Origin of the sequence: Paenibacillus agaridevorans (assembly GCF_003112455.1) — a bacterium.
GTDB lineage: Bacteria > Bacillota > Bacilli > Paenibacillales > Paenibacillaceae > Pristimantibacillus > Pristimantibacillus agaridevorans.
On record NZ_BDQX01000317.1, the window covers coordinates 23,174 to 72,017 of the forward strand.

The following is a 48,844-nucleotide window of genomic DNA, read 5'->3' on the forward strand; positions in this document are numbered from 1 at the left end:
GCCGTTGGCATCCAGCCCGTCGCCGTTCGCGTTTACCGTGATCGTGCCGCCGCTGATCGTCAGCAACCGATCGGAGCCTGCCGCAAAGCTGTCCTGCGAAGCACGGCCCGGCATACCTGCATTGGAATCGTTGCCTCCGGCGACGTTGAAGCCGTCATCCGATGCCGTTAACGCAATCTCCCCGCCTGTGACGGTAATCGTCGAGCCTTCTATGCCTTCGTAGCTTGTCGTAATATCGATCGTGCCTCCGGCAATCGTGACCGAAGCGTCGGCGTGAATACCGTCATCACCGCTTGCTAGCAGGAATGTGCCTCCTTTAATGAGCAGGCTGCCATTCGTATGCACGGCATCATCCGCCGCGTCGACCTCGAACGCGCCTCCGTTTACTTGCAGGCCGCCGCCTGCCTTCAGCCCTTTGGCGCTCGTGGACTCCGTCGCAGTCGTTACACCGCCGGAGGTGCCGGAGGGAAGAGCCTCCGTTTCAACATTTTCCGTATTTAATGCAGACGTACTCACAGCAGCTCCCGTTGTTCCTGCGCCACCGGGCATTGTACCAGTAGCGCCTCCTGTACCGCCTTGCCTGCCGCCCATCATGCCTTGGCCGCCGCCCCAACCGCCGCGTTCCTCGACATGCGTCTCGCCGTTCGCGCTGCCGCCGCCGCTGACCAGTTTGAACGCGCCGTCTTCGACGAGCAGCGAGGTCTCCGCTTGAATCGCGTCGTTGCCCGAGACGATATCGAATGTCCCGCCGCCGATCGCGATAATCCCTTTGCCCTCTTCCTCCGCGTTCGTCGACTTCAAACCGTCTCCGCCCGCATCCACGGTCAGCGTTACGCCTTCTAACGCGGCTACCCGGTCCTTGCCTACCAGTCCGTCGTCGACGGACTTTACGTTGATTTCGCCGGACACAAGCAGCAAATCATCCTTGCTTTTGATGCCGTCATTATAGTTCCCCTTCACTGTCAGAGAACCGGTGCCGTTAATGATCAGATCCGCCTTGCTGAACAGCGCCGCATCCGGCTCGTTCGCCGTTGCATCTGCGTAGACATAATCCGCGCCGTCCGTGAGCGTATTATCGGTCCCTTCTTCCAGCGTGACGATAACCCTTCCAGCCTCAACGATGTAGAAGGGCGAATTGTCCTTGCTGCTCAGCCCGACGCCGTTCAACACGACATGCACAGTCTCGTCCGGCGCATCGATCGTAACCTGTCCATCGTTCAGCTGTCCGCTCAGCACATAGGTACCCGCAGCCGTTATGCTGACTGATCCGTCTTCCCCCGCCTTCGCCCCGCTGCCGCTGACGGCAGCGCTCTCTCCCTCGAAGGTGATGCTCGTCGCCGAGTCCGCACTCCAGGCTGTACCGTAGTCCTCATCATCGAACGTGACGAGATCATCCATCGTAAGATTAACCTGCTCCTGAGCTGCTGAACCCGCAGATCCTTGGGCTGCCGCCTGCTCCGTCGACGGGACATTCGTAGCCGCTGCCGCTCCGTCGTCATTTTTGCTGCAAGCCGACGTCAGAAGTACGGCGCACAACGCGATAACGCCTATATAATGTTTGATCTTTGCACTCTTCATCTGGTATCCTCCCTTTCCGAATCTCCGAAATATAAATGTTAATAATCCGCCACCACGGTCGGCGTCATAGTCAGGGACACATCCAGATTGCCGTTCCGGCAGCGAATCGCGTCCAGCAGTTCCTTCTGGTTCACCGACTGTCCGAGCGTTACTCCATACACCAGCTCGTACAGGCTTCCCAGCTCCGTCGTGCGGACTCGCTTTAACTCATACGCCACCCCGAATTGCTCGAACACTTCGCGGAATGCTTCCTCGTAGCCCAAACTCTCCGGAATCGTGACCTTCAATTGCTTTTGCTCGGCCTTCCTTGCGCCATACTTGATCTTGCTGAGCACGAACATGAGCACGCACAAAATAATCGTAAACAGCACTCCATAGCCGAAAGCTCCGACGCCGCATGCAAGTCCGGCCGCCATCGTAAAGAGCACGTAAGCAATGTCCTTGGGATCGCCGGGCGCGCTGCGGAACCGGATGATGGAGAAAGCGCCCGCGAGGCTAAACGCCCGCGCGATGTTGCTGCCGATGAGAAGGATAATAATGGCGACGATGACGGGAAGAATAACCATCGTGAGCGTGAAGTTCGGCGAATATCCACTCTGGTTCGTGCGCATGTATGTCATGCTAATAATAACGCCCAGCGCGATCGCGATCAAAATGGTGGCTACCGCCGAGCCGAAAGTCATCGTCGTCTCTGCCGTCGTTGGATTAAATAAACTTTGAAAATCAAACATATAAGACACGCTCGCTTTCCTGTTGAGGTATAGAGTGGGATTGGCTGGACGCTGCGGCCGCGAGGCCCGCCGTCGTGATGAAATTGCCTCCCGGAACGACAATGCTGCCCAGGCCGCCGCGCACCGTTTTTTTGTATTCGTTGCCGTATTTGGAGAAGCTCGTGCGGTACAAGCCATGCTCCGAGAGCAGCCTCGACAGCCACATCGGAACGGTCTTCTCCGCCTTGACCTCCATCAGCCACTTGCCTTCGGGATTTAGAGGCTCGCCATGATCGCCGAGCTCCAACCCCAGATCGTAACGCCGGTGGCGGATGTTGGTATCGAAGGTAATGCGCAGATCGCGGCTCTCCTTGCTGAACATCGCTTTACGCTCGTAGGCCAGGTATACCTTGGGCTCCAGCTCATAGCGGCTCAGGAAGTAAGCAATCTCGGCAACCACCTGCTTGTTCATGTAGGACTGGTGCTCCGGGGCAATCCCCGTACGGACGAAGTCGTAAGCCTCGGCCAGCTTCAATCCCGTTCTGCGCTTGTTGACGATGCCGAACACCTTCTTTTTGAGCTCCAGATACACCTTCGCATCCTCGCCGGGCACGCCGTAGGCTCTCAGTCTGAGCTTCTCCCTGTACTTCGGCTTGGACAGACTGGTGCGGATGAGCGAATCATGCGCCGTATCAAAATACAAATTACAGATCGAATAGTATTCATGGTGCTTGTTATAGTCATCCAGCTCCATATGGTCGAGCAGATCGTAGTAGAAGCTCCGATATGCCGCATCGTCGAGCAAATATTTATTTTCGTATCGGTTAAATACCTCAATGGCCATTGCCGATCCTCCCTTTCGTCGATTGCCGTGTTCACAGTGCCGCTTGCCTTGTCTGTATATTAGCCCTTCAACCTTGAATGAACCTTAAACACCTTTACAATTCCTCCAAAAAGTTTCTGCTTCATTATATGGGGCCGTCCGCAAGCACCCGCGCAAACTCTTTGTTATCCGATGCGGGCCGCAATGCAAAGTTAAGGTTGATTCAAGGTTGAATTGCTATAATGAGATAACCAACAAAGACTTCAAGCAAGGGATGATACACGATGAGGATATTGATCGCGGAAGACGAAACTCATTTGGCCGAGGCCTTATCACAAATATTAAAGAAACAACATTACTCCGTAGACGTCGTGCATGATGGTCGTTCCGCCTACGATTACGCCCTGAGCGGCATCTACGACCTGCTGCTGCTCGACATCATGATGCCGGAGATGGATGGCATGACGGTGCTTCGCAAGCTGCGGGGCGAAGGCATGCCCACACCGGTCATTTTGCTGACGGCCAAAGGCGAAATCACGGATAAAGTAGCCGGGCTCGATCACGGCGCCGACGACTATATCGCCAAGCCGTTCTCTACCGAGGAGCTGCTGGCGCGAATTCGGGCTGCGCTGCGCCGCAAGGGCGAGGTCATCCCCGAGGAAGGCATCTCCTTCGGAGATATCGAGCTGAGCACAGCCCAATTAAAGGTCACCGTTAAGGGCAAGGAGCTGAAGCTAAATCTAAAGGAATGCGAGCTGCTGGAGCTGCTGACGACACGGAAGCAAGCAGTCACGTCGAAGGAACAAATTATCGAGAAGCTGTGGGGATTCGATTCGGAAGTAGAATATAACAACGTGGAGGTGTACATTTCGTTCCTGCGAAAAAAGCTGACCTTCCTCCACTCCGAGGTGAAGATCAACACGATCCGGGGCGTCGGCTACGTGCTGGAGGTGGCCAAATAACATGTTTAAAAAGCTGAAAAACCGTTTCCTCCTGCTCAACCTTGTGACGATCTCCGTCATGATGCTGGTCGCCTTTGTCACGATCTATACGATCACGTATCAGGATGTACGGAGAGATATCGATATTGAGCTGCATAAAACATCCGAGTTTTTCCGGATGCCTCTCGGCGGAGACGGCAAGCGGCGGATGCCGGGCGGCGGCTTCCAGAACGTTCTGCCGGGCACTCTGCCGCTCCAATCGGGCTACGGCGGACCGCCCCCGGGCAGAACCGTCTCGTTTATGCTGCTGGCAAGCGCGGACGGCACGATTAAAGCGGCGGATTCGCCGTTCGATCTGGAGGATGGTTTCTACGAAGAGGCGCTGCGCAAGGCACTTGCAAGCGGCGGGGAGACCGGACAATTCGCGCATGACGGCAATGACTGGGCGTTTAACGCGCAGGAGACGAACGTAGGCATGTTGTACGTATTCATGGACGTCACCGCTCAGCAGGCTATTTTGACCAAGCTGATCTACACGTTCGCGGCCGTTGGTCTCGGGATGCTGATCGTCATCTATTTCATCAGCCGGTTCTTCGCCAATCGATCCATCCAGCCTGTCAAACAAGCATTCGAAAAGCAGAAGCAGTTCATCGCCGATGCTTCGCATGAGCTCAAGACGCCGCTGGCCGTCATTCAGACCAATACGGACGTGCTGCTCGCCAATCGCGAGGATACGATCGCAAGCCAGGAGAAGTGGCTGCACTACATCAAGCAGGAGACCCACCGGATGGCGAAGCTGACGGGCGACTTGCTGTACTTGACGGAGATGGACGAGGCGCGTTCCACCATGATGCACGCGGAATTCGATCTCAGCGACACGCTGGAGACGATCATGCTGACGATGGAGGCGGTGATCTTTGAGAAGCAGCTTCGATTGGATTACGACATCGAGCACGGGTTAAAGACGGTCGGCAGTCCCGAGCAGATGAAGCAAGTCATCATGATTCTCCTGGACAACGCCATCAAGTACGCAAATCCGCGCGGCGAAATTACGATCGCGCTAAAAAAACAACAGCACGATGTCGTGCTGTCGGTCACCAATACCGGCGAAGGCATCGCGCCGGAGCATCTTGGCCGGATCTTCGACCGCTTCTACCGTACGGATACCTCGCGTACCCGCTCGCAGGGTGGATACGGACTGGGCCTTGCGATCGCGCGGTCCATCGTGGATCAGCACGGCGGCAAGCTGCAGGCAAGAAGCACGGTCGGCGAATCAACGACGTTCTTGCTGCAGCTGCCGGCTTACTAAAAAGCGTGTTGAGATAACCTCTATCGAGGCATCTTGAAATGCAGTCTGTCGACGAGCTTTAGATCGATGACTCCGACTTAAATCTTGAAATGCAGCCGGTCGGCGAGCTTTAGATCGATGACGCCGACTTAAATCTTGAAATGCAGCCGGTCAGCGAGCTTTAGATCGATGACGCCGACTTAAATCCTGAAATGCAGCCGGTCGGCGAGCTTTAGATCGATGTCGCCGACTTAGTCTCCACACGCATCGGGTACTCCCAGCATACCGAGGAAGTAAAAACACATTCCGAAGATCCTCATCAATCGTGAAGATGACATGTCAATGAATATCAGAAATACTTCCTGTTCCAATAAGAAATCCGTTTTCGAGGACCGAAAACTTATCCTATCTTTATGCGGTCAAAAAGTCCGATAAGGGGAGAGGCTGTAACTTATGCCGATCTCCCTATCGCTTTTTCAGCATCGGAGAGAGAGCTTTGCTGTAGATCCAATGGCCGTAATCGTTCGGATGGTTGATGTTGTTGAGCAGCAGGCTCTCATGCGTCTTGCCGGCGGCAAGCTCAGCTGCCCAGGTGGCATGTGCGTCTAACACTCCGATGCCGTATTCGTCGCCCAAGCGGCGAATGACGTCGGCATACAGAGCGGTTTTGCCGCTCGTATGCTGCCAATTCGGATTGGGCTCGCATGGCGTAACGAGAAGGATATCGCTATCGCCGGCATTGCGGATCGTATCGATCATAAATCGAAGGTTCTTCTCGAAATCTTCAAGAGTCGTCGTATGGCCGTCTGCCTGCTTGTTCTGATCGTTCATGCCGTAACCAATAGAGACCAAATCCGCGTTGAGAGGAACGACGTCGCTAGCCACTCGTCTTACGCCGCCGCTTGTATCCTCGCCGCCGATCGCTTTGTTTGCAATCCGAATACGGCCTTCTTTATATAAGTTTAGCAGTGTGTCCCTAATTCTGCCGAAGTACGCCAAACCTTCTTCGCTGGCTTCTCCACCCGTGCTGATGCTGTCCCCGTAGACGACGTAGACGGCTTCTTCTCCCGCTTCCAGTTTGCCGACCAACCGCCTCAACAAGCCCGAACGCTCGATATCTTCGGTCGTCAGGCTGCGGTCCTCCGTCACGGACTCCGTAGAGTAATCCAAGTAGACGGTGTATGCCTGATTGCTGAAATCGGAGTAACGATTGTGATCGAACCCGCTTACCCCATACATCGGATGAAGGGAACCATCGGGAATACGGCTGCCGTTCGCGCGGCGAATCGTGCCTTCCTCATAGTCGACAATATAGTCCTTGCCTTCCTCGTAATGGATCGTATCCGCGAGATCCTTTCTCGAACGGTTTCGCATAGCTGTAGACTCGCCGGCCAGCGGTTTGAACCTGAGGGGCAGGGCTTCTTCTTTCATAAATACGAATGTTTCCGCTAGCTGTTTGTTTGTCATCTAACGACTTCACTCCTCATTGATCAGGCCTCTCCCGATTCCGTCCCCTTCGACCATTCGAGCACGATGCCCAGAAAAAAATCGGATTTGCCCATGATGATGTTCCAGGCTTGTTCCGCGTCTTCCGCCTTTATCCTGTGGGTGATAAGAGGCAGCGTTTGCAGCCAGCCATCGCGTATCCCGATTATCGTATCGTCCATCCGCTGTTTTGTCCACCCGGAGGGGCTGTGCAGCGTGATCTCCTGCGCCCGCAGTTCCTGGATATCGACCATCCCCTCGGTTCCAAGGAAACCGGCCGATACAAGATGACTATTCAGCTTCATCGCGGGTTTCAGCTCGCGAAATGTATCCATGGCGCCGACCGTGTCGACGACTACAGCAATATCCGTCCGATCGCCGATCCAATCCGCCAAAGCCTGCCGTTTCAAATTGAAGGAGCCAATCGACGAAGGCAGCAACGCTAATCTTTGGTCATGCCTGCCCAGAACGGTCACGTTGGCTCCCCTATGAGCGAGCGTCTGCGCGGCCCATTGACCGACCATCCCGTCTCCGATGACGACGGCGATATCGCCGGGCGTCACAGCGGGACGTGTGCCGCAATTGTAACCGACCTGGGTGAGAACCGCCCCGCTGTATGCGATGGGCTCAGCATTTGCTGGCAGTTTCCAAACTTGGCTGGCGTGGGTGACAGAAGGATTGATGTGGCCGCCGGAGTCAAACTTCATTCCGTTTACCATGCTGATCGAAGCAAACACCCGATCCCCGGGTACCAGGTCCGTTACTTGTTCGCCGACGCTTCTAATGATGCCAACCTTCTGATAACCGGCCACTTGGGGGAAGGGCAGCACATCCCCCGGTCGTGTGACTTGTTCTCCGGAAATTCTCTCCCCGTACAGGAAGGAGGATTCCGTGCCATTGCTGATCCAGGAATACTCGAGATCGATGACGACATCCTCGGGTCCCGGCTCTGGAACATCAACTTCCATATAACAAACCTGTCTCACGCCTGTAAAGACGACGGCTTCGGCTCGCATGTTATCCCTCCTTCGCAGCGGCGGCGAAATCGACAGGAGGGTATGCGTAAACTTTTATCGCCTCTTGTTTTTGCAGCAGCTCGACTGTTTCTTGGTATCGGTATAGAGGAATGTGGTGCGTTTGCAGACACTCCGTGTTTAATCCTTTATCGATGACAAGGTCAAGGAGTAGCTCCTGATCGCTTTCCCCGAACTTCCGGTATCGATAGGATTCCAGCTTCATCCCCTTTAACCAGAGATGATCGCCATATCGGATTTCGCCCTTGAGCACGCCAAAGATGACTACATGCGAATCTGTTCGCTCTAACAGACCCTGTACGGAAGGCGCAGCCCCTACGCAATCGTAGCCGAGGTCGAAGCGCTCACCCTCCAGATCATCCAAGTGCTTTGCCAATCCGATTCCGAGTTCATTTACATAAGCGATTCGATCGCGGTTAATATCAACGGCGACAACCCTTGCAGCTCCCATTAATCGGGCGGCCTGCATCGCAAGCATACCGGCAGGACCCAGTCCGGATACGAGCATCGATTTGCCGGTAATATCGCCAAATTGCAGCAGTCCGATCAATACGCACTTAAGCAATTCAAAGGAAACGGCTTGTTTCCAACTCACTTCATCGGGAAGTTTAATCAACTCATGAGTGCGGTAATTCAAGTACTCCGCATAGGCGCCGTTGCCTAGCAGATGCTCCAATGCCGCCACTCGGTCCCCAACCTTAAGCGACGTCACCTTGCTGCCAACCGCAACAACGGTTCCTGCCATCTCATGCCCGGGGAATCCTGGCAGCAAAGGATAGTCCGGTTCCTTGGTCGCATCAAACATATCCTTGCCGCCCATCATATTCATATCCCATCGCGGGCAGGTGGACACGATCTCTATACGCACTGTCACTTGATCGTCTTGCGGAACTTCCGATGGAATCGTAATAATTTCGAACGCATTCTTTCCCGTTATCTGTAGTGCTTTAATTGAAATCAGCTCTCTTTCATTTGCAGAATATGATGCTGTATGGGTCTAGTGTACAACAGAACAGGTAATAAGTATTTGCAGGATATACTCCTATTCAATTAAATAATTTCCTTTAATTTCGGTGCCCGATAGATATTTATCCGAATCTCATTTGTACATTATTGACATCTATTAATTCAACTTTTTGCCTCCGCATCTCCTTTCCGCAAAAGTTGGCATGCCAATCCTCCAGTTTCATGGACCATGTTCGCCGGCAAATCCAATATGAACTGTAGAAAGTGGCAAAAAAATAGATTTTACGTCCTAGGGAAGCCTTTTTCCGTCTAACGGACAGGAGCGTCGCTATTCTTCGATTAAATGATGTTTCTAAAATCTAACGGACACACGCGACCCTATTTGCACCATTCGAGCAGCTTTTCGCTATATTTCGGCCATATAACGGCGCTCCTGTCCGTTAGCATTTGATCCTTGAGCAAAACAGGCTAATAATGTCTCGTGAGTCCGTTAGAACCGACTGCACCGTCCTTTGACGGTGCAGCGCGTTTCATTCCGCTACAAATCAGCAATTACTTCAACATAAGAAGGGTATGCTATGAGATCCTTTATACTCTATTGCATCTTCACCTTATATCCGATATTTAGGGAGCTTTACATCCGTTTTTTTGATTGGTCTGGCTCCTAGGAAATAAACGATTATTCCCCCGATGCTTTATTGTGTTTGCTAATAAACAGATTGGCTGTATACTAGGGTAAGACAAAAAACATCACATTATTGCCCTTTTAATATTTTGATATTATCTTTATACTCAGTGGTTATCCGGTTTTTTATCGATCAATCATTTGAACAATATTGACATTGTTTTCGGAAGGAGGGATCTTATTGAAAATTAGAAATTGCGGGGCGGGGACCTTATCCAGGTCGGCGGAGCTGCCTGGCGGGGGGATGCACCCGTCCAGTTATGAAATTCTCTATATTACCGAAGGGAAAGTACGGTTTAAGTGGAGAGCGAATATATGCGAAGCGGATGCGCCGGCTGTGTTTATTTTGGCTGCCTCGACGCCGCATGAGCTGGAGAGCCTGCAAGCGGAAGCGAAATTTCGTTTTCTGGAGCTTGATGAGATCGAGGAGTTCCCGTTCACCGACCAACAAGTGGATGAGTGGAATTTCATGCAGGCCCATAAAGGCATCTATTCCAAAACAATGCTCGCGTCTTCGATCCTTCAAACCCTCGATTTTGTCTATCATCTCCAATCGACGGGCCTGGCCGGACAAGATTCGAATCTCGGGGATGTATGCTTGCTGGAGATTCGCAAGACGTACAAGCTTATCGCCCACATGATCGAGGATCCGGAGAAATCGGCTGGCGAAGAACGCAAGGTGAAGCACAAGTCGCGCGCCGCGGTTGATTTGCTGATTGATTACATGGATTGGCGGTATAAAGAAAACGTTACGCTGGAAGCTCTTGCGGAAGTCGTCGCCCTGGACCCCTCTTATCTCGTGCGGCTATTTAAGAAACATATGCAGATGACGCCGTTTGAGTATCTTCGGGACCTTCGTTTGAAGGCGGCTGCCAGCTACTTGTCCGGAAGCGATCTGCCGATTAGCGCTATCGCCCAAGATACGGGATTTGCCAGCGTTCATTACTTTTCCCGGATATTTAAAGCCCACTACGGGCAGAGCCCGGCGGAATGGCGCAAGCATCTGAAAGGACCGAAAGGAAAATCAAACTGAGGAGGGTTTTAGATGGATCAGGAACGCTATACCGAACAAGTAACTGAAGGCTATGGATACCGTAAAAAACAAAAAGATGAATTTGAAGCATTGATTGAACGGATGCGCAACGATTCGGCTGCGAAACGCACTGCTTTTTTTCAACCAAGCACCGCAAGCGTAGCTGCATATGAGCAAGATGCTAGACGAATGCGAGTACAGGTAAAAAATATGTTAGGATGGCCTTTAGGCGAGGAGTATGCGGCTGATTTCCATTCGCCCACCGACGTTAAAGGGGTTCCTGAAGCGAATGTAATTTACGTGTCCAAAGACGCGCTGGGAAGCATTTATCGTGTCGAAGTCGCGGCTGGCTACGGTTTAACGACGTATGGCATCTTGTTCCTTCCGCATACGCCGGGGCCGTATCCTCTTGCCATCTCTCAACATGGCGGAGGGGGTACGCCCGAGCTCTGCTCGGGATTTTATGGCGATAATAATTATAACGATATGACACGCAGGGTATTGGAGCAAGGAGTGGCTGTTTTCGCGCCGCAATTAATCCTTTGGAACGATACCTACGGCCCTGAGCATCAGCGAAACGTATACGATAATCAACTCAAGCACTTGGGAAGTTCCATTGCCGCGGTTGAAATATTTAAAATCCAAAGGGCGCTTGACTACTTAACTTCCCGGCCGGATATCGATCCTTCCAAAATCGGAATGATCGGATTATCTTACGGCGGTTTTTATACCCTGTATACCGCCGCGCTAGATACTAGAATAAAGGCGGCCTATTCGTCCTGTTTTATCAATAATCGATTTGTTATTGATTGGCCCGACTTCACTTGGTTTAATGCGGGGAACCGATTTCTGGATGCCGAGATAGGCGCGCTGATCGCTCCGCGGCATTTATATTTGGAAGTCGGCATCCGGGACGAGCTTTTTCAATATGCGCATGCCCGGCCGGAAATCGATAAGATTGCCGCGCTTTATCAGAAGTTGAACATTGCGCATCGGTTTTATGCAAAAGCTTTTGACGGGGAACATGAATTGGATTTAGCGAACGATGGGATTGAAAGCTTCTGTAACGTGCTTAAAGGAGATTCAGGAATTGCGCATTTTCCTGAACAGGATTAACAACAAAATAGGTAAAGCAAGCCTCCTGGAATGCCCATCGGCATCCGGGAGGCTTTATTGTGTTTCCTAACACGTTTTATTGCTCTGCCACATCAGACGGGGCTGCTTGTCCCTGCACCCCTGTCTGCTCGTCAGTCTGGGCCGGTGTCTGCCCATCGGTCTGCGCCCCTGTCTGCCCGTCAGTCGGGGCCGCTTGCCCGCGAGCTCCCGCGTTGCCTGGCATCCGGCCTACGGGGCCGCCTTGACCAACAAAGCCCTGACCGCCGTCAAATCCGCCGAATCCCATGCCTCCCATTCCGCCGCGGCCGCCCGGACCGTTTTCGCCCAGCTTCGAGAGATCGACCGAAGAAGCATCGACGAGACGGTCCGGCGCAGCCTGCTGCCCTTCCGACGTCGACGGGATGTCGCCATCCAGCTGACCCTGTATGCTCTCGGCACGCAGCGTGCCAAGCTTGATCAGCTCCGCCACAGCCGTCTCATACTCTTGATACGTGTTAAATGCGCTAGGATCTGCTTTCACACGCTCCGCAATCAGCTCGTTCAAGCTCTGCACTTTTTGCTCGAACTTGCCGTCCGCGAAATAGCCGTCGACGATCTCCTGCAAGTATTCATGATATTTTGCCTTATACGCCTCCACTTCCAGCAGCTTGCCGAGAATAGGACGCTCCTCAAGCGTTACGCCGGTCACCGGCGTGTCGATGGGCTGGTTGACCACATCCGAAGCCGAGCCTCCCATAAAGCCGCCGAACGCCATGTTGTAATCCCATGGCAGCATGCTGATCTGTCCGTTATTTTCGTAAAGGTAGTAGTTGTGTGCCATGTTGGACGTATAGCTGTCCATATTGACGACAACCGTATGAGCCGCAAAATATCGCAGAACGGCGTCAACGTCCACGTACTTCTCCAAGTCCGTACCGCTGCTTAAATTTTTCAGCGCTTCAATGACACGCTTATGGTCCTCCTCCGTCGTCTTTGTCTCCGCGTTGTCGAAGATCGCGGAGTAGCTGGCGATCTCGTCGTCGGTATACACCAGCGAGACGCCGTTGCCTCCCCCGTTCATACCGCCGCCACCGCCGCGGTTGCCACCGCCCATGCCGCCGAACCCTCCTTGCGGAGGCGCTCCATTCACTCCGCCGGTGCCCGGAGCCAGCTGCCCCTGAGCTCCTGTTGCCTCATCGGCTGTTTCTCCGCTGCCAGCTTCTCCGCCGGGCATAGCCGTTCCGTCGTCCACGGGCCTGTTACCTCCCGGCATGCCCATTCCTTCGCCAGTGGGCCAGTTACCGCCCGGCATGCCCATTCCTTCGCCCGCGGGCCAATTGCCGCCGGGCATGCCCATCCCGCCGCCCATGCCGCCGTCGTCGTTGTTCGGCTTGTACAGTTCTCCCTCGTCTCCCTTGGCGCGGGCAAGATAACCGCTGTCGATGTCTTCGACGGCGAGATAGAAGCCCCATGCCTGGCCGTTCACCTGTATGTCGGCGAAGGCAAACAAGGGGGCGTCCACGCCGATATAGCTCATAATGTCGTAACTGAGATACTCCTTCATGTAGCTGTTGTCCGTAATCATATTATTGACGACCAGCTTGTCGAGACCCATCCAGGTCTGATCCTTGACGTATTCGTCGAACTTGATCTTGAAACTGTAGCGATCCGTCGTATCGTCGCCCGCCACTTGCCTTAAGCTGGAGTTGCCCTTCGGGCGGATCCCGACATTCTCGATCGTGGATCCATTGATTGTAATATTCGCCGAAATATACTGCTCCTCCGTGGCCGTATCCAGCATTCCCTGCCACTCTGTCTCGTCCGCCTCAATAGAGATCGACATCACCTCCGTCTTTTCCATCTCCGCGGCATAACCCGCCGCCGATGCCGTACCCGATTGGCGGTTTCCTCCGAAGCTGCATGCCGCCAGCATGGCCAAGCACAAAAAAGCCGCCATGAGCTTATTCGCTCCACCCCATCGTTGCATTTGCGATCGCCCTCTTTCCATACTTATTTGGTCATAGCCCCATCGTAACCCCCTATTCTTAAATGAATCTGAACCGCCAGTACTAATTACGTCAGACCTTTGAGCATTTCCAAATAGAAAAAAACTCCGGCGCTGACCACAAGCGCATCGGAGTCTTCGTTGTTATCTATGTGCCTTCGCCATCCCTCATTGAGAGAGTCGAACCCGCGCGGCGCGTCGGCCCTCCACTACAAACCGGGCTGCGGCCGGCAACTGCGCCTCATTTACGTCTTCCAGCGTAACGAAGCCATGAGGCTTGTAACGCTCAAGCAGCTCCCAGAACAATGGATATTGCAGCTCGCCGAGGCCTGCGGCCGTCCCCTGCAGCCTGTTCCCGTCCTCGGAACGAACACAATCCTTTGCATGGGCGCTGACGATCCGGGGGCCCAGCAATCGGAACGCCTCGCGCACGATATCCTCCTGCCGCTCGAAGTTGCCGCCGTTCATCAGGTTGCAAGGATCCAGCACGACGCCTACGCAAGACGATGGAAATCGCTCGATCGCAGCAGCAAGCGTCTCCGAAGAATCGATCAGATGGCCTTGCGCCGCTTCCAGTCCGATCGTGACTCCCCAGCGCTCGGCTTCCTCCACCAGCTCGTCCAGGGCGCGATCCAGCCGTTCGCGATATAGCGGGATAAGCGCGGCATCCTGCGGCGTTCCCACTTCTGTTGCGACGATCGGCGCTCCGAAGTGGCGCGCATGGCGCAGATGCTCCTTAAAGCGATTCACATTGTACCGGTAAGTCTCGTCATCCAGGTCGATCAGACTTGCGTAACAGCCCAGCACGGCGATTCCGACGCCATGCTTCGCGAACGCGCCCCCGACTTCATTGGCAAGTCCCGGACTCAGCGCCCCAAGCGGAAACTCGATGTCCGAAATCGCCTTGCTGAGAGCGAGCTGCACATACGAGCAGTCCGTTGCGGCTACCTTGGCCGCGAGTTCCTGAAACGGCTGCCTGCCTAACAAATGAGCTAATATGCCTACCGACATCCTTTTCCCCTCCATATCCTGCTTGTCTGTTTATTCATCCTTGTTCCGCATGTCCTCGGCAGCCGCAGAAAAACCCTCTTTAAATCCTTCTTCGGGCCAATGACGGTAACGATTCAAGTCGATCCGTCCTCCCCGCTCCACCTCGATACCTTCTTCACTGAGGTAAAGCTCCTGTTGAAAACGCGCTTCGTCGTCCTGCACCGCGATTTCTCCCTTCGCGTTGACGACCCGATGCCAAGGCAGCCCATGCGCCGAACTCATGCTGTGCAGGATTCGCACGACCTGCCGCGCTCCTCTGGCACTGCCGGCTTGCTCTGCGATCTGGCCATATGTCATCACGCGTCCTTCCGGTATGCTTTTAATGACGTCGATAACGGCTTTCGTGAAAGGCTGCATGGTTCCCCTCCCCCTGATCTTCTTCCAACCTTCTACAGCTTTTCGAAAAAAACGAAGCACCGGTAACTTGGTAACTTGGTAACTTGGTAACTTACGCTCATTACAGATAATCGGAATTTTTGAACTCGAGCTTGTTGTCACCCTCCACTTTATCATCATGAGAAAACCCTTACAACCGGATAGCCGGCCGCAAGGGCTTCAATTCTTGTCTATTTGATGCATGCTCATGGATATGACGGGTAAGACTACAGGACTCTTCTTGCCGTGGAATAACGGTTCGAGTAATCGCTCAGCTTATTAATGCGAACGCCGTTGAAGGTGCTGCTGATCGTGTTGTGAATGAATTGTCCGTTGCCGATGTAGATGCCGACATGGCTGACCGCGGACGACTTGCCGTTATTGAAGAAGATCAGATCGCCCTTTTGCAGATTGCTCTTGGATACGTATTTGCCCGCATACTTCTGGGAAGCCGTTCCCCACTTGAGACTTACGCCGTATTTACCGAACACGTACTTGGTGAACGAGGAGCAGTCGAAGTAGAGCTTGCTTGGATTATTTACACCATACTTGTACTTGACCTTGCCTTGCAGCGACTTGGCAGCTGCGATAATGCCGTTTGCCTTGGCGGAAGCCGAAGTTGCCGAAGCTGTGGCCGCCTCAGCTTGTCCGATATGGGAAGTGCCGAAGGCCGCGTGGCCCGACACGAGAGTTGCGCATACTGCCGTTGCGATAACCGTCTTCTTGAGCCAGTGGTTTTTGTTTGTCATAGGATGATATACCTCCTGATGTCTGATTTGCTACATCCGGAGTATAGCATGTCTATTTGGGCACAAGTGGTTTCTTAGCGCTTTCTCATTAGACAATACTTGCCCATGCAGGTGATTATTTCCAACAAAGAAAAAGAGACCGATAGAATCAGCCTCTTGTTTTTAACAGTTTTTCGCGCAATTAAGCCGCCCTGAAATTACAAGCTATGACGCTTGGCATTCTCCAGTACCCTGCCCAGACGATCCAGGTTCTGCTCGTTGCTTTCCTCGCACATAACCCGGATGGGCTCTAGCTCTTCCGCATGCCGGAAGCATTGACGAAACGTTACCCGAGTGCCGCCTTCCGCTTCCTCGAACAAGGCCGTGACGCGGAACACAGGCGCCTCGGCATGCTCCAGCACGATCCGCTCGTTCGGCGCAATTTCGATGAACGTATTCCGGTTAGGGTAGTCCTTCCCATCGGGTCCGTGCATAGTGAGACGCCATACGCCGCCGGGACTATAGTCGATTTCGTGGAACGTGTTGGTAAACCCTTCGGGTCCCCACCACTCGGCCAGTTGGTCGGGCGTCGTCCATGCCGCGAATGCCAGCTCGCGAGGCACATCATAGATCCGTGATGTTATTAATTCGAGACCGTCATCCACTGCAGCCGGCTCCGTCAAGGAACGCCCGAGCGCGTCCAGCAGTTCGCCCGTGCCATGCTCCCGAATCTCCACCGTATCATGCCCGTCGAGGAACGCGCCTTGCTCCGTGAATATCAGCCTTGTGCCCTCTTCGACATCCAGCAGCTCGATCGTTGTAATGGAGGCCGAGATGCGAACGCCGCCCATGTCCATGATGTAGGTATAGATAATCCGCTCGTTCGGCACAATATCCTGATAGACGGCGTCGTACACGAAGAGAGGTCCGCCCTCCGCTATTTCGCCGCTGCTATACTCTCGTCCACCGATGCGGAATTCGAAAATATCCGGCTTCGAGAACCACTTCACTTTAGCATCCAGGTCGGCCCATGCCTGGTACACCCTTTCCCGCGTCGCGGGGTAAGTCCGTTCAACTACAAAAGTGCCATGCTTGACAAAACGTTCGCTCATTACGATTCCTCCTTAGAGCCAGGCATTCCGCCCCTCCGGGCCAGCAATGCGCCCAACAGATTCAGCTGCCCCTCCCATTTGTTCTGCCGATCCATGATCGGTTTGTCATACTCCGCCTTCATCGTCTGCAGCAAGCCGGTGAATTCATCGGCCGATACCTGTTTCTTGCCTTGCAGCATCTTCGCCACGTAGCGGAGCTGGCCAAGCATCTTCTCCTGCCGCCGGATGTCTTCTTGCACCCGATTCATTTGCAGTTTTACCACGTCCAGGGGCTGCATGCCGCTGCCGGACATCGCCGCCTTCACTTCCTCCAGCGACAGGCCGAGCTCCTTCAGCGATACAATCTGGTAGAGACGCGTCACGTCCTCCTCGCTGTACAGCCTATGGCCCGAATCTGTCTGCGAGGATGGAGAAAACAGTCCGATCCCGTCGTAGAATCGCAGCGTACGCACAGTTAACCCCGTCAGCTTGGCCAGATCGCCGACCTTCCACTGCTTCTTCATGGCTTCATCCCCACTCACCGGCGCCGGCTTGCTGCCGGTAACCCTATTATAAAACCTTACGTTACGTAAGGTGCAAGCCTCTATTTTTCGAATTCTTGAAGCAACGCCGATGCTTCCTCGTGATCCGGCTCCAGCTCCAGCAACAGCTTCAAATAACGCACGGCTTCCTCTTCCTGCTCCTGCTCGAAGCAGCAAATCGCCAGACAATAATAGACAGTCGAGACAACCTCGTCCTTCTCGGCCTCGACAGAAGCCTCAAGAAATGTTTTCGCTTCTTTGTAGCGATCCATCTCGAACAAAATCAGACCGGCATCCAGCGCCAGATCATATTTCTGCTCCATGACATAATAAGAGGACCACATCAGCTCGATCCCCCTTGTCATATCGTCCAGCTCATCCTCATACGCATCCGGCAGCAGCTCGGAGATCCGTCTCGCGCTCTGGGCGAAAAACTCCGCGTCGTAGCCGCCAAGCCTCCAGAAGCCAAGAAATTGCTGAAGGCCCATCGTATCCAAGTGGCCGTCCAGCCATTCCTTTAGGCTATAAAATTCGTCCGGCCCGAACCGCTCGACCACGCGACGGTACGCTAGGCGAGTTTGGACGTAGGCCTTCGGCCGATCCAGACGGAGAATGCAGCCTACGTTAATATTCTTGTAATGCTGCGGAGGAAATAACGCAAGCGCTCCTTGCCGCTCGAACACGTATTGAAAGGCGTGATAATTGGCCGTAAAAGAGAACCCGCCATGACGGATCAGCTCCGGAGGCGGAGCGTTCCTCCAATTGTCGATTCTATGGTCGCCCTTATCGGCCGTGATTAATGCAGACCCTGCGGTGGATAATGCGTGTAATCGCTCCAGGCAAACGAAGCCCGAGGATGGGAACAGCAGATGGGACTCGTCCAATTCCTCCTGGTAGAAAGCAATTAAGTCGCGATAAGAATAGTCCTCCTGCTCGTATTCCGGCGCCGGACGATGCTCGTAGCGCAGCGACAGCCGATCCAACTTCGCGGCTGCTTCTTCTCCCTCGTTTTCCCCACGCTGGGCAGAACTAATAAACACGTCGGTCTCGTAGACGCGGCCGTCTCCCATATAGAGCAGTTCCTGAGGGATGCCATCGAAGAAGTAATTCGCCACGATGACAAGGGGCTGCTTCAATGCGCCGGCGACGATTCTCTCACCGGACACCAGCAGATGAAGCTCCGTGTCCTGGACAGCATCGAACCGGGCCACATCGAGCGTGCCGTCCTCCAGAAACGGTTGCAAGGCAGGATGTTCCTTCCACGCAAGCACGTTGCTCATCGCCAGATCCGTCATCCAGTAGCGAAATGGCGGCAGCGGGATATCCGCATATTGAATAAGCGATCGCAGCTCGTGCAGCACATGGCAAGCAAGCCTACCCACGCCTGCGCCCACCTCCACGATGCATACGGGCTCTTCTGCGAGGCCCTGCGCTGCCCGATCCATCAGCAGACCGAAGATCATCTCCGCATATGCACCGCCGATCATCGGATTGCTGGTTATGTATTGAGGAACCTGGTCGTTATGCCAAGCCGTCATCCCCGCCTCTTCGTAATATTGCCGCTGAATCTCCCAGATCGGCGCCTCGCTGAACCGGTATCTCCGTTCGTTCGTAACGCTCATAACTATATTGCCCCCGCTCTCTTATGGTTTTATGTTGTCATCATACCTTTTTTTGCCCTCCAGCACGAATATCTCTTTACAGGACAAAACGCGATTCATGTCGAATAAGGAGAAATGATGAAAATACGACCAACAACAACCTTCAAATATATGATTATATTAGCTATCCTGTTCAGCGCGCTCATCGGACTTCGATGGGGCTGGTCCGAGCTGTTCCATACCGAAGATCTGCCCCGCCCTGTCGTCGACGGGCAGCTCGACATGCGCGGCATCGATTTGTCCGACTCTCCCGCTTTCTTTTTAAACGGCGAGTGGGAATTCTATCCCCATCAATTACTTAGTCATGAAGACTTTGCCAGCGGGAACGAGGAGCATTCCTCTGTCATGGTTCAGGTGCCTGGAGACTGGAAGGACGCTTTGGGGCCGGATTCCGGCACCTCTTACGGCTATGGAACCTATCGCCTGCGCGTGCTGATCGATCCCTTGAACCGCCCCATTGCCATGTGGCTAAAGAACGTTCAAGCAGCTTCCGAGGTCGAGATCAACGGCTTTACCGAGGGGCCGATAGGCGTTGTTGCCGCAAGCAAAAATAATTACGAGCCGAAGAGCATTTCTTATACGGCTTCCTACTACACCACCGGTACGACCGAACTGAACATCTTGATTCGAGTCGCAAACCATGACGAGCCGTTCAAAGGGGGCATTACCCGCTCCATTCGATTCGGCTCCGCCGCAGCGGTCGACATGATCCGCTGGTACTCTATCGGCTTCCAGCTTGTCACATTCGTCGTCTTGGTGCTGTACGGCACCCTCGGTTTTATTTTATACGCCTTTAACCGGAAGGAACGCACCTTGCTTTCGCTGGGGATGTTGACGATGACAGTTGCGATTGCCATTACGACCGGTCAGGACAACCTTATGCTTCTATGGCTGCCGATCGACTATGCCTTGGGCTTCAAGCTGCGAATTATTTCACTGCTTTGGCAGAATGTGTTTATTTTACTCATATTCCGAAGGTACGTCCCCGCCCCCGCCGGGCGCCCATTGCTGCGCGGTTATGTCGCTTTGCTCGCCGCTGTCACCTGCGTCCTGCTCGCGGGTCCGGCTTCGTGGACATATGGCTTCCACGATCTGTATGGTTTTATGGGCTTGTATCTCTTCTCCTTCTTCTGGTTCCTCTTTACGACAGGCAAACTCTTGTTCCAGAAAGGGGGAGACCGCGACGTCGTCTTTTTGCTGCTGACCGCTGCCGGCATTACCTCCAATCTAACCTGGAGTATCATGGAATCCAACTACGATGTGACGACGGTCTATTATCCTCTCGATATACTGGCTACGATGATCGGCTTCTCGGCTTATTGGTTCAAGAAGTACTTCCGTCATGCCAGGAACAACGCCATACTCAACGAACAATTTCGGATTGCGGACAAACTCAAGGATCAGTTCCTTGCCAATACTTCGCATGAGCTCCGAACGCCGTTGCATGGCATTATCAATATTGCGGAGACCGTTGTCGCGAAGGAGAGGGAGAAGCTTGATGAAAACAGTCTGAGGGATATGGAGCTGCTCGTCACGATTAGCAAGCGAATGTCTCATACGCTTGGCGATCTGCTCGACGTCGTCCGGCTGCAAGAGCACCGCATCATGCTGCAACAACGGGCTGTCCCTATACAATCGATCGCGCCTGGCGTCGTCGGCATGCTGCGGTACTTGACGCGAGGCAAGCCCGTCACGATTACGATCGATATGCCTGAGTCCTTGCCCCCGGCTTGGGCGGACGAACAGAGGCTCGTCCAGGTGCTGTACAATTTGCTGCATAATGCGTTGAAATATACGGAGTCGGGGACGATATCGTTATCCGCCAAACATCGCGGCGGCAAAATTGTTATCGCCGTTGCGGATACCGGCGTCGGCATGGACGAAGATACGGTATCCCGCATCTTCCTCCCCTACGAGCAAGGTACTTACGGTCGTCAGGATGGAAGGGGCATCGGTCTGGGCCTCAGCATATGCAAGCAGCTCGTCGAGCTTCATGGCGGAGAGTTGACCGTACGCTCCGTGCTCGGGCAAGGTTCCGTGTTCAGCTTCGCGCTAAAGACGGCGCAGGGCGATTCCAGCCACGTCCCCGAAGCCGCCGCTTCATTGGAACAGGATCCTGGCACAGCTCCCCTGCCCAAAGAAAGCAATGACTTATTGAGGCCAGATCTTGACAGCGCGGAGGCGCCCTCCGACTTTCCGCCGTTGCTGAGCGATGGCACCATCCGTATCATCGCCGTGGACGACGATCCCGTCAATCTCAGCGTGCTTGCCGGCATTTTGTCAACGGAGCCTTACACGATAAAGACGGTCAGCAGCGCGGGAGAAGCGTTGGAGCACATTCGAACCGCACCATGGGATCTGCTGATTGCCGATGTCATGATGCCTGTTATGTCCGGCTATGAGCTGGCTCAAGCCGTTCGCGAGCATTACAGTCTCTCCGAGCTGCCCATCTTGCTGCTTACGGCAAGCAGCCAGCCTGCGGATATCTATGCCGGCTTCCTGGCCGGCGCCAACGATTATGTGACCAAGCCCGTCGACGGCATGGAGCTGAAATACCGCATACGGACTCTCATCGAGCAAAAGCGCTCCGTTAACGAGCGGCTGCGGATCGAGGCTGCTTATCTGCAGGCCCAGATTCATCCGCATTTCCTGCTAAATGCATTGAATTCCATCATGGCGCTCGGCGCCATCGACACGGACAAGATGCAGGAGCTCGGCAGTATGTTCGCCTCTTACCTGCGCATCAGCTACAACTTTATCAATACGAATGAGCTGGTCCATTTAACACACGAGTTGGAGCTTGTGCAGGCCTATCTGTATATCGAGAAGGTACGGTTCGGGGATCGTTTGATCGTCGAATGGGAGGTTGACGAATCCATCCATTTGTCCATTCCTCCCCTGTCTATTCAGCCGCTGATCGAAAACGCCGTCAAACATGGCATTATGAGCCAGGACAGCGGCGGGACACTCCGCCTCTATATCGAATCCACCGAAGCAGGAGCCTGGATCGAAGTGCAGGATGACGGCAAAGGCATGGAGCAGGAAGCGGCTTTCCGATTGTTAAACAAGGGGATGAATCGTCAGGGCGGCATTGGCCTTGCCAACACGAACCGACGGTTGCTGCAGCTGTACGGCCGCGGCTTATCCATCTCAAGCCAGCCCGGGAAAGGCACAACCGTATCGTTTTTCGTCCCGTTTGCCGAGCGTTAATAAGCGGACCGCGCGCCAGGGTTAGCGAGCGAGTATAGCTCGCTATAGCCATATCTCGGGCAACGGCCAGTTTTAGTGTCAGGAGCCATGGCTGCTGCTGCAGCCGGCCACAGCATAGGCTATCGAAAAAGGGAGAATCCGCTGCCCGATTCTCTCTTTCCCGTTATACCGTTATATGTAACCTGACACGGGCCAACGCTAGACACACGCATCCACTGATCTCCAACCGGCACCTGGCAACTCCCGCCAATCCCCCCGCTTTCCACTTACCGCGCGCTTCGGACATGAGAGAGCTTATATGGGCAACAAGGCGTCTTGGGGCCTTCTTGCAGACACCAGAGACCCTATTCCGTAGAAAAAACCTCCGTGCATGACATGGGCCAGCACCAGTCCCCCATTTAAGATTCATTCAAGGTCGCCGCTTTAAGATAAGGGTCTAGTATCCCGCAGGAGGAGTGATTGCCTTGATACGTATGAGCAAACAAACCATGATCATTACTCTTATAGCCATCGTGCTCTTAACCGTCACTTTCATCGTGTATCGGCTGGCGGATCGCTATCTCATCGAGCACTTCGAGGTCATTGTCGAACCGAGTACGCAGACCCCGAGCGCGGGCACAAGCCAGGGCTCAGACACTGAAAGCACATCAGACGCTGCAGAGCTCTCGAATGTCGAGGAAAAGCAGACCATGGCGCATTGGGATGACTGGAGCTACGAAGACGAGACTCAGACCATCCAGATCGAGAAGGTGCAGACCGGCTCTGGCGAGGATAAAATTACCTACTACGTGGCGGATGTTACCTTCCAAGACGAGGCCAATCTCGACACTGCCTTCGCCAAGAACGCCTTCGGCACCAACATCATAGAGGACACGTCGACGATCGCGGAGAACAACAACGCCATATTCGCGATTAACGGCGATTATTACGGCTTCCGTAGCGATGGCGTCATTATCCGCAACGGGACCTTGTTTCGCGACGAACCCGCTCGCGAAGGTCTGGCGCTATACAGTGACGGATCGCTGCAAGCCTACGCCGAAGAAGCGATCTCTTCTGACGCACTGCTGGAGGCGGGGGTCACCGACACGTTCTCCTTCGGGCCGGCTCTCGTGACGGAAGGAGAGATTGCTGGCGACTTCTCCAGCGTGAAGATCGACAAAAACTTCGGCAACCGCTCCATTCAAGCCGCCAATCCTCGTACAGGCATCGGTATGGTCTTACCGAACCGCTTTCTGTTCGTCGTGGTCGACGGACGCAGCTCCAAGAGCCGCGGCATGACGTTGACAGAGTTCGCTGAACTATTCCAAGATCTCGGCGCGGTCGAGGCGTACAACCTGGATGGCGGGGGTTCTTCGACGATGTATTTTATGGGCAGGGTTGTCAATGATCCGCTCGGCAAGGGCAATGAACGCGGCGTCAGCGACATTATCTATATTCCGAAGTCCGTATAAAGAGACAGCCATCATGACCATACTCATCCCCTCTTACGAGCCTGACGAGCGGCTGATCGCCCTTGTTCGCAAGCTCAAGCAAGTTAGCGAGGACGACATCCTGATCGTGGACGACGGCAGCGGCGAGGCATACAAAAATATCTTTGACTCCGCATCGGCAGTCGGCTGCACCGTGCTGACACATCGGAGCAACCTGGGCAAGGGCAGTGCGCTTAAGACCGGCTTCGACTATGTGAGGCAGCTAGGCGATGGCGACGCCGTCGTTTGCGCAGACAGCGACGGCCAGCATCTGCCAGGCGACATAATAAGAGTCGCGGCGGCGATCCGCGATCGGCGAGGGCATATCGTGCTGGGCAGCAGACAATTTACGGGCAAAGTCCCGCTACGCAGCCGCATTGGCAATACAGCTACCCGCATGGTGTTTAAGCTGGCGACCGGCCAGCCCATCCAGGATACGCAGACCGGCCTGAGAGGATATTCGCCGGATCTGCTGGACTGGCTATGCCAATTGCCCGGAGACCGATTCGAATACGAAATGAACATGCTTCTGGAAGCACCAGGCGCAGGCTACGAGCTTGTGGAGATGCCCATCGACACCGTCTATCTGGATGAAAATAAATCATCGCACTTCCGCCCGATCGCCGACTCCGTTCGCGTCTACATGCCGTTCTTAAGGTTCTGCGCATCGTCCGGTCTCGCTACCGTCCTAGATTTTGCCTTGCTGCTTCTGTTGCAGTGGCTGACCGCTAATCTGCTTTTCTCCGTGGTAGGCGCCCGCGTGTTCAGCTCTCTGATCAATTATGCGATCAATCGACGATTTGTGTTCTCCAGTAGCTCAGGCCATGCAGCGGCCATGCGGAAGTCCATGCCCCGTTACTATACGCTGGCTGCGGTCATAATCGCCCTTAACTATGGCATGCTCCACTTGCTCCACGAGAATGTCGGCATCTCGCTCGTAGCAGCCAAGCTTGTCACAGAAGTATCCTTGTTCGCGCTGAGCTATTGGGCGCAGCGAAAGTTCGTGTATGAATAACGCTCCTATATAGCAAGAAAGGCGAGGACATCCCTTGGACGTCCTCGCCTTTCTTCGTGCGCGCGGGAATTGAATTGCCGCTGTTTTGTCTATTCCAGGTTAGCGTGCTGCCTGAACATCGCCCCGGTGCCTTGCGCCAGCTTCTCCATAAGCCGCAAAATCACCGCGTCGAACTGAATCAGCAACGTCTGCTCGAACAGCGAGCCCATGGGTTGCCTGGTGACGCCATCATCGCCCGGCTTTTCCTTGGACACGCCCGGCAGCTTTACAATCAGGTCCGCCAGACGTCCGATCGGGGAATCCGGAGCCAGCGTCAGCGCCGCTACGGAAGCCCGCAGCCGCTTCGCCTTCTCCGCCATGGCGACGAGAGTGCGGGTCTCGCCGGAGCCCGACCCGATAATTAGCACGTCGCCTTCCGAAATTCCCGGAGTAATCGTCTCTCCCACGACGTAAGCGTCGATGCCCAGATGCATGAGACGCATCGCGAATGCTTTGGCCATCAAGCCGGAGCGGCCCGCGCCCGCCAAGAACACGCGCCGCGACGCCAGAATCGCTTCGGCAAGCCGCTCCTCTTGCCCGCCATCGAGCTGTGCCGCGGCAAGCCGCAGCTCTTCGATGATATCGACGGCGTACGCCTTCTTCGAGGCCACGGTTAGGCTCCTTGCTCGATGAGCTGGCGCATCTCCGCCGCGGCTGCCTGCTTATCCGCTTGTCCGGTAATACCGCCGCCGACGATGACGAGATCCGGGTTCGCTTTGATGACTTCGGGAAGCGTGCTTAATTTGATGCCCCCGGCGATCGCCGTTTTGGCATGTTTGACGGCGGATTTGATGGTGAGCAGATCCGCGAACGAATTTTGACCCACGGCTTGGAGATCATATCCCGTATGCACGCAGATGTAGTCGACGCCGAGCGCATCCACTTCCCGGGCACGGCCCGCGAGATCCTTAACCGCGATCATGTCCACCAGAATTTGTTTGCCTTGCTTGCGCGCTTCTTCGACGGCGCCCTTGATCGTCATATCTTCGGATGCGCCAAGCACGGTCACGATGTCGGCTCCCGCCTCCGAAGCCTTCATCACTTCATAGCCCGCTGCATCCATGACCTTCAGATCGGCGAGCACTCTCAGATGAGGGAACGCCTCCTTGATTTCCTTCACCGCGCGCAACCCCTCGTTAATGACGACGGGCGTGCCGATCTCCACGATATCTATATAGGCTTCGACTTCCTTCACCAGTTGTTTGGCCTGCGGAATATCGACCAGATCCAATGCCAATTGCAATTCCATGTACAAGTCACTCCTCGCGTTTATCTTAATAAGTGTGGACCACGCAACTTATTGTATGACGACGGGGAAGACTTGAACAGTACGCACTATTCGGTGACGTAGTTCCCAATTGTATACCAACAGCGTCAATCAAGGTGAAACGGCTACGCCGACCTTTGGCGGCGGAGGGCGTTGCATTCCGACTTTGCCGGGGCTGTACATGGCATGGCCGAAAATCGGCCTCTCTGCACATTTGTGCATTTCTCCCCAATTTTTTAAACAAATGGAACCCCAGCACAGCAAATTGTACGAAAATACACAAATTCTCGCTTCATATCTTCGTTCGGGACCTTTTTGAACCAAAATTTGTGGATATATGTACAAATGTACGATTAGATTGCCCCTACCCATCTTAATTGTGTATATTCGCTCAATTGTTCTACCGTTTGTAAAAATATCCAAGGGCTCACACTAGCACCAGTACTCCAGTGCCTATCATGGGAACAAGACCTCTAACGAGTCGTTAGAGGATCCATTGCTTATCAATGATCGCTCGAGGTTGGCGAAGCCTCCTTATCCACCCGTTCTTGATGCTTCAGCCCCCAGTCGGCCAGCAGATGAAGCACCTCCCCCATCGTCCCTCCGTATGGGGTCAAGGAATATTCGACCTTCGGAGGCACCTGCATAAAGACCTCCCGATGAATAATGCCGTCTTCCTCCAATTCGCGGAGTTGCTGGGTCAACATCTTCTGAGTAATGTCCGGCATGCCCCGTCTTAATTCGCCGAATCGCCTGGCGCCGTCCATCAGATGGCATAATATGACCAGCTTCCATTTGCCTCCGATCACCTTTAGCGTCGTCTCGACGGAGTCCTTAAACAACTGATCGCCCATAATGTCGCTCCTTCCACCGTTCGTCGCAAGCTATCGCCGCCAAGCGACGATAGGCAGCCTGTTTGCCAGAATCGTCCTTCCATGATAGCCGACTCGTCCCGCAATCACAACAGCCCACAGACAGATCCCGAGGACGAGGCTAGCGAAGTACACGATGGCAAGTCGCCCCTGGGCAATGGAATAACAACGGGCAGTCCGCAGGCCGATGAGTCGACCGTGCGGAACTGCCCGTTTCGATTGATTTGCTCTTGCCCTATCGCGTCGCCAACCCCAGCTTCTTCGCAAAATACGCAAAAGCCTTCTCGGAGCAGACTGGACCGATCGCCTGGCCCACCTCTGCCTTCGCTTCTTCCACCGACAGCTGCCGGACATCGCCGAGAACCGATCGTATCCACGAATCCGACGTCTGGTAACACATGCTGCTCCAGCTCTCCTTCTGCTTGGCCGAGCCGGTAATGACGATGTAGCCGCCGCTTTGAAGTTCGTTCAGCGCCTTGTCGTACTCCTTCTTATCCTCTTTGGCATCGAGTCCCGCTTCCTTCCGCAATTGACGGGAGTCCGTATTGCCTTGCTCGCTCAAAATCCCGTAAATCCGATGAGCGGCCCGCGACATGGAGCCGGCTTCGAAGAGATCGCGGACGGACTGGTTGCCGGTTAGAATCGTCCTGACCGCGGGATACAAAGCGCTGTCGATAAACGAAGCCTTTGTCCCGAAGAACCTGCCGTATGCGGCCACGCCTTCCTGAGCGATCCGAATGCGCCAAAGCCAGGGATCGGTAGCCTGTTCCGTATGCCAGGCGCTGTCTTCGGTAACGACGGTCAGCGCCGGATGCTCGGGAGCCAGCTCCGCGAAAGGAAATATCTTATATTTTTTTACAAGCTGCACGAATTCCTCATATTCCGTTATCTTCATCTCTAAGCGCCCCTATGCAAACAGACTGATCAAATTGCCGTCCGGGTCCTGCACGATGGCATAACGTTGTCCCCATACCGCATCCCACGGCTCGCGATGTCCGCCGTAACCGCTCTCCACGATTCGTTGATACAGCTCGTCCACCTCTTGCGCGTTCCCGCAAAGAAATGCAAGCTCGATACGATGGCCCGCGGGCTCTGTCCAACCGCCATAGATATCCGCTATCATCTCTTGTTTGTCGAACGCCAAGCGGACGCCGTCCTGCGCCTCGACCTCTACATGCATATCGCTATCCTTGTTCTCCGGGATGCTGAGGCCCAGCAAGCGGTAGAAGGCAAGCGCCCTGCCCATATCCTTCGTCACGATGCCTACCATATCCAATCGAATGCCCATCCGTTCATTCCCCTTTCGCTGCATTCCGTATTACTGACGCATAATCATTGTCGCCAGTTCTACACCGATCATACCTCAATTCCAGCCGGCATAATAGGAAAAAACGGACATGTTCATTCCTTCGCCCACACTTGCCCCGGCGGTAACCCGTAATATCGTTTGAAAGTCTTGATGAGATGGGACTGGTCGTAATAACCGTATTTCGCTGCAAGATCGGCGTAGCTCATCCTGGCTCCCGCACCCCCATAAATCTCCCGCAGCATGCTCTGGAACCGGATAATGCCAAGTATCTCCTTCGGACCGACGCCAATCTCCCGTTCGAAAACCCTACGCAGATGGCGTTCGCTGAAGCCCAGCTTGTCCGCAAGCTGGGCAGGGGACAATATGCCTTTGTAGTCGTACATATAGTTTAACCCGTTATAAAGCAAGCCGGGCATCGGGACATCCAAGCGAGAAAGCAGTCCCGAAAGCCGGATTTCTGCAAGTTCGATCAGCTGCGATACATCCTTGGCGTACAGCAGTTCCTCCGACAGGAAAAGACCCTCGGCTCCCCACATGTCGTACAGATACACCCGCTCCGAGGCAAAAGCCGAGACCGGAACGCGAAGAATGGAGCGAGCGGACTCCGTATACATGCGAATGCCAAAGGAGGATTGCTCCGAGGCGAGATCGATAACGAGGCAGTTCGTCATCAGACCCGTGACGAAGGCGGCATGGCTGGCGGAGGACGCCCTGCGATCCACGATAATATCGACGCAGCCGTCGGGAATAATCCGATGGGGCTGGCTCCCCGATCGCGCGTCGAAATCCACCGTCCAATAACAAGCCACATGGGGCTCCAAGAAAGCGCTCGGCGCGTACTCCCGATAGCTGTAGCCGGAATGCTGCCTCTCGCTTCGCAAAGTCGGCGACTGTACGGGGCGGAACAAGTTTGACATGCAGCGGAGGCCTCCCTGCTTTTTAGAATCGTCGTTACTAGCGTAACATAGTGTCGCCATGCAAGGAAACGTCCGGCAGTACTCCCTATGCGCCTATGCCTCGCGGGAACCGAGCCTGCGCTTGCACCTCCAGGCCGCCACGCGCCAAAAGCCCGTCCGAATGTTCGGATGGGCTTTGCGCTCCCTTGCAGAAGCGGCGGGCTGCGCAAGAAATTACTTTGCTGCAGCTGCGGACGTTCTTACTTGCTCGCTCGCTTTCAGCGCTTCTTTCAGGCTGATTTTACCTAGTTTGCTACCGTTTTTTTTGTCGTAGCTCGGAGGCATGATGACCATGGATTTCACCTCCTTTCGAGATTTTAGGCTTTCCCGGCAACATGGACTTACTTCCGTTCGCCTGCCTTCAAATAAGCCCAAAGATCGGCAAACGCTGTCTCGTAAACGACTTCGCGGCCGTTGCCGCCTTCGCGTTCCCCGACGTACTTCGCAAACTTGGCATACAGCCGGTTCAGATACGTTTGATTGGCAAGCACATAAAATCGCACCAATCGAACTCCGCGATTATCGCTCTCTACCTTCCTGACCCAATCCCCGAATCCGCGGTAGAAGATCCAACTGCTTCGATAAGGTTCGGCCAATATCGCGGAATCGATAAAAACCGTTTCTCCATCGCTCTCGTAGCGATATTGAAGGTAGGCCGCGAGCTCGCCCTGTTCGTTCTCGTACAGCATAAAGCGGCTGTCTTGAAGCGTCGTCATGAGATGCGCGATTGTCTCCAGCAGCGAAAGCTGCCGATCGAACTGATAGCTCTCGGCGATGTAGAACTTCGCGAATCGCGCATAATCGGAGTCCGTCTCGCAGTTTTTCGCGTACAGCCGCTTTGACATGCTATTTCCTCCATTTGGTTGCAAGATCAGGAAACGATCGGCCGGGACGCGAACCGACCGAGATATGCCTTTAGTTGTGCCAAGGTGACCCGATAGGCGTACAAATCGCCGGCAGCCGTGCCCGATACGCTTGTCCTCTCCGCGAACTTCCCGAACAGTCGTGCCAAATAGGCATCCTGCTTCGTCCAGAAAACAAGCTCCGCAACCTCTTCCGTCTCTTCTTCGAGATACTCGGTTAGAAACTGCAAACCTCGCAAAAAAACCGGCGTCCTCCGGCATTCCTCTACCAAATAAGCAACCTGCAGCTGCAAGATATGGCGATCCTCGTAATCGCCTTCTCCCGTCCCGCGAATGTAGCCCAAAGCGCCTACGGCTTCTCCCTCGTCGTCCAGACAGAGAATGCACCGCGAATCTTCCATCAGCAGCGGGCTTGCTATAAAGTTAAACGAAACGGGGAAGGAATATGGCATGCCGAGCCCCTCGTAGTGACTGAGCAGAAAGTCCAAATATTTTCTGTGGTACATGTGGCTCGCGCTCACGGAAAAAGTATAGTACATAGAAACGCCGCCTCCATGCTTTTGACATTATTTTAATACGTTTCCACCGTTTTGCCTATTTACTTTTGTAAGTTTTCCCGAAAGATTGTCGAAATCGCGGAAAATCGCTCTCATGACAAAACGGACGACATCGTTAGTCCGATGTCGTCCGTCCTATGATGCTCGCTGAGGGAGCACGATGTTAGTTCTTCTTGACGAATTCCGACTTCAGCTTCATGGCGCCGAAGCCGTCAATCTTGCAGTCGATGTCATGATCGCCGTCAATGAGCCGAATGTTCTTTACCTTCGTGCCTATCTTTACGACAAGCGATGTGCCTTTGACCTTCAAGTCCTTAATGACGGTGACGGAATCGCCATCCTTAAGCACGTTTCCGTTCGAATCCTTGACGATTTTCTCTTCTTCGCCGCTCCCGTCCGCGTCGTTCGGGTTCCATTCGTGGGCGCATTCCGGACAAACAAGCAAGCTTCCGTCCTCGTACGTATAAGGCGAATCGCACTGTGGACAATGGGGTAACGTAGACATAATTCAAAAACTCTCCATTCATTTAAGTTAATTAATTGTCTCTTCGTCGATCATCGAGATGCCTTTTAAGGCAACGCCCTCATCCGGCGTCTCCACCATCTCTCAAAGCTCTTTCAGCGAACCGACCAGGTGTTGCGAGATGTCCATCTTCTCCATCTTGATCTCCTTTATCATATCTTTCGGAGAAATGACCTTCGTTCCATGCTACCGCATATCGAAGATCGCTTTCAACCCAATATTCATCATCGAGCCGCAGGCACGGTTGGCTTCATAGTAGCCTTGGTTCCGAAGCAAAGTGCCGTATAGGCCGCTGGATGCGGCAAGGCTTTCCTCTTGAGCCATGGCTCCGTTCAAGAACCCGCCTCCGGGATTCTTGGCGCTGGCAAAGTTCAGCACCCCGATTTTATCGGTTGCCCGACACCGCCATTTGACTCGTTGCCTTGACCGTAGCCTCATTGGCCACGGCATAATGAGCGCTATGCTTCCCTGCCGAGACCGGAAGATTCTGTACCAGAACAGCGCCTTGCTCGGGCGTAATCAGACGGCTGCCTTTCTCGGACCGTTGCTGCGCATCCGCTATCTCAATCTTCCGCCCCCCATGCTCGTAGAAACCACATTGCTGAATATCGACCGTTTCCTGGGCTATTTTTCTGCGATTCATTTCGTCACTTCCTTCCGGCCCAACAGAATGTCTCGGACCTCCATAAGTGCAAACCCAAGCAAATTCGTCCCCCTCCATTGCAGGGGGTCCTTTGCCTTGGGATCGTCCTGCATTAAACCGATTCCCCAAATCCGGTCGTAGGGACTCGCCTCGACGATAATGCGTTCTCCGGTTGCTTTCAAAAAATTGCCCAGCTCCGGATGCTGAGAGAACTTGGCTTCGTTGGCTTGCTTGACGATGCCGTAGCAGCGATCCTCCCATACCTGGCCATCGAAGCCGCTTACCCTGCGTCCAAACTCCTTCATCACCTTGGGATTGCCAGTACGTAGAATTGTCGCAAGGGAGGCTTCGTCATGGAATAACCGCGCCTTCTCCGCCATCATGTATTGCTCCGCGCAGCTGTACCTGCTCCCTTCAATGACGAATGGACTCTTCCACCATTGACTCAAACAACTCTTATCGACCTGTTCTCCTTGCTGCGTATGGCCCCAGAAGAACAGAAAATCGAACTTTCGTCCCTTCGAGCATGACTGGCGCAAAGAATCGATATCATAAATCATGAATAACCCTCCCTTGTAACGCATGGCTACCTGCAAAACAAGCCGCTTCCGAATAGTCATTGATAACGCTTTTTTGATATTATCAATTTAATAATATAAATATAACAGGATCAACTCCCATACACAAGGTCATTTTTGATTATAGGTAAGTGTCCCGGCTGAAGCTGTCCCTCCGTGACGCGGCACACTTAAATGAAAAAACTTCTATCGTAATTCTTCGAGAATGAGCGATTGCGTTTAATGGTTGTATTAGTCGTCAAAACGAAACCCGCCAGCTCGGCTTACGACTGGCGGGTTCCGTCTTCTGCTGCTATTTACTCTCGCGGCAGCTCGCCGATGATTCCGGCATAATCGACGCGTCTTTTCTCCCAGACTTCTTTGCGAGGCTCGGGTTCGCGCCCGTCAAGCAGCGCTTCGACGACGTCGAGACAAACATGCCAGCCTGCAAGATCACGATGCGAGTGATCCGTAATCTTCGTTATTTTCTCAATAAGGAGAAGACGGCAGCCATCCTCTTCGGGGTAGAGCTCGAAGCGCACACGATCCTCGCCCCACGTATATTCCAGCACGGACTGCCGTTTCACTTCCAGAATAGCCATCTCTTCGAACGTGCCATCCCCCATGTCGAACTTAATGACGCTTCCCTCCCGGAGTTCTTCGACATGCAGCTCCGAGAACCACTTCTTCAGCTTGTCATTTTCGGTCAGATACGCCCATACCTTCTCGACTGGATGCTTCAGCTTGCGCTCGAACCTGGCCTCGTATCCTTCTTCGGTTTGTTTGACAACGGCTAACATCGTTTGCCTCCTCTTCGCTATAGCGGCTTCTTGTCGTCCTGCTCCAACGCCATCTCCAGCTCGTCCAGCTTGTCGCTCCAGAACCTCTGGTACGGCGCAAACCAATCATGGACTTGCCGCAGCGGCCCTGGATTCACCCGGTAGATGTGCTGCTTCGCTTCCTTCCTCGCCGTAACCAGCCCCGCTTCCCGCAATATTCTCAGATGCTTGGATATACCCGGCTGGCTAAGGGGCAGCAGCTCCACCAGCTCTCCGACGGATCTTTCACGAACGAGCATCAAATCCAGCATCGTCCTCCTATGCGGCTCCGCCAACACTTCAAATAGTTTGTCGCTGTTCATACAAACATATTACTATTCAGTTATATTTCCGTCAAGTTATGCGTTTGCCCTGCCACTCGCCCCGCCTCCTTCCTGTGCTACAATGAACGAAAGGAGCTGATAGCATGGATATTCTGCGCCTAATGGCCGAAGAGAAAATCAAGGAGGCTATTCGCCGAGGCGAGTTCGATAATCTTCCCGGCGCGGGCAAGCCGCTCCCGCCTGACGACATGGAAGTAGTCCCCGAGGACTTGCGGGTCAGCTACCGACTGCTGAAGAATGCCGGCATCGTGCCGGAAGAGATCCAGCTGCGCAAGGAAATGGTGACGCTCGGCGACCTCCTTGCTGCTTGCCGGAACGATTCCGAACGCGAGAAGCTAGAGCGGGAATTGTCACTTAAGAAGCTCCGCTACCAATCGCTGATGTCCGAGCGCGGCTGGCAGGCATCCGGCGCCTTCGCGGAATACGAAACCAAGGTGCAGCAGAAATTGACGGAGAACGAGTCCGAATAGAACCGATAACGACTGCGGCTTCGCCCCCGATAACAGAGTGCGAAGCCGCTGGATCATTACCCTTATATAACTTCCTTCCTTCTAGCCAACAGCCCATACAAGATGATCCCCGAGGCCGCGCTTAACGCCGCGCATAGCGCGATCACGCCGTAGCCGGCCTGAAGGCCCCGGAACAGCCCCTCTTGCGTCTCCGCGCCTACCATTCCCTTAACAAGCTCGATGACGCCTCCGATCAAATAGTTGCCCAGCACGCTCCCGACGCCCATAACCGTCACCGTGAACGTAATGGCCATGTCGCTCTCGCGAGGGTACCTGCGCGCAATAAACGCCATAACCGTAGGATAGATCATCGCAATGCCTACCCCGCCCGCAGCAAAGAAGAACGCAAGCTTTTCCCCGCCGAAGATGGCGACGAACGTGCATGCCGCAGAGAACGACGAGAACAGGATCAGCGACACCGTAAAGCCGATTCGGTCTGTCAGCGGTCCTAGCAGCAGCCTTGCCAGCGCAAAACAAAGGAAAAACGCGGACAGCATGCCCGATGCGCTGACCGTGTCCCAGCCGTAAGCCTTCTCCAGGAAGTTAACCAGCCAGCCTCCGACCGCCAGTTCCGATACGACCCCGAAGGTAAGCACGCAGATCATGAGCCAGAGAACCGGGTCCCTCATAAGCCGCTTTAACGGAATACGTTCCTCATGCCGAACCTCGTCGCCCGGGAAAGTCGTAAACATGGCGATGGCCAGCGGTATGACAGAGAGCAGCAGGACAACGAGGTACATCCCGCGCCAATCCAGCGTGTGGCCATTAACGGTCACCGCCATCAACCCGGTCGCCATTAGAGGCGCGACCGTCGAAGCGAGTCCATAGAAGCCGTGCGTCAGGTTCATCATCGTCCCCGTATTTTTGACGAAGATGCGCGCCCCCAGAATAGCCAGGCCGATCTCCAGCATCCCGTTGCCGATGTACATCAGGAAGTAAGAAGCCGAGAATGCAGGATAATATTGCGAGCCGAAAATAAATACGCCCGACGCCGCCATTACCGCGAATGCCGCAACCGTAACCCATCTGATTCCCCATAATCGGGTCAAATAGGCGGTAAACGTACAGGCGAGCAAATAGCCGAGCGAATTAAGCGCCAATAAGGTGCCGAGTTGCGATTCATTAAGCAGGAAGTCGAATTGAATGCGCGGTATGGCCGGCCCTTTAATATTTTCCGAAAAACCGAAGATAACAAAGCCAATAAAAATCGTTGCGAGCTGCATGACATAAATCTTGTTGTATTTTCTCTTGCTCTTGCCGCTGCTGTTGGTGCCCTCCACGTTGTCCCTTCTCCCGTTGTTTATCTTCTCTCTATGGTTGGAGCAAAATGACTGGGCTTGCCCCTGCTGCCCCTAAAATAAGTAGCGTTGATGCCCTTTTGCTTTATACGACCCGGCGCCTTCCAGCCGAAGCAGCGTTTCCTTGATGGCGAGCCCGCCGCGGAAGCCCGTAAGCGTGTTGTTCTTCCCGATAACTCGGTGGCAAGGAACGACGATGGGCACGGGGTTGGCGCCATTGGCGGCGCCGACGGCCCGCACGGCCTTCCCTCTGCCGATCGCGATAGCGATATCGGAGTAGCTCCGAGTCTCTCCAAAAGGAATTCGGACGAGTTCGCGCCAGACGTCATTCTGAAATTCGGTGCCCCGGAAATCCACCGGAACCGTAAATGCCTTGCGTTCGCCTTCAAGATACTCCTTCAATTGCGTGCAATAGGGACGCAATTGTTCCATGCTTTGGACCAGTTGGGCATCCGCCACTCGTTTCTTAACAGAAGCAACCAAATATTCGAACGGCTCATGCGGAAAGGTGATCTGGCACAAGCCTTCCTCCGTCGCCGCTACATAGATCGGCTGATCCCCGAATGCGGGATGGATAAACATATCCCAATACACGCTCGTACGTTGTCTCGATTGCGATGTCATGCCACCATCTCCTCTGCTCGATAGGATATATCCTTTAACGTCCGATTAACCCACAATACCAGCTAATAAACATCCAAGCAAGAAGAGAGACTTATATTTGTCCGCATGGGGGTTGGATTGGCTAACGGAACGGCGCGGCGCGTTTCCAATTGCAAAAAAGTGCAATTGCAGGGGATAGCTCATACGCTTACAATATGCGCGTAATCATGTAATCAATAGTCTTTATAGGGGTGAAGTGATGCAACATACAGTTAACGTCTTTCTAGCAGGAGATTCCACGGTACAAACCTATGAGCCGGAGCATGCGCCGCAGGCGGGCTGGGGCCAATATATCGCCGAATATTTTACGAAGGAGGTTCGCTTTGCGAACCGCGCAATTGGCGGCAGAAGCTCGAAGACGTTCGTCGAGGAAGGAAGGCTGCAGACCATTCTGGAAGAGATCGGCAAGGGTGATTATTTGTTCGTCCAGATGGGTCACAACGATTCCACGAAGAGCAGGCCGGAGCGTTATACCGAACCTTTCTCGACTTATACATCTTATTTAAAGATGTACATCGATGGCGCCCGGAGCCGGGGGGCCATCCCCGTGCTGATCACGCCGGTCGGCCGGCTGCACTATGAAAACGGAGAGTTCTTAAACGATTTTCCGGACTACTGCATGGCTATGAAGCAGCTTGCTGCCGAAGAGAATGTCCTCCTCGCCGATCTGATGACGGAAAGCCTGGCTTATTACTCTTCTGTCGGCTACGAGGAGACAAAGTCGTTTTTTATGGTTTCCGTCAACGGGACCGACCACACCCATTTCACCGAAATCGGGGCACGCCGAATGGCGAAGCTCTTAGCGGATCAACTGAAGAGCTTGCGGATCCTGCCCCGTGTATACGCTGCTGCCGATACCAACTGATCCCTCCAATTATTTCATGGAAAGAACCACTTTGATCAGATATACTTTACAAGCACAGGCGGGATAGATTTCTGCCCGCGCTTGAAAGCGGTTCCCTATAATTGATTCGGAACGGAGGGAGTTCATGCTCCAGCGAATGGGCGGCTACGCGAGAACGGGAAGAAAGAATAGAAGCTTTTACCGAAAAAGCTTTACTTGGTTCTTATTCGCCGCAAGCGTACCGGGGTTGATCATCGCCCTAGCGACATACGGATTCGCGGTAGGGCCGATGCAAAAGAACATCAGCGACCTGCACCAGAATCAGATTAAGGAACGCGCGCAGAACATCGACGACCAGTTCGGATCCGTGGAGCTGGACATCTCCCATTGGGCGTTTAATCCACGATTCGGATCCGGCTTGAAGGATATGAATTTCATCTATGAATTCAGAGAAACCTACGATATTACGAAGACGTTATTTATGCTGCAAGGCTCCCACCCGCTCATCAATCAAGTGCAGCTCTACATTAACGGACACAATACGGTGCTGTTCCAGCCCGAGTTCTATAAGCTGAGCGACCGCGTTCAGATTGACGGCTTTGAGCGGATCATAGCGGAGGGAACCAATATTTATTGGACGGATTGGCTGCCTGCCGCCGAAGGGAATGCGCAGGACGCGGACACTCCAATCGTGCTGGTCCACAAAATTCCGGGCGACAGCAGCACGCCATTTGGCGTACTCGTCACTGAGCTTAAGCGGGAGAAGGTCTTGAACCTGCTAAAGACCATGACTCCCTACAACCAAGGCTTCACCATGCTTCTAGACAAGAAAGGCGAGGTGCTTGTCGCCGACCATGCCGAAGAAACGGCAGTCAACGAGCGTCTTCGCGCGGAAGTGCTGGGCCGGGAGGAGCCGTCCGGCACCTTCCTGTTCAACCGGGACGACGTCACGTATTCCGTATCCTACGGGAAGCTGACCCGCCTGTCCACGGAGTGGACGTATATTTCGGCTACGCCGATCACGACCATCACGTCCTCCGTGGTGAAGCTCTCCAACACGATCTTCCTCGTCAGCGCATCGGGACTGGTCCTGGCGCTGCTGCTCTCTTGGCTTGCTTCCCGGCGGGTCTATCTGCCGGTCGAACGGCTGCTGAACAGCCTTAAGTGGCATAAGGGCGAAGATCTTGCCCGTGGCATGGACGAATTTCAATTTTTGGAGAACCAGTGGAACCAGCTGCACGACGAAAGCTTGAATCTCCGCAATCGGCTCGACGAACAACGGACCCATGTCCGTTCGGGCTTCCTGCTTCAATTGCTGCAAGGACATCTCGCTTCCTACACGGAGAAGGACTTGAAGAGCAGAATGAAGCTCTACGGCTGGGATACCGACGACCATCAATTCCGAATTCTGCATATCCAGCTGACGGGGTACGACATTCTGACCGAGCGGTTCTCGCAAGGGGACGAAAGTCTCGTGACCTTCACGGCCTCCAATATTATCGAGGAGCTTGCCGCTCAGCACTTCGAGCAGTTCAGCGTCATGAACTTCCATGACTTGACGGTAGCGGTGCTCGTCATGTATCCGGACGGAGAGCCCATCGGCGAACGGATTCAATCGCTGGGGACAGAAATTACGAAAGCCATCAACGGCATTATCCATATGCAAGTCACGATTACGTTCAGCGGAGCGATGGAGAGGATTCAGCTCATTCCCGACATGTATATGGAAGTGGAGCGCGCGACGGGCTACCGCAAATTCGTCAATCAGAATCAGTTGATCGATATGGAGCAATTGACCGCCCATGCGGACGGCAGCGAGTTCCATTACCCGTTCGCGCTGGAACGGGACATCGTCCATGCGATGAGAGCGAGCGACAAGGAGGAAGCGGAGCGGCTGATTACCTTGTTCCTGGAGGAGGTGCTGTCCGCCCGCGGCACCGAAATTTTGGTCCAGCAAAGCATGCTGCAGCTGTTCGCGACGATCCAGCACGCCATTCTGCAGTCCGGCCTAAGTCCCCATCAGCTGTTCGGCGGAGAGAATATGTTCGGCCAGCTTTCGCAAATCCGCGAGCCGGAGAAGATGCTGGGCTGGATGAAGCGGAAAGTCATTCTGCCTTTCATCGACGAGAGGGACGCCAGAGCCAATATCGAGCTCAAGCGGCTCGTGGAGTCGACGATCGACTATATCCACGCCCATTACGCGTCGGATCTTTCGCTTGAGCAATGCGCGGATTTGGCCGGGACGAACAGCTATACGCTCAGCAAATATTTCAAGCAATTCATGGGCATCAATTTCATTGATTACGTAACGGAGCTGAGGATCGATAAAGCCAAGACGTTGTTGCGCGAGACCGATCTCAAAATCAATGACATCGCCGGCGAGGTCGGCTATCAGCAGCGCTACTTCAACCGCATCTTCAAGAAGCAGGTCGGCCTTACGCCGGGGCAGTTCAGAGAGCAGACGGAAGGCTGACAACAAGAGAGTACCACTCCGGCAACAAAGTTCCATACCTTCGAAAAAGCCTTGATAATCAAGGCTTTTCTTATGCAAAAATGTGAAATTGATTGTCTTTCGCCATGGAGCGATACTGGGAAATGTAAGCGATGACATCTTGGCGCAATCGATACAGAAAGGGTGAGTGAATGAACACGGCGCTTCCTTCCGATTCCAAAATATCCATGACGCGGGGCAACCCCAAACGGAGACGCTGGCTGTCGAGGCTGAAAAAAGACAAATGGTTGTACCTCTTGTTGCTTCCGGGGTTGCTATACTTCCTAGTGTTCAAATATTTGCCCATGTGGGGCGTGCTTATCGCCTTCCAGAACTACCAGCCGTTTCTGGGCTTCTGGAACAGCGAATGGGTTGGATTCGAGCACTTCCGCAATTTTTTCGCCAATCCCGACTTCTTCCGGCTCCTGCGGAACACGCTGATCCTGGCCGTATACGATCTGATCTTCTTCTTCCCGGCGCCCATTATTCTGGCGTTATTATTGAACGAAGTGAGATTGGCCTATTTCAAAAGAATCGTTCAAACGCTCGTCTACGTGCCGCACTTCGTCTCCATGGTCATCGTGGCCAGTATGACCTACGTGTTCCTGACCACGTCGGGCGGCATCATCAACGAGCTCGTCGCCTCGATTACGGGCAAATCGATCAACTTTCTGGCGGATCCGTCCTGGTTCCGGCCCATGATCATCCTTCAGATGATGTGGAAGGATTCCGGCTGGGGCACGATCATCTTCCTGGCCGCGCTCGCCTCCGTCGACATGGAGCAATACGAAGCGGCGGTCGTCGACGGCGCGAACCGCTTCCAGCGTCTGATCTATATTACGATTCCCGCCATCAGCAGCACGATCGTCATCTTGTTGATCCTGCGGCTGGGAAGCTTCCTGGACAACGGCTTCGAGCAAATTTTCCTGATGACCAACTCGCTCAACCGGTCCGTCGCGGACGTCTTCGATACGTACGTCTATTTCGTCGGCATCACGCAAGGAGCCTTCAGCTATAGCACCGCCATCGGCTTGTTCAAGTCGGTCGTCGGCATTCTGCTCATCTACGGCAGCAACCGTCTCGCCAAGCGATTCGGACAAGAAGGCATATTCTAGGGCGGAGAGGAGGAGACAAGAATGAACAGCAAGCACGACTCGCTCGGAGAGAAATTGTTCGACGGCTTTAATTACCTGCTTCTCGGCCTACTGTCGCTCGTGACGGTATTGCCGTTCGTCTACATTATCGCCGGCTCCTTCGCAACGGAAGTGGAGCTGATGGAACGCGAATTCTTTATCTTCCCGAGGGATCCGTCGATCGCGGCGTTTCAATACATTTTCTCGACGGATACGATTAGCCGCAGCTTGATCAACTCGGTCATCATTACGATCGCCGGCACGCTGGCCAATCTGGCGTTTACCTTCACGATGGCCTATTCGCTCTCCCGCAAAGATTTAATGGGACGCAACGTCATCATGAACCTCGTAATCTTCTCGATGCTCTTCAGCGGCGGCATGATCCCGGGTTATCTCGTCGTGAAGGAGCTCGGGCTGCTGGATTCCTATGCCGCGGTCATTCTGCCCGGCGCCATCAGCGCGTTTAACATGATCATTATCAAAAACTTCTTCCAGCAGCTTCCTCCCGGCTTGGAGGAATCGGCCCGGATCGACGGCTGTACCGACCTCGGCGTCCTATGGCGCATCGCGCTGCCGCTGTCGAAACCCATTATCGCCACGTTCGGCCTGTTCTACGCGGTCGGCCACTGGAACAACTTTTTCTCGGCGCTTCTGTTCCTGAACGATCACACCAAGTGGCCGCTCCAGGTCATCCTGCGGGAGATCGTCATGCTGTCGCAGCTCGCCGCGGGCGATATGGGCGCCATGGATCCCAATTTCATCGAGCCGCCGGATCAATCCGTCAAGATGGCCGTCATCGTCGTCGGCACGCTGCCGATCCTGCTGGTCTATCCGTTCCTGCAGAAGCATTTCGCCAAGGGCGTGCTCTTGGGCTCCATCAAAGGCTAGATGAGCGCATTCGCGTGAAATCTATAGAAAGCAACCATTCAATAACGAGGAGGGTTATCAATGAAACAGAAAGCAACCGGTTTGAAAAAAAGCTTGGCATTACTCGCCCTGTCTTCGGTTATGGCCATATCGGCCTGTTCCGGCGGGAACGGGGGATCGAACGGCCAATCGGAGAGCGCTCCGCCGCAAAGCACGAACGCCAATTCCGAAGGCAACGGGAACGCAAAGGAAGAACCGTTCAAGATCAGCATCATGATGCAATCCTTCGATACCAACCTGCCGAAAGCCGACAGCCCGGTCATCAAGAAGCTGGAGGAGTACACCAACACCGACCTGGACATTCAATTCGTGCCGAACAGCTCCTATCCGGACAAAGTCAACATTACGCTCGCCTCCGGCCAGCTGCCTACGATCATGGTCGTGGACAAATCGCCAAGCTTCATCAGTTCGGCCCGCGCCGGCGCGTTTTGGGAGGTGGGTCCTTACCTGAAGGATTACCCGAACCTTAGCCAAGCCAACGACATCGTGCTGAACAACTCCTCCATCGACGGCAAAAATTACGGCGTCTACCGGGGCCGCGTGCTGGGCCGGATGGGCGTGACTCTTAATCAGGTTTGGATGGAAAATCTCGGATTGCAGCCTCCGAAGACGATCGACGAGTTCTACAACGTGCTGAAGGCTTTTAAGGAAAACGATCCCGATCAAAACGGCAAGGACGATACGTACGGCGTCGTCATCACGAAATACGCGGGACCTTGGGACATTATGCAGGTCTGGTTCGGGGCTCCGAACGGCTGGGGCGACGACGGAAGCGGCAATTTGGTGCCGACGCACATGACGCCGGAATACCGGGAGGCGCTGCAGTTTTTCCGCAAGCTGTATGAGGAAGGACTTGTTAACGAGGATTTCGCCGTCATGGATTCCGCCGTGTGGAACGATCCCTTCGTAAACGGAAAAGCCGGCGCCTTTGTGGACGTGGCGGATAATGCTCGCCGCCTCAATAGCCCGATGCAGGAAAAGGCGCCAAGAGACAGCTCCTACACCAACGTCTACCAAGCGCCGGTCGGGCCGAAGGGCCATCGGGATATGCCGACAACCGGTTATGCCGGCATGCTCGCGATATCGAAATCCGCCGTCAAGACGGAGGAGGAATTGAAGAAGGTTCTGACTTTCATTGACAAGCTGAGCGACGTGGAGATGCAGGATCTGCTCGGCTACGGCATGGAAGGCGTTCACTACGACATGGTGGACGGCTATATCGCGCCGAAGGAGAATCTGGATGCCAGTCTCATTCAGCAATACAACGGTTTGAACCAAATGCTGACGTTCATCGGTCCGGTCGGGGCAACGCTGGAGCAAACGGATATCAACAAAATGATCGCGGAGGTGCAAGCGGCCAACGAAAGCATCGTCGTCGCCAACCCGGCGCAGCCGCTGGTCTCCGAGGTGTACGCGCAGAAGGGACAGCAGCTTGACAACATCATCGCGGATGCCCGCATCCAATACATCGTCGGCCAAATAGACGACGCGGGCCTCGACAAGGCCATCGAGCTGTGGAAGACGACAGGCGGAAACGATTATATCGCGGAAATCAACAAGCTCCACAAGGAATCCCAGCAATAAAAATGACGATGGACAGTGCCGCGAGCAACTCGCCGCACTGTCCATTGCTACATCGGAGGCGAATCGGCATGAGCCAGCAAGATAGAATTCCCGTTCTAGTCCGTCAATTGGACATTAGTCAGGCAGGGCTGCGCAACAAAATGCTGCTCGGCGATCTGGACGGAGACGGCCGCATGGAAATCGTCATGGTCCAGCCCGACGGGGGCATCGATGACCGGTACGTACCCCATCAGGTCCAATGCTTGACCGCTTTCGATCTCGACGGCCGCCTCCTGTGGCAGGTCGGAACGCCCGATCCCAATTGCGGGGGACCGGGCTCGGATTATCCGGCGCAGCTCTACGATATTGACGGCGACGGCTGCTGCGAGGTGCTGTGCGTCATGAACAAGCGCTTCTTCATCCTGGACGGTCGTACCGGTCAGGAGAAACGTTCCTTCGGACTGCCCTCGGAGCTCGCGCATGATTGCATCATCCTGGCTAATCTCAGCGGCGGGGCCTATCCCTCGGATATTATTCTGAAGGATCGGTACCGAACGTTATGGGCGCTTGATCGCGAGCTCAACCTCTTATGGACGTACACAGGCAACCCCGGCCACTTCCCTTGGGTATTCGATGCCGACGGGGACGGCCGCGACGAAGTCATGGCGGGTTACGACCTGCTGGATCATGACGGCAAGAAGCTTTGGTCGGCACGGAATCTGGAGGACCACGCGGATTGCATATGGGTCGGCGACGTTCTGGGCAGAGGAGATGTACAGATCGTCATTGGCGGGAGCGTAACCGTCATGTATGACGGCCAGGGCAAGGAGCTATGGCGTTATGAAGGGTCGATCGAATCCCAGCACATTGCGCTTGGCAAATTCAGGAGCGACCTGCCGGGACTGCAGATTGCCGGTCTCGACCGGATTAGGCGCGGGGACACGGGCGAGGCATTCTCCGAAAGCGGCAAGGACGGCCTGTTTTTGCTGGATTCCCAAGGCGCGGAAGTGTGGAAGGAAGACCGGCAGACCAGCGGCTGGCTGACCATCATCGAGACGCTCTCCCGTTGGGATGACGGGCCGCTGGATTATATATTGGCCTACCGCCGGGGAGGCGGCGTCCCGCCAACGCTGTATGACGGCCATATGGAAGCCGTAGTCGAGTTCCCGGCCGACGGCTATGTCGCGCACGCGGACTTGGCAGGGTCGGGGCGGGAGCAGGTGTTGGTCTATAACCATTCTACGGCCTGGATTTATGCCAGCATGCCGATGGGGCTGACTCCACGTCGGCCGGGAGAGCCATTGCCCCAGCCCAAACGTCTGTACAGCTCTACGCTATATCCTGGCGGAGAGTACCGCTGAGGAAGGGGGCATGGGCAATGGACGATCGGGACGACGCCGAGCTTGGGGAGCTGCTCTATGCCAACCCGCTGGGTTGCGCCGAAGACATCGCGGACTTCGTCATGGAGGGCGACGGGATGGCCAGCTTCCCGCTTGGAAGGCTTCGGCTCGAGAGCAGGCGGGACCCGAAGGATGGGCAAGCCGCCAATATCGTGTACTGGTGCAGGGAGCACTTCCAGGGCGACATCGCCATCCGATGGAAGTTCTGGCCCATTCGCCAGCCCGGGCTGTGCATCCTGTCCGCCGCAGGGAGAGGCGGCGAGGACCTGTTCGACCCCGCTCTGCGTCCCAGAAGCGGCGAGTATGACCAGTATCATAGCGGGGACTTGAACGCTTATCATATTTCTTATTTCCGCAGGAGCTATGCCGAAGAACGCCGCTTTCAGACCTGCAATCTGCGCAAAAGCCATGGCTTCCATCTCGTGGCGCAAGGCGCGGACCCGCTTCCTTCTATCGCGGATTGCGATCCGCCTTACCGTATGCAGGTGACGAAGCGCAGCTCCCTGATCCGGTTTTACATTGATGAGCTTCTGATATTTCAATTTCTTGACGATGGGGTGACGTACGGTCCCGTGCTGGAGCGCGGCCTGCTCGGCTTCCGGCAGATGGCGCCCATGATTGCGGAATATTCCGAGCTGGAAGTGTACCGGCTGCAAAGGAGCGATATGGAATGACAGGTAACAGCGGCAAACTAGCCTTGTCGTGGCTTGAAGGGCGGCCCGCCCTGCCTGCGGGCGTCGTCTGGGGCGCGCCCTGGAAGCAAGGCGAGCTGGATCGCCGCACGCCTATCAGGCTGCGCGGTCTGCAAGGCGCCAACGTGGCTATGCAAAGCTGGCCAACGGCCTATTGGCCGGACGGCAGCGTGAAATGGACGGCTCATGCGGCATCGCTTCAAGAGGATCGGGAGGACGGATATATACTGGAGCAGGGACAAAGCTCTCCCCTTGCGCCTGCCGAAAGAATCGTCATACGGAAAACGGCGGAGCATATCGAGGTGGACACCGGCGCCATCGTCTGCCGGGCGAATCGTTCGGGGCCCTCCGTGATCCAAGAGATGCGGATCGGCGAAAGAACGGTATGCTCGGACGGCAGGCTGGTTGGCATGCGCGAGGAGCATCATGCCGTCTCGGGCCATAGAACCGTCGTGGAAGAGCCGATGAACAGCGTCGTCGAGCATGCAGCCGTGGAACAGAGCGGCCCCATTCGCGCGGTTATTGCCATACGGGGCCGCCATCAATTATCGATAAGCAGCCGCAGGTGGCTCCCGTTCACGCTGAGACTCGTCTTCTATGCCGGGCAGCGTTCGATTTCCATCGTTCATACCTTCCTCTATGACGGCAACCCCCATCAGGACTATATTAAGAGCTTGGGCATTACTTTCTTCGTTCCGATGAAAGGCCCGTTATATAACCGTCATGTCCGCCTTGCCGGGGACACGGGCTGGTTCGGAGAGTCCCCCAAGGGACTCATGACATTCCGCTTGCCGGAGAGGCAGCGCGAGCTGTACGAGCTTCAAGCCGCGGGATTACCGATTGCCCTTGACCCTGCGCAGGATGCCGAACTGCCGAGTCTCCTTGCGGATTCGCCGGAATGGGGAGATTTCAAGCTGGTCCAGTCGTCCTCCGACAGCTATGACATCCTGAAGCGGACGAAGGAAGGCTGCAGCTGGATCCGTTCCGTATCCGGCAGAAGAGCCGCCGGACTGTTATATGCCGGCGGGGACTATGGAGGACTGGCGATCGGCGTCCGCCGCTTCTGGGAGAAGCACCCTTCCGCTCTGGAAGCGAAAGGACTAACGGGAGACGAGGCGAACCTCACCTTCTGGTTTTGGTCGCCGGACGCCCCGGCCATGGATCTGCGGCACTACGATACCGATACGCACGTCGTCTCCTGCTACGAAGGAGCGGATGAGCTTCGCAGCACGCCTTACGGCATTGGCAACACTTCCGAGCTGACGCTTTGGTGCTGCGAGTCTACGCCGAATCGCGATATGCTAGATGCCATGGTACGGATAAAGGATTCTCCGCCTCTGTTGGTCTGCGAGCCCACGCGCTACCGGGAAACACGCGCACTGGGGTCCTGGAGTCTGCCGAATCGCTCCACGCCCGTGAAGTCCCAGCTGGAAGACACGCTGGATGGCTTGATCTCCTTCTACCAGGAGGAGATCGAGCAGCGCCGCTGGTACGGCTTCTGGGACTACGGCGACGTCATGCACAGCTACGACCCCGTGCGGCACACTTGGAAATACGATATCGGAGGCTGCGCCTGGCAGAATACGGAGCTCGCTCCGAACATCTGGCTGTGGTATATGTTCCTCCGCTCCGGCCGGGGCGATATCTTCCGTCTGGCGGAAGCGATGACCCGCCATACGAGCGAGGTCGACCTCTACCACATCGGCGAATACGCGGGGCTTGGCTCCAGGCACAACGTGCTCCACTTCGGCTGCGGCTGCAAGGAGGCGCGAATCGGCATGGCGGGGCTGCATAAGTTTTATTATTATTTGACGGCGGACGAGCGGATCGGCGATATCATGGACGAGGTCAAGGATTCCGATTACGCGACGCTTCGGCTCGACCCCATGCGGTCTTATTTCGCCAAGGACGAATTCCCGACGCATACCCGAAGCGGACCGGATTGGGCGGCGTTCTGCTCCAACTGGCTCGTCCAGTGGGAGCGGTACGAAGACGCTGCCTACCGCGACAAGATGCTGCGCGGCATCGCGAGCTTGAAAGCCATGCCCAACCGACTGCTGACCGGTCCCGTTTTCGGGTACGAGCCGAAGACCGGCGAGCTCCTGTTCATGGGCCATGAAAATTACGGCCACCACCTCATGATCTGCATGGGCGGGGCGCAGGTCTGGGCGGAGATGGCCCATCTGCTGCAAGATCCGGACTGGGACGCCATGCTGGCCGAATACGGGGAATTCTACAATTTGCCGAAGGAAGAGAAGATCCGCCGTTCAGGCGGCACGCTGCAGGGCAAGGATTGGAACATCCCCATGCTGTCGACCGCCATGATGGCTTTCGCGGCCCGCCGGACGGGGAACGGCGAGCTTGCCAGGCAGGCATGGGAGTATCTGCTGGGCAGCCCTTACAATTGGAGCGTGGAAATCCCGCTCGAGACGCGGGAAGTGCCCCGCCAGTCGTTTGTCCGGGAGATTACCGAAATACCTTGGATCTCCACGAACACGGTCTCGCAATGGTCTATTAATACAATCGTCTGTCTGGAACTCATCGGGGACGAAGTGCCCGAATCCATTGCCGAGCATAAGGAGGAGAATCTAACATGATGCAGATGGAGCATTTGGACCGGGGACTGGTCGCCATGTGCTCGTCCGAAGGCGTCTTCCTCAGCTGGAGGTTGCTGACGAGCGAAGCCACGGGGCATGGCGAACGCGGTCTGACCGGCACGGACTTCCATGTCTATCGAGACGGTGCCCTGTTGGCTGCCGTGAACGACAGCACCAATTATCTCGACCGCGGCGGAAGCGCGGCATCGGAATACGAGGTTTGCGCGGTTGTAGACGGTCGCGAGACGGAGCGCGGCGAGACCGTTAAGCCCTGGCGGGACAATTATTATGAATTGCCGCTCCGTAAACCCGCGGACGGCGTTACGCCAAGGGGAGAAACCTACACCTACTCCGCCAACGACATGAGCGTCGGAGATGTCGACGGCGACGGGCAATATGAGTTTTTCGTGAAATGGGATCCTTCCAATGCCAAGGACAATTCGCATTCGGGCTACACCGGGCCCGTCTATATCGATTGTTACAAGCTGGACGGGACGCTGCTGTACCGCATCGATCTCGGAGTCAACATACGAGCCGGCGCGCATTATACGCAGTTCCTCGTCTTCGACTTCGACGGCGACGGCCGCGCGGAGCTGATGATGAAGACGGCTCCCGGCACGAAGACGGTACGCTACGAAGGACAGGATAACAGAACCGCGGAGACGTACATCACCATGCCCGAAGAGGATCTCGCCGCCGGCTATAGCCACCAGGACGATTACCGAATGAGCAGCTCGGACTACTATGCTCATATCGTAGCGCTGTTCATGCGCTGGCATCGGCACGAAGAGGTGACGGACGGCCATTGGCCGGCTACCTTGGAGGCATGCTTCGGCATCGAGGAACAGTACGATTATCCCTTGACCCGCGAGGATGCGGAAAAGCTGGCGGATTATATGATGGATGTCTACGCGCCCGGCCGAAGCAGCCGCAACGCGCTGCGGGGAATCGAAGGCTTCGTGCTGGACGGCCCTGAATATTTGACCGTATTCCGCGGCGGGACGGGTGAAGAATTGCAGACCGTCCGTTACAAGCCCGGCCGGCATGACGACGGGCTGATGTGGGGCGATTATGCGTGGAATCGCATCGAGCCCGGCAACCGGGTCGACCGTTTCCTCGCCGGCGTTGCCTATTTGGACGGCGAGAAGCCGTCCGCCATCTTCGCGAGAGGCTACTACACGAGGTCGACGGTCGT

General features: G+C 54.9%; 46 protein-coding genes and 1 pseudogene. 17 read left to right on the forward strand and 30 right to left on the reverse strand.

Annotated features, from left to right (window positions below; all coding sequences use genetic code 11):
- From PAT3040_RS25440 to PAT3040_RS25450, 3 genes are all read right to left on the reverse strand, one after another.
- Positions 1–1,578 (reverse strand): carbohydrate-binding domain-containing protein (locus PAT3040_RS25440; protein ID WP_108994884.1); only part of this gene is annotated, 1,578 nt, incomplete at its 3' end.
- Between the two features lie 38 nt (positions 1,579–1,616).
- The gene (locus PAT3040_RS25445) at positions 1,617–2,309 is read right to left on the reverse strand and encodes a DUF4956 domain-containing protein (protein ID WP_087568133.1); all 693 of its coding nucleotides are present in this window, start codon (positions 2,307–2,309) and stop codon (positions 1,617–1,619) included.
- Positions 2,302–3,132, reverse strand: coding sequence for a polyphosphate polymerase domain-containing protein (locus tag PAT3040_RS25450; RefSeq protein ID WP_108994885.1), 831 nt, complete (start codon positions 3,130–3,132; stop codon positions 2,302–2,304). The genes PAT3040_RS25445 and PAT3040_RS25450 overlap by 8 nt, the downstream gene beginning before the upstream one ends.
- A 263-nt stretch (positions 3,133–3,395) precedes the next feature.
- On the opposite strand from PAT3040_RS25450, the gene PAT3040_RS25455 reads away from it, so the two are divergent.
- Together PAT3040_RS25455 and PAT3040_RS25460 are read left to right on the forward strand one after the other, a co-directional pair.
- A complete protein-coding gene (locus tag PAT3040_RS25455) occupies positions 3,396–4,073 on the forward strand; it encodes a response regulator transcription factor (RefSeq protein WP_108994886.1) in 678 nt (225 codons plus the stop codon).
- Position 4,074: 1 nt separating this feature from the next.
- A complete protein-coding gene (locus PAT3040_RS25460) occupies positions 4,075–5,361 on the forward strand; it encodes a sensor histidine kinase (protein WP_108994887.1) in 1,287 nt (428 codons plus the stop codon).
- A gap of 444 nt (positions 5,362–5,805) precedes the next feature.
- Here the strand turns inward: PAT3040_RS25460 and PAT3040_RS25465 are convergent, their stop codons facing one another.
- Genes PAT3040_RS25465 through PAT3040_RS25475 form a run of 3 tightly spaced genes read right to left on the reverse strand, consistent with a single transcriptional unit; the run spans position 5,806 to position 8,733 of the window.
- Positions 5,806–6,807 carry an SGNH/GDSL hydrolase family protein gene (locus PAT3040_RS25465; protein WP_108994888.1) on the reverse strand — a complete coding sequence of 334 codons (1,002 nt, stop codon included), beginning with the start codon at positions 6,805–6,807 and terminating at the stop codon, positions 5,806–5,808.
- Positions 6,808–6,830: 23 nt separating this feature from the next.
- Positions 6,831–7,841 (reverse strand): alcohol dehydrogenase catalytic domain-containing protein, encoded by a 1,011-nt coding sequence (locus PAT3040_RS25470; RefSeq protein ID WP_108994889.1) that lies wholly within the window; start codon positions 7,839–7,841, stop codon positions 6,831–6,833.
- Between the two features lies 1 nt (position 7,842).
- Positions 7,843–8,733 (reverse strand): zinc-dependent alcohol dehydrogenase, encoded by an 891-nt coding sequence (locus PAT3040_RS25475; protein WP_108994890.1) that lies wholly within the window; start codon positions 8,731–8,733, stop codon positions 7,843–7,845.
- 958 nt (positions 8,734–9,691) lie between these two features.
- Between PAT3040_RS25475 and PAT3040_RS25480 the strand changes: the two genes are divergently transcribed.
- Both PAT3040_RS25480 and PAT3040_RS25485 read left to right on the forward strand, forming a co-directional pair.
- Positions 9,692–10,543, forward strand: a complete 852-nt coding sequence (locus tag PAT3040_RS25480) for a helix-turn-helix transcriptional regulator (protein WP_108994891.1) — start codon at positions 9,692–9,694, stop codon at positions 10,541–10,543.
- 12 nt (positions 10,544–10,555) lie between these two features.
- Positions 10,556–11,659 (forward strand): alpha/beta hydrolase family protein, encoded by a 1,104-nt coding sequence (locus PAT3040_RS25485; RefSeq protein ID WP_108994892.1) that lies wholly within the window; start codon positions 10,556–10,558, stop codon positions 11,657–11,659.
- Between the two features lie 76 nt (positions 11,660–11,735).
- On the opposite strand, the gene PAT3040_RS25490 is transcribed toward PAT3040_RS25485, so the two are convergent.
- From PAT3040_RS25490 to PAT3040_RS25520, 8 genes and pseudogenes are all read right to left on the reverse strand, one after another.
- On the reverse strand, positions 11,736–13,625 hold the full coding sequence (locus tag PAT3040_RS25490) for a CotH kinase family protein (protein WP_258235151.1): 1,890 nt from the start codon (positions 13,623–13,625) through the stop codon (positions 11,736–11,738).
- Between the two features lie 186 nt (positions 13,626–13,811).
- Positions 13,812–14,654 (reverse strand): sugar phosphate isomerase/epimerase family protein, encoded by an 843-nt coding sequence (locus PAT3040_RS25495; RefSeq protein ID WP_108994894.1) that lies wholly within the window; start codon positions 14,652–14,654, stop codon positions 13,812–13,814.
- A 30-nt stretch (positions 14,655–14,684) separates the two neighbouring features.
- Positions 14,685–15,050 (reverse strand): MGMT family protein, encoded by a 366-nt coding sequence (locus tag PAT3040_RS25500; RefSeq protein WP_108994895.1) that lies wholly within the window; start codon positions 15,048–15,050, stop codon positions 14,685–14,687.
- A gap of 245 nt (positions 15,051–15,295) precedes the next feature.
- The gene (locus tag PAT3040_RS25505) at positions 15,296–15,817 is read right to left on the reverse strand and encodes a C40 family peptidase (RefSeq protein ID WP_108994896.1); all 522 of its coding nucleotides are present in this window, start codon (positions 15,815–15,817) and stop codon (positions 15,296–15,298) included.
- Positions 15,818–16,014: 197 nt separating this feature from the next.
- The gene (locus PAT3040_RS39010; protein ID WP_258235153.1) at positions 16,015–16,461 is read right to left on the reverse strand and encodes an SRPBCC family protein; all 447 of its coding nucleotides are present in this window, start codon (positions 16,459–16,461) and stop codon (positions 16,015–16,017) included.
- Positions 16,462–16,482: 21 nt separating this feature from the next.
- Positions 16,483–16,908 (reverse strand): annotated as a pseudogene (locus PAT3040_RS39015) (SRPBCC family protein); the annotation flags it as partial.
- Positions 16,908–17,411 carry a MerR family transcriptional regulator gene (locus tag PAT3040_RS25515; protein ID WP_108994898.1) on the reverse strand — a complete coding sequence of 168 codons (504 nt, stop codon included), beginning with the start codon at positions 17,409–17,411 and terminating at the stop codon, positions 16,908–16,910. The pseudogene PAT3040_RS39015 and the gene PAT3040_RS25515, both read right to left, overlap by 1 nt.
- An 80-nt stretch (positions 17,412–17,491) precedes the next feature.
- A complete protein-coding gene (locus PAT3040_RS25520) occupies positions 17,492–19,051 on the reverse strand; it encodes an SAM-dependent methyltransferase (protein WP_108994899.1) in 1,560 nt (519 codons plus the stop codon).
- A 114-nt stretch (positions 19,052–19,165) separates the two neighbouring features.
- Between PAT3040_RS25520 and PAT3040_RS25525 the strand changes: the two genes are divergently transcribed.
- The 3 genes from PAT3040_RS25525 to PAT3040_RS25535 all read left to right on the forward strand — a co-directional run bounded on the left by PAT3040_RS25525 (position 19,166) and on the right by PAT3040_RS25535 (position 24,784).
- Positions 19,166–22,300, forward strand: a complete 3,135-nt coding sequence (locus tag PAT3040_RS25525) for a hybrid sensor histidine kinase/response regulator (protein WP_108994900.1) — start codon at positions 19,166–19,168, stop codon at positions 22,298–22,300.
- Positions 22,301–22,773: 473 nt separating this feature from the next.
- The gene (locus tag PAT3040_RS25530; RefSeq protein ID WP_108994901.1) at positions 22,774–23,751 is read left to right on the forward strand and encodes a phosphodiester glycosidase family protein; all 978 of its coding nucleotides are present in this window, start codon (positions 22,774–22,776) and stop codon (positions 23,749–23,751) included.
- A gap of 13 nt (positions 23,752–23,764) precedes the next feature.
- Entirely contained in the window at positions 23,765–24,784 is a 1,020-nt protein-coding gene (locus tag PAT3040_RS25535; RefSeq protein WP_108994902.1) for a bifunctional glycosyltransferase family 2/GtrA family protein, read from the forward strand.
- 89 nt (positions 24,785–24,873) lie between these two features.
- Here PAT3040_RS25535 and hxlB read toward each other — a convergent pair whose 3' ends face one another.
- The 14 genes from hxlB to PAT3040_RS25600 all read right to left on the reverse strand — a co-directional run bounded on the left by hxlB (position 24,874) and on the right by PAT3040_RS25600 (position 33,511).
- Positions 24,874–25,434 (reverse strand): 6-phospho-3-hexuloisomerase, encoded by a 561-nt coding sequence (hxlB, locus tag PAT3040_RS25540; RefSeq protein WP_181376827.1) that lies wholly within the window; start codon positions 25,432–25,434, stop codon positions 24,874–24,876.
- A 2-nt stretch (positions 25,435–25,436) separates the two neighbouring features.
- Positions 25,437–26,072 (reverse strand): 3-hexulose-6-phosphate synthase, encoded by a 636-nt coding sequence (gene hxlA / locus PAT3040_RS25545; RefSeq protein WP_087568114.1) that lies wholly within the window; start codon positions 26,070–26,072, stop codon positions 25,437–25,439.
- A 521-nt stretch (positions 26,073–26,593) separates the two neighbouring features.
- Positions 26,594–26,944: a winged helix-turn-helix transcriptional regulator gene (locus PAT3040_RS25550; RefSeq protein WP_087568113.1), complete on the reverse strand. Its 351-nt coding sequence runs from the start codon at positions 26,942–26,944 to the stop codon at positions 26,594–26,596.
- A gap of 253 nt (positions 26,945–27,197) precedes the next feature.
- Positions 27,198–27,857 (reverse strand): AlkZ-related protein, encoded by a 660-nt coding sequence (locus PAT3040_RS25555; RefSeq protein ID WP_108994903.1) that lies wholly within the window; start codon positions 27,855–27,857, stop codon positions 27,198–27,200.
- 12 nt (positions 27,858–27,869) lie between these two features.
- Complete coding sequence (locus tag PAT3040_RS25560; RefSeq protein WP_108994904.1) at positions 27,870–28,250, reverse strand: VOC family protein; 381 nt, start codon at positions 28,248–28,250, stop codon at positions 27,870–27,872.
- A 113-nt stretch (positions 28,251–28,363) separates the two neighbouring features.
- Positions 28,364–29,188: a helix-turn-helix transcriptional regulator gene (locus PAT3040_RS25565; RefSeq protein WP_181376828.1), complete on the reverse strand. Its 825-nt coding sequence runs from the start codon at positions 29,186–29,188 to the stop codon at positions 28,364–28,366.
- 380 nt (positions 29,189–29,568) lie between these two features.
- Positions 29,569–30,072, reverse strand: a complete 504-nt coding sequence (locus tag PAT3040_RS25570) for a hypothetical protein (protein WP_108994906.1) — start codon at positions 30,070–30,072, stop codon at positions 29,569–29,571.
- 26 nt (positions 30,073–30,098) lie between these two features.
- Positions 30,099–30,629, reverse strand: coding sequence for a hypothetical protein (locus tag PAT3040_RS25575; RefSeq protein ID WP_108994907.1), 531 nt, complete (start codon positions 30,627–30,629; stop codon positions 30,099–30,101).
- A gap of 181 nt (positions 30,630–30,810) precedes the next feature.
- Positions 30,811–31,152, reverse strand: a complete 342-nt coding sequence (locus PAT3040_RS25580) for a zinc ribbon domain-containing protein YjdM (protein WP_108994908.1) — start codon at positions 31,150–31,152, stop codon at positions 30,811–30,813.
- 204 nt (positions 31,153–31,356) lie between these two features.
- A complete protein-coding gene (locus tag PAT3040_RS39020) occupies positions 31,357–31,506 on the reverse strand; it encodes a poly(ADP-ribose) glycohydrolase domain-containing protein (RefSeq protein WP_258235152.1) in 150 nt (49 codons plus the stop codon).
- A gap of 49 nt (positions 31,507–31,555) precedes the next feature.
- Entirely contained in the window at positions 31,556–31,813 is a 258-nt protein-coding gene (locus tag PAT3040_RS36545) for a poly(ADP-ribose) glycohydrolase domain-containing protein (protein ID WP_146200552.1), read from the reverse strand.
- Positions 31,810–32,373, reverse strand: a complete 564-nt coding sequence (ybiA, locus tag PAT3040_RS25590; protein ID WP_108994910.1) for a riboflavin biosynthesis intermediates N-glycosidase — start codon at positions 32,371–32,373, stop codon at positions 31,810–31,812. The genes PAT3040_RS36545 and ybiA overlap by 4 nt, the downstream gene beginning before the upstream one ends.
- A gap of 314 nt (positions 32,374–32,687) precedes the next feature.
- Positions 32,688–33,170, reverse strand: coding sequence for an SRPBCC family protein (locus PAT3040_RS25595; protein WP_108994911.1), 483 nt, complete (start codon positions 33,168–33,170; stop codon positions 32,688–32,690).
- Between the two features lie 17 nt (positions 33,171–33,187).
- Positions 33,188–33,511 (reverse strand): ArsR/SmtB family transcription factor, encoded by a 324-nt coding sequence (locus PAT3040_RS25600; RefSeq protein WP_087568105.1) that lies wholly within the window; start codon positions 33,509–33,511, stop codon positions 33,188–33,190.
- 104 nt (positions 33,512–33,615) lie between these two features.
- Here PAT3040_RS25600 and PAT3040_RS25605 point away from each other — a divergent pair, with 104 nt between their 5' ends.
- A complete protein-coding gene (locus tag PAT3040_RS25605) occupies positions 33,616–34,002 on the forward strand; it encodes a DnaJ family domain-containing protein (protein WP_108994912.1) in 387 nt (128 codons plus the stop codon).
- Between the two features lie 62 nt (positions 34,003–34,064).
- Here PAT3040_RS25605 and PAT3040_RS25610 read toward each other — a convergent pair whose 3' ends face one another.
- Together PAT3040_RS25610 and PAT3040_RS25615 are read right to left on the reverse strand one after the other, a co-directional pair.
- Positions 34,065–35,264 carry an MFS transporter gene (locus PAT3040_RS25610; protein ID WP_087568280.1) on the reverse strand — a complete coding sequence of 400 codons (1,200 nt, stop codon included), beginning with the start codon at positions 35,262–35,264 and terminating at the stop codon, positions 34,065–34,067.
- A 129-nt stretch (positions 35,265–35,393) separates the two neighbouring features.
- Positions 35,394–35,963, reverse strand: a complete 570-nt coding sequence (locus PAT3040_RS25615) for a methylated-DNA--[protein]-cysteine S-methyltransferase (RefSeq protein WP_108994913.1) — start codon at positions 35,961–35,963, stop codon at positions 35,394–35,396.
- A 238-nt stretch (positions 35,964–36,201) separates the two neighbouring features.
- Here PAT3040_RS25615 and PAT3040_RS25620 point away from each other — a divergent pair, with 238 nt between their 5' ends.
- The 9 genes from PAT3040_RS25620 to PAT3040_RS39025 all read left to right on the forward strand — a co-directional run.
- Entirely contained in the window at positions 36,202–36,867 is a 666-nt protein-coding gene (locus PAT3040_RS25620; RefSeq protein WP_108994914.1) for a rhamnogalacturonan acetylesterase, read from the forward strand.
- A 124-nt stretch (positions 36,868–36,991) separates the two neighbouring features.
- The gene (locus PAT3040_RS25625; protein WP_108994915.1) at positions 36,992–39,319 is read left to right on the forward strand and encodes an AraC family transcriptional regulator; all 2,328 of its coding nucleotides are present in this window, start codon (positions 36,992–36,994) and stop codon (positions 39,317–39,319) included.
- Between the two features lie 206 nt (positions 39,320–39,525).
- Positions 39,526–40,452 (forward strand): ABC transporter permease, encoded by a 927-nt coding sequence (locus tag PAT3040_RS25630; RefSeq protein ID WP_246608902.1) that lies wholly within the window; start codon positions 39,526–39,528, stop codon positions 40,450–40,452.
- A 21-nt stretch (positions 40,453–40,473) separates the two neighbouring features.
- Positions 40,474–41,358, forward strand: a complete 885-nt coding sequence (locus PAT3040_RS25635; protein ID WP_087568099.1) for a carbohydrate ABC transporter permease — start codon at positions 40,474–40,476, stop codon at positions 41,356–41,358.
- A gap of 60 nt (positions 41,359–41,418) precedes the next feature.
- Positions 41,419–42,981: an extracellular solute-binding protein gene (locus PAT3040_RS25640; RefSeq protein ID WP_108994916.1), complete on the forward strand. Its 1,563-nt coding sequence runs from the start codon at positions 41,419–41,421 to the stop codon at positions 42,979–42,981.
- Positions 42,982–43,049: 68 nt separating this feature from the next.
- On the forward strand, positions 43,050–44,321 hold the full coding sequence (locus tag PAT3040_RS25645; protein ID WP_108994917.1) for a hypothetical protein: 1,272 nt from the start codon (positions 43,050–43,052) through the stop codon (positions 44,319–44,321).
- Positions 44,322–44,338: 17 nt separating this feature from the next.
- On the forward strand, positions 44,339–45,034 hold the full coding sequence (locus tag PAT3040_RS25650; RefSeq protein ID WP_108994918.1) for a DUF1961 family protein: 696 nt from the start codon (positions 44,339–44,341) through the stop codon (positions 45,032–45,034).
- Entirely contained in the window at positions 45,031–47,649 is a 2,619-nt protein-coding gene (locus tag PAT3040_RS25655) for an exo-rhamnogalacturonan lyase family protein (RefSeq protein ID WP_108994919.1), read from the forward strand. Before PAT3040_RS25650 ends, PAT3040_RS25655 begins: the two co-directional genes overlap by 4 nt.
- The coding region (locus PAT3040_RS39025) for a rhamnogalacturonan lyase family protein (protein WP_444980825.1) at positions 47,646–48,844 on the forward strand (1,199 nt) is incomplete at its 3' end. The genes PAT3040_RS25655 and PAT3040_RS39025, both read left to right, overlap by 4 nt.

Excerpts from the sequence above, each read along its gene's own strand:
- PAT3040_RS25445 (WP_087568133.1), bottom strand. The coding sequence starts at position 2,309 with ATGTTTGATTTTCAAAGTTTATTTAATCCAACGACGGCAGAGACGACG.
- PAT3040_RS25450 (WP_108994885.1), bottom strand. The coding sequence starts at position 3,132 with ATGGCCATTGAGGTATTTAACCGATACGAAAATAAATATTTGCTCGAC.
- PAT3040_RS25455 (WP_108994886.1), top strand. The coding sequence starts at position 3,396 with ATGAGGATATTGATCGCGGAAGACGAAACTCATTTGGCCGAGGCCTTA.
- PAT3040_RS25460 (WP_108994887.1), top strand. The coding sequence starts at position 4,075 with ATGTTTAAAAAGCTGAAAAACCGTTTCCTCCTGCTCAACCTTGTGACG.
- PAT3040_RS25465 (WP_108994888.1), bottom strand. The coding sequence starts at position 6,807 with ATGACAAACAAACAGCTAGCGGAAACATTCGTATTTATGAAAGAAGAA.
- PAT3040_RS25470 (WP_108994889.1), bottom strand. The coding sequence starts at position 7,841 with ATGCGAGCCGAAGCCGTCGTCTTTACAGGCGTGAGACAGGTTTGTTAT.
- PAT3040_RS25485 (WP_108994892.1), top strand. The coding sequence starts at position 10,556 with ATGGATCAGGAACGCTATACCGAACAAGTAACTGAAGGCTATGGATAC.
- PAT3040_RS25490 (WP_258235151.1), bottom strand. The coding sequence starts at position 13,625 with ATGCAACGATGGGGTGGAGCGAATAAGCTCATGGCGGCTTTTTTGTGC.
- PAT3040_RS25495 (WP_108994894.1), bottom strand. The coding sequence starts at position 14,654 with ATGTCGGTAGGCATATTAGCTCATTTGTTAGGCAGGCAGCCGTTTCAG.
- PAT3040_RS25500 (WP_108994895.1), bottom strand. The coding sequence starts at position 15,050 with ATGCAGCCTTTCACGAAAGCCGTTATCGACGTCATTAAAAGCATACCG.
- PAT3040_RS25505 (WP_108994896.1), bottom strand. The coding sequence starts at position 15,817 with ATGACAAACAAAAACCACTGGCTCAAGAAGACGGTTATCGCAACGGCA.
- PAT3040_RS25515 (WP_108994898.1), bottom strand. The coding sequence starts at position 17,411 with ATGAAGAAGCAGTGGAAGGTCGGCGATCTGGCCAAGCTGACGGGGTTA.
- PAT3040_RS25520 (WP_108994899.1), bottom strand. The coding sequence starts at position 19,051 with ATGAGCGTTACGAACGAACGGAGATACCGGTTCAGCGAGGCGCCGATC.
- PAT3040_RS25525 (WP_108994900.1), top strand. The coding sequence starts at position 19,166 with ATGATGAAAATACGACCAACAACAACCTTCAAATATATGATTATATTA.
- PAT3040_RS25530 (WP_108994901.1), top strand. The coding sequence starts at position 22,774 with ATGAGCAAACAAACCATGATCATTACTCTTATAGCCATCGTGCTCTTA.
- PAT3040_RS25535 (WP_108994902.1), top strand. The coding sequence starts at position 23,765 with ATGACCATACTCATCCCCTCTTACGAGCCTGACGAGCGGCTGATCGCC.
- hxlA (WP_087568114.1), bottom strand. The coding sequence starts at position 26,072 with ATGGAATTGCAATTGGCATTGGATCTGGTCGATATTCCGCAGGCCAAA.
- PAT3040_RS25550 (WP_087568113.1), bottom strand. The coding sequence starts at position 26,944 with ATGGGCGATCAGTTGTTTAAGGACTCCGTCGAGACGACGCTAAAGGTG.
- PAT3040_RS25555 (WP_108994903.1), bottom strand. The coding sequence starts at position 27,857 with ATGAAGATAACGGAATATGAGGAATTCGTGCAGCTTGTAAAAAAATAT.
- PAT3040_RS25560 (WP_108994904.1), bottom strand. The coding sequence starts at position 28,250 with ATGGGCATTCGATTGGATATGGTAGGCATCGTGACGAAGGATATGGGC.
- PAT3040_RS25565 (WP_181376828.1), bottom strand. The coding sequence starts at position 29,188 with ATGTCAAACTTGTTCCGCCCCGTACAGTCGCCGACTTTGCGAAGCGAG.
- PAT3040_RS25570 (WP_108994906.1), bottom strand. The coding sequence starts at position 30,072 with ATGTCAAAGCGGCTGTACGCGAAAAACTGCGAGACGGACTCCGATTAT.
- PAT3040_RS25575 (WP_108994907.1), bottom strand. The coding sequence starts at position 30,629 with ATGTACTATACTTTTTCCGTGAGCGCGAGCCACATGTACCACAGAAAA.
- PAT3040_RS25580 (WP_108994908.1), bottom strand. The coding sequence starts at position 31,152 with ATGTCTACGTTACCCCATTGTCCACAGTGCGATTCGCCTTATACGTAC.
- PAT3040_RS36545 (WP_146200552.1), bottom strand. The coding sequence starts at position 31,813 with ATGAATCGCAGAAAAATAGCCCAGGAAACGGTCGATATTCAGCAATGT.
- ybiA (WP_108994910.1), bottom strand. The coding sequence starts at position 32,373 with ATGATTTATGATATCGATTCTTTGCGCCAGTCATGCTCGAAGGGACGA.
- PAT3040_RS25595 (WP_108994911.1), bottom strand. The coding sequence starts at position 33,170 with ATGTTAGCCGTTGTCAAACAAACCGAAGAAGGATACGAGGCCAGGTTC.
- PAT3040_RS25600 (WP_087568105.1), bottom strand. The coding sequence starts at position 33,511 with ATGAACAGCGACAAACTATTTGAAGTGTTGGCGGAGCCGCATAGGAGG.
- PAT3040_RS25605 (WP_108994912.1), top strand. The coding sequence starts at position 33,616 with ATGGATATTCTGCGCCTAATGGCCGAAGAGAAAATCAAGGAGGCTATT.
- PAT3040_RS25610 (WP_087568280.1), bottom strand. The coding sequence starts at position 35,264 with ATGCAGCTCGCAACGATTTTTATTGGCTTTGTTATCTTCGGTTTTTCG.
- PAT3040_RS25615 (WP_108994913.1), bottom strand. The coding sequence starts at position 35,963 with ATGACATCGCAATCGAGACAACGTACGAGCGTGTATTGGGATATGTTT.
- PAT3040_RS25620 (WP_108994914.1), top strand. The coding sequence starts at position 36,202 with ATGCAACATACAGTTAACGTCTTTCTAGCAGGAGATTCCACGGTACAA.
- PAT3040_RS25625 (WP_108994915.1), top strand. The coding sequence starts at position 36,992 with ATGCTCCAGCGAATGGGCGGCTACGCGAGAACGGGAAGAAAGAATAGA.
- PAT3040_RS25630 (WP_246608902.1), top strand. The coding sequence starts at position 39,526 with ATGACGCGGGGCAACCCCAAACGGAGACGCTGGCTGTCGAGGCTGAAA.
- PAT3040_RS25635 (WP_087568099.1), top strand. The coding sequence starts at position 40,474 with ATGAACAGCAAGCACGACTCGCTCGGAGAGAAATTGTTCGACGGCTTT.
- PAT3040_RS25640 (WP_108994916.1), top strand. The coding sequence starts at position 41,419 with ATGAAACAGAAAGCAACCGGTTTGAAAAAAAGCTTGGCATTACTCGCC.
- PAT3040_RS25645 (WP_108994917.1), top strand. The coding sequence starts at position 43,050 with ATGAGCCAGCAAGATAGAATTCCCGTTCTAGTCCGTCAATTGGACATT.
- PAT3040_RS25650 (WP_108994918.1), top strand. The coding sequence starts at position 44,339 with ATGGACGATCGGGACGACGCCGAGCTTGGGGAGCTGCTCTATGCCAAC.
- PAT3040_RS25655 (WP_108994919.1), top strand. The coding sequence starts at position 45,031 with ATGACAGGTAACAGCGGCAAACTAGCCTTGTCGTGGCTTGAAGGGCGG.